The sequence below is a fragment of the Oerskovia enterophila genome, assembly GCF_001692445.1.
Taxonomy (GTDB): Bacteria; Actinomycetota; Actinomycetes; order Actinomycetales; family Cellulomonadaceae; genus Oerskovia; species Oerskovia enterophila.
In genome coordinates, this window is the sequence record NZ_MAQA01000026.1 from 1 (window position 1) to 57671 (window position 57671).

Below are 57671 nucleotides of genomic sequence, written 5' to 3' on the forward strand. Positions count from 1 at the left end.
CCATGAGCTGCCAGGCCTCGGCGATCTCGGCCCGCACCGGGCCGAGCGCAGGACGCCGGGAGGCCGCCGTGCGCCGCAGGGCATCCTCCACGAGGGCCAGCCGCTCGGCCCACGAGCCGGCCTCGCCGAGCCGTTCCCGGAGCGCGCGCGAGGCGCGCCCGAGCACGTCGTCGGCGTCCGTGACGATGCCGAGCTCTCCGGCGGGCACCCCGAGCAGCGTGCGGGCAGCGAGCGGGTCGAGCGCGAGCTGGACGCCGGCCTGGTGCGCAGGCTGATGGATGTAGGCGGGAGTGGTGTGCAGGCCGCCGACGAGCGACTCGAAGCGGTGCAGCGGTGCGTCCGCGCCGGGGCCGGTCGCCGTCGGGACCGGCCCGTCGAGGCTGATGACGAGCGTCAGCCAGGGGGAGGGCAGCCCGCGGTGGACCGACGGGGCGTCGTCGGCGATCTCGTAGCCCAGCATCGAACCGACCGCGGACGCCAGGGGACCGGTCGGCGAGGAGCGCACGTAGTGCTGGCTCATCCCTCCACCGTAGGACGTCCCGGAAGGCGGCGCCGCGGTCCGTGCCCCGGCCGGTGGCTGACCGGCCCGGGGTAGGTGACATGGCGGTGGGCGCCGGCCGCAGGAGGATCCCTGCGACCGGCGCCCGTCGTGACGGATCGCGCTACCGCCCGCCCTTGAGCGGGATCTTGACGAGCGTCCCGCCCGGGACCGGCTCGGGGGTCGGCGTGGGCGTGGGGCGGTGCCTCGCGGAGTCGGTCGGCGAGAGCATGCTCGTCCCGTCCGGTTCGCCGGGCTCCTCGGGTCCGGTCGGCAGGCCGGCGAGCACGTCCGAGGTCACGTACAGCGCGGACGAGGTCCACTCGAGCGCGCCGGGCATGACGACGTCGGCGAACGGCACGGGGGTCGTGGTGCCCTTGCGGATCACCGAGATGCGGCTCGCGAAGAGCTCGGCCACGTACACGTCGCCGCGCGGCGAGACCGCGAGGTTGGTCGCCGTGAGCAGGCCGCCCGCGTAGAGGGAGACCTTCCCGCGCTGGCTCACGGTGTAGACCGCTCCGCGGGCTCCGAGCGAGGGGTCCTCGGGCCCGCCGGGCAGGAGCGAGACGAACAGGCGTCCGTCGGGGCCGCGCTCGACGTCGGTCGGGACCGGCTCGTTGTAGTACGTGTGGCCGATCGTGCACTCGGGCATCCCGGTCGCCGCGGCGACCTCGGCGGTCACGGCGAGCGGCTGGGCGGGCAGGACCGCGACGGTGCGGACCGTCCCGCGCCGGTCGACCGACCAGATGGCGTTCGCCCCGGCGTCGGCGACGTAGGTCGTGCCGTCGACCGTCGTGGAGGCGTAGGGGTGCGAGAAGACCTCGCCGGGGTGGCTCGCGCCGCCGGCCTCGGGCGGCACCTGGGCCGCGCAGTCGGGCGCGAGGTCGCGGAAGCCGTAGATCACGCCGCCGTCGGGGTTGGTGGCCTGCTCGTGCGCGCCGATGTCCGCGACCGTGCGGATCTTCCCACGCTTGTCGCGCTCCTGGAGGAGCACGCTCGACCCGTCGGGGGTGCCCTCGGTGAACAGGACGCGGCGCCCGTCGGTCGAGACCGCGCTGATCTCCGAGCCGGGGACGGCGGCCGTGTAGACGTTCTGCTGCCCGCGGCGGTTCACCTCGGTGACGGAGCCGCCGAAGTTCTGCGAGGCGTACGACGAGCCGTCGTCGCCCACACCCAGCGAGAGCGGGCCGAGGAGCCCGGTCGCGAGGGTCTGCGGGCTGCCGGGGGTCGGCAGGCCGCCTCCGCCTCCGCCGTGGCCGTGCCGGTCGTCGTGCGCCTGGGCGGGGGTCGCGCCCAGCGCGAGCGCCCCGACGAGGGCGAGCGCGACCCCGATCGTGCCGGTCCGCTGCGGTCCGCGCGTGGTGCGCGGCCGTCTGATGCTCTTGGTCTTCCTGATCATCGGTTCTCTCCTCGGGCGCGGGACGTCGACGTCGGGCGCCCGTGGTCTGGGCGGCGCTGCGGGCAGGACCGTCGTCGTGGACGGCCTGGTGAACCCGGCGCTCGCCGGTACGGGAGGTGCGGGTGACGTGCGGTGCGGTGCGCACCGTGGGCACGGGTCTGTCCGGTGCCGGTGGACGCCGGGGCGTCGTCGCGAGGTCCGGCTCCCCTGCCGGACACACCTAGGGAGCGCTCCCAGGAGGATTCGTGACAGCCGTCCGACGGCGTGCGGCCGATAGCCTGGTGCCCGTGACCGCACATCCCACGCTCGCCCACGTCGTCCGGACCCTCGAGGCGCTCTACCCGCCGTCGACCGCGGAGGGGTGGGACGCCGTCGGGCTCGTGACGGGCGACCCCGCCCAGCAGGTCCGCAAGATCCTCTTCGCGGTGGACCCCGTCGCGACGGTCGCCGACGAGGCGATCGAGTGGGGCGCGGACCTGATCGTGACCCACCACCCGCTCTTCCTGCGGCCCGTGCACTCGATCGCGGCGACCACGTTCAAGGGCTCGCTCGTGCACCGGCTGGTGCGGGCCGGGGTCGGGCTGTACGTCGCCCACACCAACGCCGACGCCGCGCCGCGCGGGGTCGCGGACGCGCTCGCGGACGCGATCGGTCTGGTGGACCGGTCGCCGCTCGTCCCGGCGCCCTCTGCGCCCGACGGCGGCGCGCACCCCGCCGAGACCGGCATCGGTCGCGTAGGGCGCCTCGAGGAGCCGACGACGTTGCGCGCCTTCGCGCAGCGCGTCGCCACCGCGCTGCCCGCGACCGAGCAGGGCGTGCGCGTCGCGGGCGACCTGGACGCGACCGTGAGCACCGTGGCCGTCGTCGGAGGCTCGGGCGACTCGCTGTTCGACGCCGTCCGCAGCGCGGGAGCCGACGTGTACGTCACCGCGGACCTGCGCCACCACCCGGCGTCCGAGCTGCGCGAGCGCGCCGAGTTCGAGGGCGGCGCGGCGGGCGGTCCGTTCCTCGTGGACGTCGCGCACTTCGCGAGCGAGTGGCCCTGGCTGCGCTACGCCGCCGCCGACCTGACGGAACGGCTTGCAGATGCGGGTACGGTGGAGACCCGCGTGAGCGTCCGACGGACCGACCCCTGGACCGCCCGGATCGGCTCCGCGCCCCGCGCCTGAGACGGCGCCCCACAACTGCATCGAAAGGAACGCACCCTGTGACCACTGCACCCCCCGAGGACCAGCGACGACTGCTGGAGGTCCAGGCGCTCGACACCCGCCTGCAGCAGCTCGCGCACAAGCGCACCACGCTGCCCTCGATCGCCCGCATCGCGGAGCTCGACGCGCAGATCTCCGACCTGAGCACCTCGCTCGTCGCCTCCCGCACGGCTGTGAGCGACCTCAAGCGCGAGCTCACCAAGGCAGAGGGTGACGTGGAGCAGGTCCGCACGCGTGCCGCCCGCGACCAGACCCGCCTCGACTCGGGCCAGGTCGGCGCCAAGGACGCCCAGGCGCTCGTGGGGGAGCTCGCCTCGCTCGCCCGCCGCCAGGAGGTCCTCGAGGAGGTCGAGCTCGGTGTCATGGAGCGTCTCGAGGCGCACGAGGACGCGCTCGCCAAGCTCGACGCCGCGAACGACGAGCTGCTCGCCGCGAAGGCCGCCGTCGTGGTCGAGCGCGACGCCGAGCTCGCGCAGATCGACGCCGAGGTCGCGACCGTGACCGCCGCGCGCGCCCAGGCCGTCGAGGGGCTCGACACCGGGCTCGTCACGCTCTACGACCGGCTCCGCGCACAGCTCGGTGGCCTGGGGGCTGCCGTGCTCAGCGGTCGCCGCTGCGAGGGGTGCCGCCTCGAGCTCAACCCGTCCGACGTCGAGATCATCAAGGCCAAGAGCCCCGACCAGGTCGCGCGCTGCGAGGAGTGCTCGCGCATCCTGGTGCGCCTCGACGCCTGAGGGGCTGCTGATACTGCTGGGACTGTCCGCTAGCTGGAGCTGACGGGACCTGCCGGTGCTGCCGGTTCTGCTCATGGGACCTGCTGGTTCTGCTGGCCGGGCCTGCGGGCCGGTCTTGCGGTCGGAACGGTCGACACGACCCCGTCCATTGTGGGGCGGGGTCGTGCTGTGTCCGGGGGGTCTGGTGCCGAGCACGAGGTTGCGGTCGTTCTGACGGAATTCACGACCGCAACCTCGTGCTCGTATGCGCGCAACGTCGTGTTCGGTGGGTTGACGTCGCCCGTGGTGCTCGCTCGTCTGCCGGGTGAGCGGCGTGCGACGTCTGTGGCCGGCCTCGTGGAGCGGTCCGTCTCGTGGTGCCGAACATGCGGTTGGCGTCGTGATTCGGGCTGAGCGCGACGGCAAACGCATGCTCGGAGAACGTCAACCGCATGGTCGCGGTGAGGGGGGCGTGCGGGATGGGCGGGCGGTGGCCTCGGGGCAGTTGCGGCCGCCCGGCGGTGGCAGCCGATCGTCGGGGTCGGTGCTGCCCGAGGTCGTGAAGCCTAGTTGTCCACAGCCTGGGACGGGGGGTGGTGGTGCGGCGGTTTGACCCGTTAGGTTCCTGGGGAGGTAGGGGGCGGTGTGGCCCTGTGCCGGTACCTACCGAGGGGGCAGGGATGGGTTCGCAGGGGTTGCACAGGGCTGCCGCGCATGCGCGCAGAGGCGTGTCGGGCGCTGGGCGTCGACACGAGCGCGGTGATTGGGGGCGGTCGTGGTCGTTGGGCGCGGTGGCGCTGGTGGTCGGGATCGGCGTGGTCCTGGGCGGCTGCTCGACGCCTGCGCCGGAGGTGGAGAAGACACCGTCGGTCGTGAGCGAGGCTCCGAGCCCCACGTCCACGCCGACGCCTGTTCCGACCGGCCCGGTCAAGCCCGAGCGACCGGCGGACATGGACCGCACCGACGAGGTGGGGGCGGCGGCTGCGGCGACCTACTTCCTGGAGCTCTACCCGTACGTGATGGCGACGGGTGACCTTGAGGAGTGGGAGCGGGTCTCCCTTGTTGACCTCTGTGAGTTCTGCGTCAAGGTTTCTGCGGACGTAGCGTCCCAGCAGGCTGCCGGAACGACCTACAGCGGTGGAGATGTCGAAGTTGACGTGACGAAGACCTATCCCCTTGACACTCTGCTCGGCGCATATCCAGTTGATGTCGTGCTCAGCCAGGATGCGTCCGTCATTGCTAGCGAAGATGGAACTGTGATCGAGAGCAGCGAGTCAGTATCGGGTCCGCTTCGTGTCGAGGTCATGTACGACGGTGATGCATGGCTCTTGCTGGAGGTCTCGACCAACATGCCAACATCATGAAGACAGCGGTATTTGCGTTGACGATAGGAGTAACCTCGCTCGCCTTTGGGACGGCACTTCCAGCTGGCAAAGACATCTTCGGGAACGCCGAGGGCAATGTTGTCGATGTCGTCGCCACCGACGTCTCCGCAGACGGCTCCGCCCATCGTCCGAAGAACTCCGACGGAACCCCCGCGTCCTCCGAGTACCGGCGGATGCCCGCCGCGTTGTGCCACAACGCGGACCTCACCACGACCAAGGGCCAGATCGGGTCCTGTGCCGACGGTGAGGTCGAGGGAGAGTTCCAGGTCTCGTGTCCCGAGGGTGAGATCGCCCTGGAACCCGTCTTCGTGCAGACCTGGACGAACAACCCGGACGGAACCATCAGTGGTCTGACCGGCTGGACCCTGCTCAACGACGGCGACTGCCTGACCGCGGTCGACCTCGCACCGTTGGCCGAGGTCGAGTTCCAACGCCTGACGATCGCCCCGTCGCCGCTCACGGTCCAGCCGCCGGACGGCTGGACGCTGGTCAACATCGAGACCATCACCTACACCACCCCCACCCCGCAGACGTTCGCCACGACGCTGCTCGGCATCCCGGTCACGATCGAGGCCACGCCCGCGACGTACACCTGGGACTACGACGACGGCACCACCCCGACCCACACCACCGACCCCGGCGCCCCCTATCCCCACCAGAGCGTGTTCCACACCTACAGGGACGAGGGCACCGCCATCATCAGCCTCGACACCACCTGGGAAGGACGCTTCCAGATCACCGGTACCTCGAGCTGGACCCCCATCACGGGTACCGCGCACACGACCGCCACCGCCCCACCCCTGACCATCTACGAGGCACGCTCGCGCCTGGTCACCGACCCCCTCGACTGACCTCGACGAGACACGCCCGCATCGCCCCTGTTCGACGCCACGACCAGCACCAGGAACACTGAGGTGGCCGGGCGGCGCACCTTGGCATGGGTACACGGTCGGGCTACGGCTCCGGGCGCGTGAAGCCCGGGCCATCGCCGACAGAGGCACCCGAGCACGCAGAAGCGGCCGAGCAAGCAGGCGCCGGATGGACGAGGCGAGACGTGGAGGAACAGCATGGGTAGGTCGTTGATCGTCGAGGCCGACGGCGGGTCGCGCGGGAACCCCGGACCCGCGGGCTACGGCGCGCTCGTCCGGGACGCCACGACGGGAACAGTACTGGCCGAGCGTGCGCGCTACCTCGGCGTCGTCTCGAACAACGTCGCCGAGTACTCGGGACTCGTCGCGGGTCTCGAGGCAGCGCGGGGCATCGACCCCGATGCCCGCGTGCTCGTGCGCATGGACTCCAAGCTCGTCGTCGAGCAGATGTCGGGCCGCTGGAAGATCAAGCACGACGACATGCGACGCCTCGCTGCCGAGGCCGCACTCGTCCTCCCGCCGTCCCAGGTCTCGTACGAGTGGGTGCCGCGCGCCGACAACTCCGCAGCCGACAAGCTTGCCAACGAGGCCATGGACACGGGCGGCCAGATCGCGCGTGACTACCCGGACGCCACCGTGGGCGACGCGCACGACGACCAGAGCAGCGAGGACCAGGGAGGACGCGCCGAAGAGACCTCGGGTGCGGTCGACAGCGTCGACCGTCCGGCCACCGACGATGCCGCGGCGTTCGACACCCCGTCGCGCCCCTCCGGCGCCCGCGCACGGTTCGACGGCGCCGAGCCGCTCACCGTCGTCCTGGTCCGCCACGGTCAGACCCCGCTCACGGTCGCCGGCGCCTACTCGGGCTCCTCGGTCCCGGGCCCGTCGCTGACCGCGCGGGGACGGGTGCAGGCCGCGCAGGCGGCCGACCTGGTCTACCGCATCGGTCGCGACCGCTGGACCGACCTGCCCCGACCGACAGCGATCGTCGCCTCGCCCATGGTGCGTGCGCAGGAGACCGCGCGGGCCGTCGGGCGCCGTCTCGGGTTGCACGTCGGGTCCGACGACCGCTTCGCCGAGGTCCACTTCGGTGAGTGGGAGGGACTGACCGCCCCGCAGATCGCCGAGCGGTGGGACGGGCATCCGGAGAGGTGGCTCACGTCGGGCACCGAGGTCGCGCCGGGCGGGGAGTCCATGGCGGACGTCGGCGACCGGGTCTGGGCCGGCCTGCAGGACCTGCTGGCCCGCGGCACGGGCCGGACCGTGGTCGTGGTGGGGCATGCGGTGCAGGTGCGTGCCGCGGTCGGCCGCGCGATCGAGGCGCCGCCCTCGCGGTGGGCCGGCTTCCGGGTGCCGCCGGGATCGGTCAGCATCCTGCGGCTGTGGGCCGACGGCGCGACCGAGCTGACCGTGGTCGGGTGCCCGAGCGAGCCCTAGGCCGTCCCGCGGCGCCCCGCCCCCGCACGGTGCCGAGCACGAGGTTGCGGTCGTTCTGAGGTCCTCAGCGTTCTCAACCTCGTGCTCGACCGCGCGGAACCTCGTTCTCGGCACCCGCACGCCTCGAACACCCGGAATCGGCAAACAGTCGGTGAGGGAAGCGGCGACTTGATGGTTCGTGTCCGCCGATCCACGTCGACCACACGTCGACTCCTCGTCGGCGACCGTTCGCGTGCCGCAGGGCAGCTCGCGCCGCAGAACGGCTCAGGAGACGACGAGCTCCAGCGTCGAGGCGCCGCGCGCCCCAGGAAGCAGGGTCGCGTCGAGCAGCTCCGACCCGACCAGCTCGTACGCGGCCTTGAGCAGCTCCTCGCCCGAGTGCACGGGCTCGGTGCGGGTCAGCAGGTGCCCCGTGAGGACGCCGCGCGTGTGCTTGGCGTTGTGCGAGACGACGCTGCGCCGGCCGTCGAGCTCGCGCAGGACCCGGACGGCGACGTGCTCGGCGTCCGCGGGCACCTTCCACGCGGCCGCGTACGGCGCCGACCGGCAGTCGATCACGACGTCTCCCGCAGCCCGCGCGTCGAGCGCCGCGGCGAGGTGTGGGCGCCAGGTCGGAGCCAGCGCGCCGAGGGGGGGAAGCCTGGTCCCCATCGACAACCGGTAGGCGGGGATGCGGTCGGCGGGGGAGACCGCGCCCCACAGTGCCGAGACGATCCGTACCGACTCCTCGGCCCGCGCCGCCGCGGCGGGTGGCAGGTCGGCCAGGCCGGCCGCTGCGTACAGGACGCCGCTGTACACCTGTGCGGCCGGAGCCGCGGGCGCGGTGGGCAGCGACACGTTGCGCGCGACCTCGTCGGCCAGCCCGCTGCTCACGCCCAGCACGTCGAGCGCGTCGCGCCGCCTGCTCGCGGCGACGAGCGCGCGGAGCACGGCCTTGCGGTGCCGGGTGAGCGACGGCGAGCTGAGGGCCGAGAGATCGACGGGAGCTCCGTCGTCGGGCACGGACTTTCCCTCGGAGGGCGGCAGGAGCAGAAGCACACCGCCACTCTAGGGCGGCCGCGCACGGCCACCGACCGCGGCGGGGCGTGGCGATGGTCACCCGTGGCGGACCGCTCGCCCCGGCACTAGGTTGTGCCGCATGGTTCAGGTCAAGGTCTACGGCACCCGCACGGTCTGGGAGATGAAGCGCGAGGACATCTCCGACGCGATCCACCGCGCGGTCGTCGGCGCCTGGGGGCTGCCCGAGGAGAAGCGGTTCCACCGCTTCCTCCTCATGGAGGACGGCGACCTGATCGCGCCGCAGCGCAGCGACGCCTACCTCGTCATCGAGGTCGTGTGCTTCACAGGCCGCTCGCGCGAGGCCAAGCGCGCGCTCATCGCCGCGATGTTCGACGACGTCGCGCCCTTCCTGGGGCTGGCGGCGGACGACCTCGAGGTCGTCATCCTCGAGAGCCCGCCCGAGAGCTGGGGCATCCGCGGCAGGAGCGGCGACGAGCTCGCGCTGGGCTACCGCGTGGACGTGTAGGCTGCGGGAGCGGATGAGTCGGTCAGACGGCCGCGTCGGTGCCCTCGTGGCACCGCCGAGGAACGTCCGGGCTCCACAGGGCAAGGTGGTGGGTAACGCCCACCCGGGGTGACCCGCGGGACAGTGCCACAGAGAACAGACCGCCTCCCACGGCCTCGGCCGTGGGCGGTAAGGGTGAAACGGTGGTGTAAGAGACCACCAGCGGGCCAGGTGACTGGTCCGGCTAGGTAAACCCCACCTGGAGCAAGGTCAGACAGGAAGCGTTCGAGGGCTGCTCGCCCGAGCTTCCGGGTAGACCGCTGGAGGCGTGCGGCAACGTACGTCGTAGATGGATGGCCGTCACCCGCGCGGGGGCAACCGCGCGCGGGGACAGAACCCGGCGTACCGACCGACTCATCCGCCCTCACCCGTCCGGCGACGCCGCCTCCTCTGTCGCCCGTACCTCGCCCTGCGTACGCTGGCTGGATGAGGATCGTCGAGTGCTTGGCCCCGGTGCTGGGGCAGTGGCAGGGCGTCCACCGTCAGCGGCTCCTGCCCACCGACGCGTTCGTCGCGTCGGACGCCACGGCGTCCGTGACGGTCACGGCGCGTGAGTACGTCTCGCTCGCCTACACGTGGTCCGACGGCGACGCTCCCCAGGAGGGGCTGCTCCTTCTGAGCGGCGGCTCCGGACCAGAGGGGGTCTCCGCGGTCTGGCTCGACTCGTGGCACTCGTCGCCCGCCTGGATGCTGTTCGCCGGCACGGTCGGCGAGGACGGCGTCGTCCGGCTGACCGGGAGCTATGCCGCACCGGAGGGGCCGGACTGGGGCTGGCAGATCTTCGTCGCTCCGGTCGAGGGCGGTGGCGGACGCATGACCATGCTCAACCTGGTACCCGGCGAGGCGCCCTACGAGGCGGTCGAGGCGGTTTACGACCACCGCGTCTGAGCCGTCACCCGTCACCCGTCACCTGTCGGCTGACCGCGCTCGCCGCATGAGCTCGAGCGGCAGCGCCACCCAGAGCAGCGCGAACAGCACGAGCGCCCCCACGGCCGCGATCACCGCGGCGGCCGGCCCCACGACCACGTCGAAGATCAGCAGCACGGTCCCGGCCACGACGAGCGCGAGCACCACGAGCCCCACGCGCGCCAACCGGTCGGCCGACGTCACGAGCCGCATCTTGAGGTGCTTGCGGAACAGCAGGCGGTGCAACGACACGGGCGCGACGAGCAGTCCGGTCGCGAGCACCGAGAGCACCACGAGGCACAGGTAGATCGTGCGCTGGGTGTCGTCGAGCTCGCCGAACCGCTGCTGGAACGGCAGGGTCAGCAGGAAGCCCGTGAGGATCTGCACGCCCATCTGCGTGACGCGCAGCTCCTGCAGGAGCTCGGCCCAGTTGCGGTCGGCGCGCTCCTCGGCCGACTCGTGGCGCGAGTCGGCAGCGCCGGCCACGTCGTCCCCGGACGACCGCGAGTGCCGGGGACCTGGGCCGCCGGCCCCCGGGCCGCCAGCCCGATCGCTCGCGGGCCCCCGGCTACCCCCGTCGCCCGTGTCCACGGCGGCCTCGTCAGTGGTTCCGGAGAGCCGACACGAGCTCGCTCTTGCGCATGGTCGAGCGGCCCTCGATCCCGATCTCGCGAGCCCTCGCGCGCAGCTCGCCCACGGTCCATTCCTCGTAGGCGGGCGACGACCCACCCTTCTTCCCGACCGTGCTGCGGGACGACGCCGCCGCGGCGTTGGCGATGCGCGCGGACTTCTCCTTGGAGTTCCCCTCGTCGCGCAGGGTCTCGTACAGCTCCTTGTCCTTGACCGAAGGACCGGGGTCTCGCCTGGGCACAGGATCACCTCTCGAGGTCTCGATGAACAGGTCCTTCGACCGTACGACGACCCCGCAGCACTTGCTCGGCACGTGGCACCGGGCCAGAGCAGGTCAAGAGCGGCGAAGACGACCAGGAGGAGGATTCGCCCAAAAACGCACGCCGACGGCATCCCAGGTAAAGCGCTCCCCAGAATGCTGTCATGCCGGTGCCACTTGGGGGTACCCTGGCTCTGTTGACGGCGCTCTAGACGTCGGGTGCCGAGAACACGACGAGCGGGGGCTCTGGACTCATGACTCCGAGCAAGACGACGACCACCGGCGGTATCACTCTCCTCGAGCAGCCGGAATCGAGTGTCGTGGACATGTGGGGCGAGATCGACGTGGCGCTGCGCAGCGAGGCGAGCGCGGCACTGGCGAACGCACTGGACCGGGACGTGCCCGTCGTGATCGACACCTCGAAGGTGACGTTCATGGACTCCACGGGCATCGCGTTCCTCGTGCAGTTCTACACGATCGGCAGCGAGGAGGGACTGCAGGTCAGCCTGCGCAACCCTCCGACGGTCGTCACGGACGTCCTGGAGATGCTGGGCGTGATCGACATCTTCCCGGGGCTGCCGACGCACCATGTCGAGCACGACGAACCACAGCACCAGAGCGCGGTCTGACCCGCCTCGCGGCGGGCCGGACCACGCCCGTCGGAGCGGGCCGGACCACGCCCGTCGGAGCGGGCCGGACCACGCCCGGCTGCGCCGGACCCGACCAAGCGCCGGGCGCACCCGTCCGAGCGCGGCCGGACAGTTGGCCGGGTCGGCCTGCCGTCAGGCCGAACGCCGATCAGGCCAGCCCGGCTCCCTCGGCTGCCAGCGCGGCCGCGCCCACGATGCCCGCGGCGTTGCGCAGCTCGGCCGGGATGATGGGCGCCTTGAGGTGCAGCAGCGGCAGGAAGTTCTCGTGGTGCTTGGAGATCCCGCCGCCGACCACGATCAGGTCGGGTGAGAAGAGCATCTCGACGACCTCGAAGTAGCGCTGGAGCCGAGCGGCCCACTCCTCCCACGAGAGGTCCTCCCGGCCGCGCGCCGACTCCGCGGCCCGTGACTCGGCGTCGAATCCGTCGATCTCGAGGTGGCCCAGCTCGGTGTTGGGCACGAGGATCCCGTCGACGACCAGGGCGCTGCCGATGCCCGTGCCCAGGGTCGCGAGCAGGACCACGCCCTTGGTGTCCTTGGCCGCGCCGTAGCGGACCTCGCCGATCCCCGCGGCGTCCGCGTCGTTGACCGCGACGACGTGCCGCCCGGTCTCCTTCTTGATCAGCGCGGGCAGGTCGACGCCCTTCCAGGACTTGTCGAGGTTCGCGATGAACCCGATCACGCCGTGGTGGATGGGGCCGGGGAAGGCCACGCCGATCGGAACGTCGTGCGGCAGGTCGTACTCGTCGACGAGCTCGGCGATGACCTTGGCGACGGCCTCGGGCGTGGAGGGCTGCGGCGTCGGGATGCGGTGACGCTCCTGGGCGAACTCGCCCGTGGCGAGGTCGACCGGTGCGCCCTTGATGCCGCTGCCGCCGACGTCGATCCCGAAGGCCAGCCCGTGGTGGTGGTGTGAGTGCTTGCTCATGGCAGGGTCAGGATCTCCGCTCCGTCTTCGGTGACGACCAGGGTGTGCTCGAACTGCGCGGTCAGCGACCTGTCCGCGGTGACTACGGTCCACCCGTCGTCCCACATGCGCCACTCGGGGCCGCCGAGCGTCAGCATGGGCTCGATCGTGAAGACCATGCCCGGTTCCATGACGGTGTCGTGGTCGGGGGCCGCGTCGTAGTGGGGGATCACGAGCCCCGAGTGGAACGACTCGCCGACGCCGTGGCCCGTGTACTCGCGCACCACGCCGTAGCCGAACCGGTGCGCGTACTTCTCGATCACGCGGCCCAGGACGTTGACCTCGCGCCCGGGTCGCACGGCCTTGATGGCCCGGTCGAGCGACTCGCGCGTGCGCTGCACGAGCAGCGCGGCCTCCTCGCTGATCTCACCGACCGCGAACGTGGCGTTGTTGTCGCCGTGCACGCCGCCGATGAACGCGGTGATGTCGACGTTGACGATGTCGCCCTCGACCATCTCTGTCGAGTCCGGGATCCCGTGGCACACGACCTCGTTGAGCGAGGTGCACAGCGACTTGGGGAAGCCGCGGTAGCCGAGCGTCGACGGGTAGGCGCCGTGGTCCAGGAGGAACTCGTGCCCGATCCGGTCGAGCTCGTCGGTGCTCACACCGGGGGCGACGTGCATCCCGACCTCGGCGAGGGCCTGGGCCGCGATGCGGCTCGCGACCCGGATCCGGTCGAGGGTCTCGGGGTCCACGACGTCGTCGCCCGTGAAGGGCTGCGGGCCGGGCTGCCCCACGTACTCGGGCCGTGCGATCGAGCGTGGCACGACGCGCAGGGGAGAGACCGACCCCGGGACCAACGGTCCGCGTGGGGCGGTCAGGACGGAGGAATCGGGCATGCCGCCAGTCTACGGAGTGCCCGTGGCCCGGTGCGTATGGCCGACGCCGTGCGCGCGGGTGAGGCAGGATCGTCCTATGACGAAGGAACGATTCTCCGACGACGGCGACCCGGTCTCCGAGGACCAGTACTACTTCGACACGCGCACGGGGGAGGTCTCGAAGGGCCCGCAGTCGACGTGGTCCTCGCGCATGGGCCCGTACCCGACGCGTGAGGCCGCGGCCCAGGCGCTCGACCTTGCCCGTGCCCGCTCCGAGGCCTGGGACGAGGAGGAACGGGAGCGCGAGCGCGACAAGTGACGGATCCTGCCGGTCGGGCCGGCCGCTGGACCGTGGCGCTCGCGGTGCTGCTCGCGGGCCTCGCGGTGGGATGGTTGTCCTGGCTCGCGTTCGGCAGCGGCGCGGGCGACGAGCGCCCGGCGCCCTCCCCGAGCCCGACGACGGAGCTCACCTCGGGTGCGTCCGCGACCGACGTCCCCGGCGTCGCAGGCGTCGCCGGCTCCGGCAAATCGTCCCCACCGGACCCTGCGTCGCTCCCGCTGACCGGGCTGACGGTCGCGCTCGACCCGGGGCACAACGGCGCGAACGCCCAGCACCCGGACCAGGCCGGTGCGCTCGTGCCGGACGGTCGCGGGGGCTCCAAGGCGTGCAACACGGTCGGCACGTCGACCGACGCGGGCTACCCCGAGCACGCGTTCACGTGGGACGTCGCCTCGCGGGCCACCACGGCGCTCGAGGACCTCGGCGCACGGGTCGTCGTGACGCGCGTGGACGACGAAGGGGTCGGGCCGTGCGTCGACGTCCGGGGAGGCTTCGCCCAGGCGGTGGGGGCGGACGTGCTCGTCTCGGTCCACGCCAACGGCAGCGACGACCGCGCGGCGAAGGGGTTCTTCGTCATCGTGGCGGACCCGCCGCCGGTCGTCGACGGCCCGCCGCGGGCCGACGACGCGGCGTCGAGCGAGCGTCTCGCGACGGCCATGGTCGGAGCCCTGGCATCCGCGGGCTTCACGCCGTCGGGCAGCGTCGCCGGCGCGATCTCGCGGCGCGGCGATCTCGCGACGCTCAACCTCGCCGCGCGCCCCGCGGTGCTGCTCGAGCTCGCCGAGATGCGCAACCCGGACGAGGCCGCGCTGGCGTCCTCCGAGGAGGGCCGCCAGCGCTACGCCGACGCGATCGCCGCGGGCGTGGTCGCCTGGGCGGGGTAGCCCCCTCTCCCCGGAGCAACCGCGAGCCTCCCCGCCCCGAGGCAAGAGGCCCGGGCACGGCGACGCCCGACGGCGCCACGCACCCCGGGCGCACCGGTGCACCCTGGGGAGCGACGCCGTCGGGCGGGGAGGGGCTTACTTCTCGAAGCTGTGCGCCGCGTCCGGGAACGTGCCGCCCTTGACCTCTTCCGCGTAGTCCTGCGCGGCCCGGCCCAGGGCCGCACCGATCTCCGCGAACCGCTTGGCGAAGCGCGGCGACCACTCGGTCATCCCGGCGAGGTCCGTCCAGACGAGGACCTGGCCGTCGCACTCGGGACCCGCGCCGATCCCGATGGTCGGGATGCGCACGATCTCCGTCACGCGGGCCGCGACCTCGACCGGGACCATCTCGAGGACCACGGCGACCGCGCCCGCGTCGGTCACGGCGACGGCGTCCTCGCACAGGCGCTCGGCGGCGTCGTCCCCGCGGCCCTGCACGCGCGGCCCGCCCAGGATGTTCTCCGACTGCGGCGTGAAGCCCAGGTGCGCGACGACGGGGATGCCCGCGTCGGTCAGCGCCCGGATCTGCGTGGCCGAGCGACGCCCGCCCTCGAGCTTGACCGCGTGCGCGCCGGTCTCCTTCATGATGCGCACGCTCGTCGCGAGGGCCTGCTCCGGCCCGGCCTCGTACGAGCCGAACGGCAGGTCCACGATCACGAGCGCACGCTGCGCGGCCCGTGCGACGCCGCGCGCGGCGGGGATCATGTCGTCGACCGTGACGGGCAGCGTGGTCCGGTGCCCGTGCATGGTGTTCCCGATCGAGTCGCCGACGAGCAGCATGTCGATGCCCGCCTCGTCGAAGATGCGGGCGGTCACCGCGTCGTACGCGGTGAGCATCGTGAGCTTCTCGTGCCGCGCCTTGGCCTCCGCGAGGTGGTGGACGCGGAAGCGCTTGACGGGCGTGGCCGGGGTCTGGCCGGGCTGGGTGTGTGCGGACATGCTCTCGTCTCTCCAGGTCGTGCGGCCCGCCGGTGGTCGGTGGGCCGGTCGTACGGGAAGCAGGTGGGGCGTGCGGCCCTGGCGGTGAGCCGGACTACTCGGCGGGCTCGCGCCAGCGGGACGTGACGGGCAGGCGGCGGTCGCGGCCGAACGCGAGCGAGGTGACCTTGGGGCCGAGCGGGTACTGGCGCCGCTTCCACTCGGCGCGGTCGACGAGCGTCACGACCTTGTCCACGACCTCGGGGTCGAACCCGCGGGCGAGCAGCTCGGCGCGCCCCTCGGCGTGCTCGATGTACGCGTCGAGGACCTCGTCGAGCAGGTCGTAGGGAGGCAGCGAGTCCTGGTCGGTCTGGCCGGGTCGCAGCTCGGCCGACGGCGGCTTGGTGATCGAGGACTCGGGGATCGGGGGGATCTCGCCCGCGTCGAGCGCGGCGTCGTTGCGCCAGCGCGCGAGGGCCCACACGCGCGACTTGTCGACGTCCTTGAGCGGCGCGTAGCCACCGATGCTGCCCGCGTCGTAGATGGTCGCGTAGCCCACCGCGAGCTCGGACTTGTTGCCCGGCGCGATGACGAGATGGCCCTCGCGGTTCGAGATCGCCATGAGGACCACGCCGCGCACGCGCGCCTGGAGGTTCTCCTCGGCGACGCCCTCGAGCGCGAGCTCGCCCTGGAAGGCCTCGACCATGGGCGCGATGGGCTGCACGCGGTAGTCGGCGCCGAGGCGCTTGGCGAGGTCGGCGGCGTCGTCCTTGCTGTGCTCGGACGAGTACGACGAGGGCATCGAGACGCCCACGACGTTCTGGCCGCCGATCGCGTCGGCCGCGAGGGTCGCGGTGAGCGCCGAGTCGATCCCGCCCGACAGCCCCAGGACGATCGATCGGAACCCGTTCTTGCGCACGTACCCGGCCAGGCCCGTGACGCAGGCCCGGTAGACCTCCTCGTCGGGGTGCAGCGGGGGAGCGATGCGCCCCGTGGGGTAGACGGTCGCCGGCGCGGTGCCCGTCAGGTCGGCGGAGGACGTCCGCGCGGGCAGGTCCCAGACCAGCAGGTCCTCGACGAACTGCGGCGAGGACGTGAGCACCGAGCCGTCGGGGCCCACGACGAACGACCCGCCGTCGAACACCAGGTCGTCCTGCCCGCCGACCATGTTGACGTACGCGACGGGGGCGTCGACCTCCGCGGCGCGGCGCGCGGCCAGGTCGGTGCGGACGTGCCCCTTGCCCTCCTCGTACGGAGAGCCGTTGAGCACGAGCAGCAGGTCGATCCCGTGGCCGGCCTCGTCGAGGCCGCCCAGCGTGGTGATCGGCCCGCCGTCCTGCCAGATGTCCTCGCAGATGACGATGCCGACCGCGCGGCCCTCGATCTCGACGACGAGCGGCTCGGTCCCGGGCGCGAAGATGCGGAACTCGTCGAACACGCCGTAGTTCGGCAGGTGGTGCTTGTCGTAGGCGGCGAGGACCTCGCCGTGCTGGATGACGACCGCGCGGTTGGTCGGCAGGTCGGCCGGCGCCCCCGAGGCCGCGCGCTCGGGCGTGTCCGGCGTCCCGGCGGTCCCCACGGTGCCCAGGACGACCGTGACGCCGCCCAGGCCCTCGCGCTCGAGCTGCGCGGCGACGTCGGCCGCTGCGGCCCACGCGGCGCGACGGAACGAGGCGCGCAGCGCCAGGTCCTCGATCGGGTAGCCCGTGAGCGTCATCTCGGGGAACGCGACGACGTGGGCGCCCTCGCCCGCCGCGCGCCGGGTCCACTCGAGGATCTTCGCCGTGTTCTGGTCGATCGCTCCGACGCACGTGTCGATCTGTGCGAGGGCGATGCGCAGTTCTGCCATGCTCGCCAGCCTATGCGAACCCGCCGGTCAGGTGCCCATCGGTACCGTTCGGCGCGCGGCCGTGGCACGCTGGCGACACGTCGCGCCGTCAGGACGCGTCGTAACCCGCTCGACACACTCATCAGGCAGGATGTAGCCATGGACAGGCAGCAGGAGTTCGTGCTCCGCACGGTCGAGGAGCGCGACATCCGCTTCATCCGTCTCTGGTTCACCGACGTGCTGGGGATGCTCAAGTCGGTCGCGATCGCGCCCGCCGAGCTCGAGTCGGCCTTCTCGGAGGGCATCGGCTTCGACGGCAGCTCGATCGAGGGCCTCACGCGCGTGTACGAGGCGGACATGATCGCGCGCCCCGACCCGACCACGTTCCAGGTGCTGCCGTGGCGCGGCGACCGCCACGGGACGGCCAGGATGTTCTGCGACATCCTCACGCCCGACGGCGAGCCCTCGCTCGCGGACTCGCGCAACGTGCTCAAGCGCGCGCTGGCCAAGGCGAGCGACAAGGGCTTCACGTTCTACACGCACCCCGAGGTCGAGTTCTACCTCTTCAACCACCCGGCCGACGCCTCGTCGCCGCTCGTCCCGGTGGACCAGGGCGGGTACTTCGACCACCTGGCCCGCGGATCGACGCACGACTTCCGTCGCGCGGCGATCACGATGCTCGAGTCGATGGGCATCTCGGTGGAGTTCTCCCACCACGAGGCCGGCCCCGGCCAGAACGAGATCGACCTGCGCTACGCCGACGCCCTGACCACGGCCGACAACCTCATGACGTTCCGCACGGTCGTCAAGGAGGTCGCGCTCGAGCAGGGGGTCTTCGCGTCGTTCATGCCCAAGCCCATGGCCGACCAGCCGGGCTCGGGCATGCACACGCACCTGTCGTTGTTCGAGGGCGACCGCAACGCGTTCCACGAGCCCGGTGCGCAGTTCGAGCTGTCCAAGACGGCGCGCTCGTTCATCGCGGGCCTGCTGGTCCACGCCGCGGAGATCACCGCGATCACCAACCAGTACGTCAACTCGTACAAGCGCCTGTGGGGCGGGTCGGAGGCCCCGAGCTACGTCTGCTGGGGCCACAACAACCGCTCGGCGCTCGTGCGCGTGCCCATGTACAAGCCGGGCAAGGGAAACTCGAGCCGCATCGAGTACCGCGCCCTGGACTCCGCGACCAACCCGTACCTCGCGTACGCGGTCATCCTCGCGGCGGGCCTCAAGGGCATCGAGGAGGGCTACGAGCTCCCCGAGGAGACCGAGGACGACGTGTGGGAGCTGACGGACTCCGAGCGCCGTGCGCTCGGGATCAAGCCGCTGCCGCAGTCGCTCGACGCCGCGATCCAGATCATGGAGACGTCCGAGCTCGTCGCCGAGACCCTGGGCGAGCACGTGTTCGACTTCGTGCTGCGCAACAAGCGCCAGGAGTGGGACGCGTACCGCTCGCAGGTCACGCCGTTCGAGCTGAAGCGGTTCCTGCAGGTCCTGTGAGCCCGTCCTCGCGCGGGCCCGTCGGGCCTTGGTGGTCGCGATGACCCCGGGGCCCGACGGCGGCGCTCACCTCAGCAGCTTCGGCGCGCCTGCGGGGTCGCGGCGCACCACCCCGACCTCGCGCCTGCGCAGGCTCGGGTTCGCCGACGTCACCCGCTCGTTGTCGCTGCTCGACGACAAGGACCTCGTGGGGGTCCTCGGGCCCCTGTCCGAGGAGCTGCTCGCCGCGGTCGGCGCGACCGCGGACCCTGACCTTGCGCTGCTCCAGCTCGCCCGGCTGTCGTCCGCGGTGGCCGGGGACGAGGCGTCGTGCACGCTGCTCAGGGACGTGCTCTCGGGCGCGGCGGCGGGCGAGGCCGCCGCCGACGAGCGGTCGGCGGACGCGGGGGATGCGGCCGGCGAGGGTGCCGGCGACCTCGGTCCCGGTCCCGCGGGCTCCACGGAGGGTGCGACGGCACCGCACGGCCCCGTCCCGACCGGTCGTGACCGCCTCCTGGCGGTGCTCGGCGCCTCGGTCGCGCTCGGCGACGACCTGGTCTCCCACCCCGAGCTGCTGCACGTCGTCGCCGACCCGACGCCGGGGACCGGGGTGCCTGCGGAGGCCGTGCGCGCCGAGCTGCTGCGCGCCGTGGACGCGGACCCCGACGCGGGGCAGCCGGTCGCGGCCGTCCCCGTCGGTGCGGCCACCGACGCGATGCGCCGGGCCTACCGTGCGCGCATCCTGCGGATCGCGGCGACCGACCTCACCGCGCCCGACCCCCTGACCGCGATGCCCGCCGTGGCCGCGGCGCTCGCGGACCTGGCTGCGGCCGCGCTCGAGGCCGCGCTCGCGGTCGCCCGCTCCGAGCTCGACGACCACGGCGGGGGCGTCCGGCTCGCTGTGATGGGCATGGGCAAGTGCGGGGGGCGCGAGCTCAACTACGTGTCCGACGTCGACGTGATCTACGTCGCCGAGCCCGCCGACGGGTACGACGAGGCCTACGCCACGAGCGTCGGGGCGCGCCTCGCGACGGGGCTCGCCCGGGTCTGCTCGGGCACGTCCTCGGAACCGCCGTTGTGGCCCGTCGACGCCGCGCTACGCCCCGAGGGCAAGAACGGGCCGCTCGTGCGGAGCCTCGCGAGCCACCTCGCGTACTACGAGCGCTGGGCCAAGACCTGGGAGTTCCAGGCGCTGCTCAAGGCGCGGCTGGTCGCGGGGGACGCCGAGCTCGCGGCGGCCTACCACGACGCGATCAACCCGTTCGTGTGGACGGCCGTGGCGCGGGAGAACTTCGTCGAGGACTCCCAGGCCATGCGCCGCCGGGTCGAGGACCACGTGCCGGCCGCCGAGGCGGACCGCCAGCTCAAGCTCGGCAAGGGGGGACTGCGCGACGTCGAGTTCACGGTCCAGCTCCTGCAGCTCGTGCACGGCCGGGCCGACGACTCGATCCGCAGCCCCAGCACCCTCACGGCGCTCGCCGCGCTGGCGGCGGGTGGCTACGTCGGCCGCGAGCACGCCGCCCGCCTGGCCGCCTGCTACCGGTTCCTGCGCTCGCTCGAGCACCGCATCCAGCTCTTCCGCCTGCGCCGCACCCACCTCATCCCGACCGGGGAGGACGACCTGCGCCGTCTGGCCCGGTCGGTGGGCATGCGCTCCGAGGGCGCCGAAGGGCTCATGGAACGGTGGCGCGCGACGCGCCGCGAGGTGCGCGCGCTGCACGAGGAGCTGTTCTACCGGCCGCTGCTCCCGGCGACCGCGCAGCTCTCGACCGAGGAGGCGAGCCTCGCACCGGAGGCGGCCAAGGCGCGCTTCCAGGCGATCGGCTACCGCGACCCCGCGGGTGCCATGCGCCACGTCGTCGCGCTGACCGAGGGCGTGAGCCGCCGCGCGGCGATCCAGCGTCAGCTCCTGCCCGTGATGCTCGGCTGGTTCGCCGAGGGCGCGGACCCCGACGCGGGGCTCCTGAACTTCCGCACGCTGTCCGAGGAGCTCGGCTCGACCCACTGGTACCTCAAGCTGCTGCGCGACTCGGGGTCGGCCGCGCACCGTCTCGCGACGCTCCTGTCGAGCTCGCGCTACATGGCCGACGCCCTCTCGCGCTCGCCCGAGTCCGTCGCCTGGCTCGCGGACGACGCCGAGCTGGCCCCGCGCGGCGCGGCCCGGCTGGCGGTCGAGGCCGACGCGATCCTGACCCGTGCCGATGTCGCGGGGCCCGCGGCCAAGGCGCTGCGGGCGGTGCGCCGTCGCGAGCTCGCACGGACGGGGGCCGCGGAGATCCTGGGCGTCGTGGACGCGGTCGACGCGGCGCGCGCGATCTCCGACGCCGCCGACCTGCTGCTCGTGGGCGGGCTGCGGGTCGCGCAGTTCGTGGCGCGCCAGGAGCTCGGGATCGCGGGCCCTGCCGACGACCCCGCGCGCCTGCAGGTCGTCGCCATGGGACGCCTGGGCGGCCGGGAGATGGGCTACGGCTCGGACGCCGACGTGCTCTTCGTGTACGAGCCGGTCGAGGGGGCCGCCGACCGCGACGCCCAGGCGTTCGCGCTCCTCGTCGCGACCCGCCTGCGCTCGCTGCTCGGGGACATGGGACCCGAGCCGGGGCTGCCCGTGGACGCCGACCTGCGCCCCGAGGGCCGCAACGGCCCGCTCGTGCGCTCGTTCGAGTCCTACGCCGAGTACTACGACCGCTGGTCGGCCGCGTGGGAGAGCCAGGCCCTGCTGCGCGCACGGCCCGTCGCGGGAGACCCGGGGCTCGGCGAGCGCTTCGTCGGGCTCGTCGACCCCGTGCGCTACCCGGCGGGCGGGGTCGAGCCCGCGACGGAGCGCGAGGTCCGGCGCATCAAGGCGCGCGTCGAGGCCGAGCGGCTGCCCCGCGGTGTCGATCCCTCGCGCCACCTCAAGCTGGGCCGCGGGGGGGTCTCCGACGTCGAGTGGACCGTCCAGCTCCTCCAGCTCCAGCACGCGCACGAGGTCGCGGGACTGCGGACGACGTCGACGGTCGACGCCCTCGAGGCGGCCGCGGACGCGGGCATCGTCACGCCCGACGACGCCGCGACTTTGGGAGAGTCGTGGCACCTCGCGTCGCGGTTGCGCAGCGCGCTCGTGCTCTGGTCCGGGCGCACCGGGGGGCCCTCGGCCGACGTCCTGCCGCACGAGGTCCGGGCGCTCGCGGGGCTGGCGCGCGTGATCGGGGAGGAGTCGGGGGCCGAGCTCGAGGATCGCTACCTGCGCACGGCCCGGCGGGCGCGTGCCGTCATGGAGCGCGTGTTCTACGGCGAGGACTGAGCGTCCCGCTCCTCGTCGGTCCGGTGGCCCGGTCGACGCGGTCCGTGGCGTCGGCGCGGGCTCGTCGCACGCTCCCACGCAGGGCCGCCCCCGCGCCTATTGCGCGCGGCCGTCCTCGTCGCACGGCGGGGTCACGGAGATGCCGACCGCGTCGAGCTGGGTCTCGACGAGGACGAGCGTGCGCTCCATCGCGACGGGTTGCAGCTTGCCGACCTGGTGCCCGTGCGGATGGTCGAAGAAGACGAGCAGGCAGAGCATGAGCGAGATGACGAGCGTGACGCTGCCCATGAGCACCGACTGCGTGACGGCGCCCTCGGCCGAGTCGGCGAAGAAGAGCATGAACACGAAGATCGTCGCGGAGATGGCGAACAGGACGAGCCACAGGGGGAGCGGGATCAGTCCCTCGGCGCCGTGCACGCGGGCCTGGCGCGCCTGCTCCCGGTCGGCGGTCTGGTCCATCCACCGGTCGTAGGCCGACTGCTCGGTGTCCGAGGCGGGCTCGACCCCGCGGATGGTGCGGAACATCTCGACGCCCCAGGGGTTGACGGCGTCGCCGAGCCGCGCGTCGGCCATGGCCTCCCACTCGGTCGTCGCGACCGAGCGTGCATAACAGACGAGCTGGCCCGACAGCTCGGCCCCGGCGTCAGCGGGAAGGAACTGCGCCGTCTGGATCTGCTGCGCGACGACCTGCGCCTCCTCCTCGGCGCCGCTGCGCGCCTCGTCGTAGGACTCGAAGGCCAGGAAGATGATGAAGCCGAGGAGCACCGAGAAACCCGTGGCGAGGACACCGAACACCCCCGACGCACGGTCTCCGTCGCGGAAGCGGCTGCCCTCGGGTGCGCGGGCGCGCACGAGCAGCATGGCGGTGACGGTCACGGCCGTGGCGCCGATCGTGACGAGCGCTGCGATCAGGATGTTCACGGCTTCACACCTGGACCGGGTAGGAGACCAGGACGCCCAGCGTCGCGAGCAGCACGACCCCGCCGATCCCGACCATCGCGAGCCGCAGCCGGTGCGACGAGAGCTTGGCCCCGATGCCGCCGAAGAACAGCACCGACGCGCACAGCACCGTGGCGAGCACGTAGTTGTCCTTGACCCCGTTGGCGTGGTGCGCCCGCGCGGCGGAAGCGTCGGCCTTCTTCTCGAGCCGCTGCGACTCCTGGGTCGCCGCGAGCACGTACTCGTCCATCGCGAACGGGCTGGGCGGCGCGTCGGCGTTGGTCGAAGGGTCCAGCGCGACCCACGCCTGGACAGCGGGCTCGAACTCCTCGCGGAACCGTGCGTAGAGGAACCCCGAGTAGGTCGCGGGGTCGGGGACGTAGCCGGGAGCCGGGCCCACGCGTCCCTGCTCCTCGTCGAGCGCGCTCAGCCAGTCGGTGAAGAGCTGGACGTCGATGATGGTCTGCTGGCCCGCGAGCGTCGAGGCGCGGTTGCTCTCGGTGCGTGCGGCACCGGCCGCGCTGTACGACGTCGCCATCTCCCCACCCCACTGCGCGCTCTGGAACGCGGACCAGGCCGTCATGACGGTCGCGATCGCGAGCAGGACGGCCGCGACCAGCTCGAGGTGCCGGTGGACCGCAGCGACGGGGCCGCCCGGTGCGGCCGGGCCGCCCGGACCGGTCGACGGGTTGGTGGCCCCAGGCGTGGACCGACCACGGGGGCTGGGGCTCCCGTGGTCGGTCACGTCGGTCCTGTGCGCGCTCGTCCGACTAGGCGAGTGCCTTGGCCTTGAGCGTGGCGAACTCGTTCTCGTCGATCACGCCGGCGTCGAGCAGGGCCTTGGCGTCGCTGATCTGGGTCGCCGCGGAGGACTCGGACTTCGCGACCCCCCGGATGTACGCGTCGGTCTGGGCCTTGGCCTGCGAGACGTCCTGCATCTGCCGTTCGGCCATGCCGCGCCCTCTGGCGATGACGTAGATCAGCGCCGTGAGGAACGGGACGAGGACCAGCGCGACGATCCACAGCGCCTTCCACCAGCCGCTGAGCTCGTGGTCCCGGAAGAGGTCAGCCAGGATCCTGAACAGGATCATGAGGTACATGAAGAAGAAGAACCACCAGATCATCAACCAGAACCAGTCCATGAAGCTGTCCATGCGACGTCCTCCTCGTACGGGTGCCGGTCAACCGGCAAGGATCTGAGACTTCTGGGCCTCGAACTCTGCGGGGCTCAGGATGCCCTGGTCGCGCAGAGCGGCGAGCTGGGTGAGCTGCGCGATCCGGGCGTCCATGTCGACCGGCGCCGGTGCGGGTGCCGGCGGCGCGGGGGCGTAGGTCGGCTGGGGTGCCGGCTGCTGCGGTGGCGGGGCTTCCTGGGACGCCCAGCGCCCCGCCTGTCGTCGCGAGACGCGGTTGGAGACGGCCGTCGCCGTCCCAGCCACGACGGCGGTGCGTGCGACTCCTCGGATGAGTCCGGGCATGGTGTGGGCCTCCTAGGTCGGTCCGGGATCAGTCGGTGGATTCGTCGGCCTCGAGCGCGGCGAGCACGGCCTGCACAGGGATGCGCCCCCCGGCCACGAGCTGGGCGCCGCCTCGCCGTAGTGCGGTCGCGAAAGGGGCGGCCCAGACGTTCTCGTAGACGAGCACGGCCGCCGTCCTGCCCGGTTCGACGGCCTCCGCCGCCTCGGCCAGGTCCTCGTGGCCCAGGAGACCGGACACGGCCCCTGCGAAGATCTCGAGCCCGGTCGTGCCGTCGGCGAGCTCGTCGAGCTCGAGGCCGGTCACGGTCCCGTCGTCCTCCTTGCGGAGCACGAGCAGGTCGAGCACCCTGACGATCCCTCGGTCGACCAGGTCGACGAGCAGGGGGAACGCCTCGCCGGTCATGGCCTCCGACGGGAACTCGACGATCAGGTAGTCGATGGGTCCCGACTCCTGCAGGTCGGTCGGCTCCTGTGTCATGGGTCGGTCGTCCTTTCCTTCGGGGGCTGGGCCCGGTTGCACGGGGCGCGCACACCGCCCTGCCTGGGACCAGACTGCTCCGCAGGAGCGTGGTCGTCGTCATGCAGACCGCATGAAGTTCGGGTCAGGGACCGCACACCCGACGTCCCCGCGAATCATGTGATCGTGGTGATGCGCGGCGGTCGGCCGGCGTGCGGCAATGGGGGGACAGGACCCGGCGACAGGATCGAAGGGCACGACGTGGACTACACCGACCGACTACGGCGCTTCGCCGCCAACGACGCACGGCTCGAGGAAGACCTGGAGGCCGAGGAGGTGATGCTCGACCCCAAGACCCTCGCCCTCGTCCGCCTGGCGGCACTCGTCGCGGTCGGCGGAGCCGAGCCGACCTACGGCAGCGAGGTCGACGACGCCGTGAACGCAGGGGCGACCACCGCCGAGATCGTCGACGTCCTGTCGGCGACCATCCCGATCGTCGGGCTGCCGAGCGTCGTGGCGGCAGCCCCCAAGCTCGCCCTCGCGCTCGGGTTCGACCCGTTCGACGTGAGAGAACCTGGGTGAGCGGTCAGGCGCCCAGCAGTCCCATGCCGATCGCCGTGCGCACGGCGTCGCTCCGGCTCGAGACCCCGAGCTTGCGATAGATCGACCCGATCTCCGAGCTGGCCGTGTTCCGGGACACGAAGAGCCGCTCTCCGATCTCGCGGATCGTCAGGTGGGTCTGCAGGTACGGCAGGAGGCGCAGCTCGGCAGGGGTGAGGGGAGTGCTCGACGTCGGCAAGGCCGCCGTGCGCGAGGCGGCGTCGAACGCCGTGCGCAGCTCGACCGCCTCCTCGGCGAGCACTCCGAGCGCTGGGCGACGCAGCAGCACGTCGTCGATCTCCCGCAGGAGGTGGTTGACGGTCGAGGCGTCCGACGTCGCCCAGCTCGTCCGGGCGAGCTGGAGCCGGGTGCGGACCGCGAGCGTCGGGAACGCGTACGTGCTGAACGTGCGAGCACGCATCGCCCGGGTGAGCAGCGTGCGCGTGCCCGCGAGGTCGCCGGCATGGTGGCGGTAGCGTGCGGCCAGCGCGAACCCGAGGCCGCTCGTCGGGTAGTCGTGCATGCGGCGTGCGTCGATCGCGTCGAGGAGCCTGCGGACCCGGTCGCCTGCGCGCGCCCACCGGTCGTGATCCATGTCGAGCTGCGCGAGCTGTGCCTCGGCGAGCACGAGCGTGCTCGCATGATCGAGCTCTCCGGCCGCCTCGGTGGCGCGCTCCAGGTACTCGGTCGCCGCGTCGTCGTCACCGACCAGGCGCAGGGCGTCGCCGCGCAGCACGAACACCGTGTCCCGCCACGTGCTCCACGCCGGTTCGGAGTCGAGGGCGGTCCCGACGTCGTCGAGCATCTGCTCGGGGCCGTCCGGGCAGCGCAGCGCCCGGAACATGGCGCGTGCCGACTCGAACGAGGCCGTCCCGTCGACCGGCTTGCCGTCGAAGGAGGAGGTGTCTGCCACGGCCCCCCAGCGCTCGGCCGTCGCGGCGTGCCCCTCGTGCACGGCGACGAGGCCTGCGAGCACCGCGAGCGGCGGGTACTTCGTGATCGACTCGTCGCCGAGCGCGGCAAGCCACCGGTCGATCGTCGTGACCCGCCCGGCCTGGACGTGGGGCATCACGACGCGTGCGACGAGCCGGGAGGTCCGCTCGACCCCGGGAGTCACGAGCAGCATCTCGATCGCGCGCTCGGGCGAGCCGTTCTCCTCGTACCAGTCGGCTGCCCGCGTCCGCAGGTCGTCGGCGAGCTCGGGCTCGGTCGCGAGGAGCTCGTCGAGGAGGAACTCGCGGAACAGCGCGTGGTAGCGGAACCACTGCCTGTGCCGGTCGACCGGGACGAGGAAGAGGTGCGAGGCCTCGATCGCGCGCAGGATCCGGGTCGAGGAGCGGACGCCGAGCAGTGCGTCGCACAGCGGTGCGCTGAGCTCGTCGAGCACCGCGGTCCGTCGCAGGAACAGCTGGGTCTCGGCGGACAGCCGGCGGAACGACTCGCGCTGGAGGTAGTCCGCGACGTAGCGGTCCGTGCCGGTCACGGTCTCGGGGCCGGAGCCGTCTCCGGCGGCCACGAGCGAGGCGAGGTACACGCCGACGGGCCAGCCCTCGGTCCGCTCGGTCACCGCGGTCGCGATCTCGTGCGTGACCCGGACCTGCGAGGCGGCGAAGACCTGCTCGGTGCCGGAGACGTCGAGGGCCAGATCCTGCGCGTCGATCTCGACCGACTCGCCGGCCGCGCGCAGGCGCGCGAGGTGGGGTTGCTCGTCTCGGCTCGCCGCGACCAGCTGGGACCCCTCGGGGATCCCCGCGAGCACGATGCCCAGCACGTCGTGGCAGGCCGCCGACCGCACCTCGTGCAGGTCGTCGAGCGCCAGGACGAACGGCTCGGGGCTCGAGCGCAGGGCCGACGCCAGGCGCGGGGCGGCTCGGCCCAGGAGCGAGGTGTCGGCTCCGACCATGTCCGCCACGAGGTCGGGGCGCCCCGCACCCAGGCGCGCGAAGGCCGAGGCGAGCACGACGAGCAGTCTCACGGGGTCGTCGTCGAGCCGGTCGAGCGTGACCCACGCGACGGGACGAGGGTCGCGCTCGGCCCACTCGGCCAGCAGGGTCGACTTCCCGTAGCCGGGGGGCGCCGTGACCCCGACCACGCGCCGTCCGCTCGCGCGGGTCGCGTCGATCAGGTCGGCCCGGCTCACGACCGGCGCGTGCCGCCGGGGCACGCTGAACTTGGCCTCGAGGAGCAGCCCGTCGATCTGCTCGGTCCCCCGTGCCGTCCCCGGCTCGCCGTTCACCTTCACACCATAGGGCGCAGGCCCGCGCCGCGCTGGTCTTCCGTTGCGTGTCCTCCGGACTGGATCTCCGACGGAACCGACCCGTGGGCGCCGGCGGACAGCACCCGTGGCGCCGGTGATCACGTGGACTGGGTGATGCGCGCACGAGCACCCGTCCCTACCGTGAAAGGTATCCATGTCCTCGTGCCCGACCGAGCGGAGCTCTCATGCGTCCCGACCAGCACGCCCGCACCATGCTGCCCATCCCGGACCGCCCTCGGCCCGGGCTGACGACGTACGACGCCAAGGACCCCGACACGTCCTACCCGCCGATCGAGCCGCTGCGCCCGCCCGAGGGCGCACCGAACGTGCTGATCGTCCTGCTCGACGACGTGGGCTTCGGTGCGTCGAGCGCGTTCGGGGGGCCGTGCCACACTCCGACCGCGGAGCGGCTGGCGGCCGGCGGGCTGACGTTCAACCGCTTCCACACCACGGCGCTGTGCGCCCCCACCCGGGCCGCGATGCTCAGCGGGAGAAACCACCACTCGGTCGGCATGGGCAGCATCACCGAGACCGCGACGTCCGCGCCCGGGAACAGCTCGCTCAAGCCCAACACCAAGGCGCCGCTCGCGATGACGCTCAAGCTCAACGGCTACTCGACGGCGCAGTTCGGCAAGTGCCACGAGGTCCCGGTCTGGCAGTCCTCGCCCATGGGGCCGTTCGATGCCTGGCCGTCCGTCGGCGGAGGGTTCGAGACGTTCTACGGCTTCATCGGCGGCGAGAACAACCAGTGGGAGCCAGCGCTCTACGAGGGCACGACGCCCGTCGAACCCCCGAGGACCGCCGAGGAGGGGTACCACCTGACCGAGGACCTCGCCGACCGGGCGATCAGCTGGATCCGGACGCAGAAGGCGCTCATGCCGGACAAGCCCTTCTTCGCCTACTTCGCTCCGGGCGCGACGCACGCCCCGCACCACGTCCCGCAGGAGTGGGCCGACCGGTACGCGGGCCGGTTCGCGGACGGCTGGGACGTCCAGCGCGAGCGCACGTTCGCGCGTCAGAAGGAGCTCGGTGTGATCCCGCCCGAGGCCGAGCTCACGCCGCGCCACGCCGAGATCCCGGCGTGGGACGACATGCCGGACGACCTCAGGCCCGTGCTCGAGCGGGAGATGGAGGTCTACGCGGGCTTCCTCGAGCACGCCGACCACCACGTGGGCCGGGTCGTCGACGCGATCGAGGACCTGGGGGTGCTCGACGACACCCTCATCTACTACGTGATCGGGGACAACGGCGCCTCGGCCGAGGGCACGATCAACGGCGCGTTCAACGAGATGGCCAACTTCAACGGCATGGCGGCGCTCGAGACACCCGAGTTCATGGCGTCCAAGCTGGCCGAGCTCGGCTCGCCGTCGTCGTACAACCACTACGCCGTGGGTTGGGCCTGGGCCATGGACACCCCCTTCCAGTGGACCAAGCAGGTCGCCTCGCACTGGGGAGGGACGCGCAACGGGACCGTCGTGCACTGGCCCCGGCGCATCACGGACTCCGGCGGGCTGCGCTCGCAGTTCACGCACTGCATCGACGTGGCCCCCACGATCCTCGAGGCCGCGGGCCTGCCCGAGCCCACCCAGGTCAACGGCGTGCTCCAGTCACCCATGGAGGGTACGAGCATGCTCTACGCGTTCGACGACGCGGACGCGCCCGAGCGCCACGACCTCCAGTACTTCGAGATGTTCGGCAACCGGGGGATCTACCACAAGGGGTGGAGCGCGGTCACCAAGCACCGCACGCCGTGGGACATGGTCGGCGGGTCGGCCATCGCGTTCGACGACGACGTCTGGGAGCTCTACGACGGCAGCACCGACTACAGCCAGGCGCACGACCTGTCCGCCGAGCAGCCCGAACGGCTGCACTCCCTCCAGCGCCTGTGGCTCATCGAGGCGGTCAAGTACGACGTGCTCCCGCTCGACGACCGGACCGCGGACCGGTTGAACCCCGAGACCGCCGGGCGCCCGACCCTCGTCCACGGGAACAGCCAGCTGCTGTTCGCCGGGATGGGGCGGCTCTCGGAGAACAGTGTCGTGAACATCAAGAACAAGTCGTTCTCCGTGACCGCGGAGATCGAGGTCCCGGCCTCCGGTGCGGACGGTGTGATCATCGCGCAGGGCGGGAGGTTCGGCGGCTGGAGCCTGTACGCCAAGGAGGGCAGGCTGAAGTTCGTCTACAACGTCCTGGGCATCCAGGAGTTCGCGACCGAGGCACAGGCCACGGTCCCGGAGGGTACGCACCAGGTCCGTATGGAGTTCGTGTACGACGGCGGAGGGCTCGCCAAGGGAGGCGACGTGACGCTCTTCCACGACGGCACCCCCGTGGGCACCGGCCGGGTCGGCGCGACCCAGGCCATGGTCTTCTCCGCCGACGAGACGACGGACGTCGGCTACGAGTCGGGGACACCGGTCAGCCCGGACTACTCGCCGCGGTCGAGCCGGTTCTCGGGCAAGATCCACTGGGTCCAGATCGACGTGGGGACCGACGACCACGACCACTTCATCGACCCCGACGAGCGCCTGCGCATCGCCATGGCGAGGCAGTGAGGGGCTCGCCGGGGGAGTGCTGAGGCCGCGTCGCCCGGGGGCGCGGTGCGCGCCGCGTCCCCGCGCCGACCCGTGCCCGACGGCGCCGCTCACCGCGTGGGTGAGCGGCGCCGTCGGGCACGGGCACGTCCCGTACCGGGCAGTGCTCCCGTCAGGAGGCGACGTACGCCGCGAGGTGCTGGCCCGTGAGCGTCGAGCGGTCGGCCACCAGGTCGGCCGGCGTGCCCTCGAAGACGACCCGGCCGCCGTCGTGCCCGGCGCCCGGGCCGAGGTCGATGATCCAGTCGGCGTGCGCCATGACCGCCTGGTGGTGCTCGATCACGATGACCGACTTGCCCGACGCGACGAGCCGGTCGAGCAGGCCGAGCAGCTGTTCGACGTCGGCCAGGTGCAGGCCCGTCGTGGGCTCGTCGAGCACGTAGACGCCGCCCTTGGCACCCATCTGCGTCGCGAGCTTGATCCGCTGGCGCTCGCCCCCCGACAGCGTCGTGAGGGGCTGGCCGAGGCTCAGGTAGCCCAGGCCCACGTCGACGAGGCGCGTGAGGATCGAGTGGGCGGCCGCGATGCGCGACTCGCCCGCCGCGAAGAACTCCTCCGCCTCGGTGACGGACATCGCGAGCACCTCGGCGATGTTCTTCCCACCCAGCGTGTACTCGAGCACCGAGGCCTGGAACCGCTTGCCCCCGCACTCCTCGCACGGCGTCTCGACCGTGGCCATGACGCCGAGGTCGGTGTAGATGACGCCCGCACCGTTGCACACGGGGCAGGCACCCTCGGAGTTGGCGCTGAACAGAGCGGGCTTGACCCCGTTGGCCTTCGCGAAGGCCTTGCGGATCGGGTCCAGCAGGCCCGTGTAGGTCGCCGGGTTGCTCCGGCGCGATCCGCGGATCGCGCTCTGGTCGATCACGACGACCCCCTCGCGGCCCGCGACCGAGCCGTGGATCAAGGAGCTCTTGCCCGACCCGGCGACCCCCGTCACGACGCACAGGACCCCGAGGGGGACGTCGACGTCCACCCCCTGCAGGTTGTGCTCGGTCGCGCCACGGATCTCGAGCGAGCCCCGGGGAGCGCGCACGCTCGCCTTGACCGTCGAGCGGTCGTCGAGGTGGCGGCCGGTCGTGGTGTCGCTCGCGCGCAGCCCCTCGACCGTGCCCTCGAAGCAGATGGTGCCCCCGTGCCGCCCGGCTCCCGGGCCGATGTCGACGACGTGGTCCGCGATCGTGATCGCCTCTGGCTTGTGCTCCACGACGAGGACCGTGTTGCCCTTGTCCCGCAGCTGGAGCAGCAGCGTGTTCATGCGCTGGATGTCGTGCGGGTGCAGCCCGATGGTCGGCTCGTCGAACACATAGGTGACGTCGGTGAGCGAGGAGCCCAGGTGGCGGATCATCTTGGTGCGCTGCGCCTCGCCACCGGACAGCGTCCCCGAGGGACGGTCGAGCGAGAGGTAGCCCAGGCCGATCTCCGCGAACGAGTCGAGCAGGTGCTGGAGGCCCTTGAGGAGCGGTGCCATCGAGGGCTCGTCGAGACCGCGGACCCACTCGGCGAGGTCGCTGATCTGCATCGCGCAGACGTCCGCGATGCTCTTGTCGCCGATCTTCGACGAGCGTGCCTCGGGGCTCAGGCGCGTGCCGTCGCACTCCGGGCAGGTCTGGAACGTCACGGCCTTCTCGACGAACGCCCGGATGTGCGGCTGCATCGCGTCGACGTCCTTGGACAGGAAGGACTTCTGGATCTTGGGGATCAGGCCCTCGTACGTCAGGTTGATGCCCTCGACCTTGATCTTGGTCGGCTCCTTGTAGAGGAGGTCGTGCAGCTCGCGCTGGGTGAACCTGCTGATCGGCTTGGCCGCGTCGAAGAAGCCGCTGCCCCGGTAGATGCGCCCGTACCAGCCGTCCATCGAGTAGCCCGGGATCGTCAGCGCGCCCTCGTCGAGCGACTTGCTGTCGTCGTACAGCGCCGTGAGGTCGAAGTCGGTCACGCTGCCCTTGCCCTCGCAGCGCGGGCACATGCCGCCGAGCTGGTGGAACGAGGCCTTCTCCGCCTGCGTCTTGCCGCCGCGCTCGATCGTGATCGCGCCGCTGCCCGAGACCGAGGGGACGTTGAACGAGTACGCCTGCGGTGAGCCGATGTGCGGCTGCCCGAGGCGGCTGAAGAGGATGCGCAGCATCGCGTTCGCGTCGGTCACGGTGCCCACCGTGGAGCGCGGGTTGGCCCCCATGCGTTCCTGGTCGACGATGATCGCGGTCGTCAGCCCGTCCAGCAGGTCGACGTCGGGGCGCGCGAGCGAGGGCATGAAGCCCTGGAGGAACGCGCTGTACGTCTCGTTGATCATGCGCTGGGACTCGGCCGCGATGGTGCTGAAGACGAGCGAGCTCTTGCCCGAGCCGGAGACCCCGGTGAACACCGTGAGGCGACGCTTGGGGATCTCGACGCTGATGTCCTGGAGGTTGTTCTCCCGGGCGCCCTGCACGCGGATCATGTCGTGGGTGTCGGCGACGTGGGGTGCGGGCACGGCAGTGCCCGTGCTCGTGGCGGTGCTCATCTGTCTCCTCCTGGTGGGCGGGGTGCGGTCCCCGCCGTGGTCGCCGGACGCCTCCGTCCATCGTCGGACGCTCGGCCCCGCTGCGCACGCAGGGCGAGGTGTGCGGCAGGGGCCTGCGGGACACGCTAGCGGGGGCCACCGACGCCGGGCTTCTCGATTCCTGCTCGACCGACAGGTCGGCTCGAGGGCGCGACAAGGCGCAGGTTCACACGAACTGCATGACGCGCGGCCGCGCGCCTGGGGCGCTCAATGGGAGAGGCGCGCAACCGCGCCCTGCGCGAGAGCCGACGTCGACCTCGCCGTGCCGAGGGGTGACCTCAGGACGGGCCGACGTCACGCACGACCCGAGCAGACCTGGCACGCCGGACCCTGACCGGTCCGGGACGGAGAGGATCCATCATGAGCGAACAGACCGAGGGCACCCCCGTGCTCGACCTGCTGGTGGAGATGACGGCGGACTCGGTCGAGGCGTCGAGCCTCGACATCCAGACGGTGATGCTGGTGCGGCTCGCGGCGCTCGTGGCGGTCGACGCGCCCCCGGTGTCGTACCTGATGAACCTGGAGGCCGGGATGGAGGCCGGGATCGACGCGGACATGGTCGCAGGCGTCCTCGCGGCGGTCGCGCCCATCGTCGGCACTCCTCGCGTGGTCGCGGCGTCTGCAGGCATCGCGGAGTCGCTCGCGTTCGAGATCGCCGTCGCGGTCGCCGACATCGCGGAGCAGAACGAGGCGTAGGCGTGTGACCCCCGAGTCAGCCGAACCCCCTCCCGGTGTCACGGACGGGCGTCCAGGAGAGCGTGCCGGCCCGGTCGCCACGCTCTCCTGGGGCCCGAAGGTCGGCCTCTGGGCGTGGAGCTTCGTCGGCACGGTCGTGGCCGTCGTCCTCGTCGTGCTGGCGCTCGCGGCCGTGAGCGAGATCGTCCTGCCGTTGACCTTCGCGGCCGTGCTCGCGGTGTGCTTCAAGCCGATCGCGGACCGGCTGCGACGACGGGGCGTTCCGAGCAGCCTGGCCGCGGGCGTGGTCGTCCTCGGGCTCATCGCCCTCGCGACCGTGGTCGCGGTCGCGGCTGTGCGCGGCATCGTCCAGCAGACCGACGAGATCGGGGCCTCGGTCGACGCGGCGACGGACCAGCTCGTGGCGCAGCTCGACGTCGACGAGCAGTCGCTCGAGGCCGTACGGGAGACCCTGGTGGACTCGGCTCCGGGCGTGACCGGTGGGTTCCTGACCGGGCTCGTGAGCGGGATCGGCGCGCTCGTGGGCATCGCGAGCGGGCTGATCCTCGGCGCGCTGATCATGTACTACCTCGTCAAGGACGGCGCCAGGCTGAGGGGCGCGGTCGTGGCCCAGCTCACGGCCGGGGCGCAGCCCGAGATCGACGGCTTCATCGGTGACTCGTGCCGGACGCTGCGCGACTACGGCCGCGGCCGGACGACCATGTCGGTCGTCGTCGCCGTGGTCATCGGGGTCGCCGCGCTCCTCCTGGGCCTTCCTCTGATCTTCACGATCGTGGTGGTGAACTTCATCGGCGGGTACATCCCGTACATCGGTGCGTTCCTGGGGGGCGGTCTGGCCGTGGCCGTGGCGCTGGGCGACGGGGGGATCGCCCCGGCCGTGATCATGCTCGTCGTCGTGGTCGCGTCGAACCTGCTGCTCGAGAACTTCGTCGAGCCGCGGGTCATGGGCCGCACGCTCGACATCCATCCGCTGGTCGTGCTGGTCGTGACGGCGCTCGGCGGGGTCGTGGGCGGGATCGTCGGTCTGATCCTCGCCGTCCCGGCCTGGGCGGTAGCCACGGAGGGCGTCTCCCGCCTGCGTCGTCACGGCTTCTTCGACCACGTCGTCACGACGGCCGAGCCCGTCGTGCGACGGATGCTCCAGTAGACGAGACGCCCACGGGGCGTCCGAGATGGCAAGGAGGACGTCGTGACAGCTCGAGCACCCGTCGAGGGCATGCCCGACGACGACGGCGGCGAGGCGGGTCAGGGGCCGATGAGCGGCCTCTCGACCCGGCGCCGTCGGACGTTGATCGCGCTCGGACTGCTCCGGGCGAGCGGGATCGCGGTCCTGCTGGTCGCGCTGTACTACCTGCTGCCGCTCGACCGCCCCTCGCCGTCGTCGTTGGTCGTCGCGCTGGTCCTCTGCCTCCTGGTGCTCGTCACGACGATGTACTGGGAGGTCCGGGCGATCGTCCGCGCCAGGTTCCCCGGCATCCGGGCGACCCAGGCCTTGGCGACGACCGTGCCGTTGTTCCTGCTCGTCTTCGCGGCGACGTACTTCATGATCGCGTTCCAGGACCCGACCACGTTCAGCGAGCCGCTCACCCGGTCCGACGCGCTCTACTTCACGATCACGACGTTCGCGACCGTGGGATTCGGTGACATCGCCCCTCGCTCGGAACCGGTCAGGCTGCTCGTGGCAGCACAGGTGCTGCTCGACCTCGTGATCCTCGGCCTCGGCATCCAGGTCATCTTCGGGGCGGTCAAGAAGGCGCGCACGTCGTGAAGAGCATCGCGACGGCAGCACTCTGACCTGCAAAGACGCTGACATGACGTCTCGATGACACCACCACTTCGAAGAAGTGACGCCATATCTCTTGCGGTGACACCATTAGTGGTGTCATAGTGGCGTCATGGAACTGACGAGATATGTCGACGAGCTGCAGCACCAGCTCGCCACCGCGGCCGCCGCAGGCGGGGACGAGGCACGTGAGCTCGCAGGTCGTCTGACGGCCCCGCTCGACGCAGCCGTCCGCCTCGTCCTGCTCGAGGCGCTCTCGACCGCGGCCAACGAGATCACGGCCGAGCTCGCCCCGGGGGCGGTGGACGTCCGGCTCCGTGGTCGTGACCCGGAGTTCGTCGTGACCCCGGCCCCGAGCCCGGCCTTCGACGGAGCTGCCGCCCCGGCGGCGGAGCCCGCCCGCCCGGCGGTCCTGGACCCCGACGACGTGAGCACGTCCCGCACGACGCTCCGACTGCCCGACCAGCTCAAGGCGCAGGTCGAGGAGGCGGCAGCCCGCGAGGGCATGTCCGTCAACACGTGGCTCGTGCGCGCGGTCGCCGCGGCGCTCGCACCCACCGCCACGTCCCGCCCGGCCGCACGGGCCACGAGCACCTCCGGTCGTGTGACCGGCTGGGTGCGCTGACCACCACTCGACACCACATCCGGCGCCCCGCCGTCACGGGGCGGACACGTACACCCCTCTGGAGGATCCGTCATGCCCACTTTCGCTGCTCCCACGCCCGTCCCGGTCGTCATCGACGTCCCGTTCGGCAACCTGTACGTCGTCGCCGGAGAGCGGGACGACGTCGTCGTGACCGTCCTGCCGGCCGACCCGACCAAGTCCGGCTCGGTCCGCGCCGCCGAGGAGACGCGCGTCGAACGCGACGGCGACGCGATCTCCGTCGTCTACCCCAGCTCCTGGAAGCAGTACGTCCTGCCGTTCGCGTCCGGTGGCGCCAAGGTCACCATCGAGCTCCCGGCCGGGTCGGACCTGCGCGGCAAGGCAGGGTCCTTGTACGCGGAGGGCAGGCTCGGGTCCGTCGACCTGAACCTCAACGGCGGCAACGCCCGGCTCGACGACGTCGACCGCCTCGACATCAAGGTCTCGGCAGGCTCGCTCAGCGTCGGCCGGGTCTCCGGCCCTGTCGACGCGGTGGTCACGGCGGGCGGGCTGCGGGTCCGCGAGCTCGACGGCGACGCCGTCGTCAAGGTCCCCAACGGCACGACCGAGATCGGCCGGACCACGGGGAGCCTGCGGGTCAACGGTGCCCACGGGGACATCGCGATCGACCGGTCGCACGGCGACACGGTGGTCCGGTGCGCGCACGGCGGTATCCGCGTCGAGCAGGCCGTGAACGGTCGTGTCCAGCTCGAGAGCTCGTACGGCTCGATCGAGGTCGGCGTGCCCGAGGGCACGGCTGCCTGGCTCGACGCGACGTCGCAGCACGGCCAGGTCCGCAACCTCCTCCAGGACGCAGCAGGACCCGACGAGAGCGACCTGACCGTCGAGGTCCGTGCCGGCACCAGCTACGGCGACGTCGTCGTCCGTCGGCCGCACGCCTGATCGTCTCGTCGACCTCCTGCACTCCGTGCCCCACCTGATCGTCGCTCCACCCGCACGTCCACCACCATCGAAGGAGAAGCACATGACCACCCCAACCCGCGGACCCGCGATCGAGGTCGCCGGCCTGCGCAAGTCCTACGCATCGAAGTCCGGCAAGCAGCTCGTGCTCGACGGGGTCGACCTCGTGGTCCCCGCCGGGACCGTGACCGCGCTCCTCGGCCCCAACGGGTCGGGCAAGACCACCACGGTCGGCGTCCTGTCCACCCTCCTGGCGGCCGATGCCGGCACGGTGCGGGTCGCCGGTCACGACGTGGCCCGCGAGCCCGACGCGGTGCGCGCCTCGATCGGAGTGACCGGCCAGATCACCGCGGTCGACGAGCTCCTCACGGGCACCGAGAACCTGCGCCTCATGGCCGACCTGAACCACCTGGGCCGGACGGCCGGGCGTCGCCGGACGGCCGAGCTGCTCGAGCAGTTCGGTCTCGCCGAGGCCGCGGGCAAGCCCGTGGCGACCTACTCGGGCGGCATGAAGCGCAAGCTCGACCTTGCGATGACGCTCGTCGGGACGCCGTCGGTCGTGTTCCTCGACGAACCGACCACGGGCCTCGACCCACGCAGCCGCATCACCCTGTGGGACGAGGTGCGCACGCTCGTCGCTGGCGGCACCACGATCCTGCTCACCACGCAGTACCTCGAGGAGGCCGACCGGCTCGCCGACTCGGTGGCCGTCCTGCACGACGGGCGCGTCGTGGCCGAGGGCACGCCCGACGAGCTCAAGGCCGTGCACGACGCCGGATCGCTCGACGAGGTGTTCCTCGCGCTGACCGAACCGTCCACCGACGAAGAGACCGGAACGACACAGGACAAGGAGAACGTCCGATGACCGCCATCGCCACCACCGCCCCCACCACCGTCGCGCGACCTCGACCGCTCGCCGACGTCCTGACGATGCTGCGCCGCAGCCTGCTGCGTGCGGTGCGCTACCCGGGACTGACGGTCTTCATCGTCGCCGGCCCCCTGGTCATGCTCCTGCTGTTCGTGTACGTGTTCGGCGGGGCGTTCGGCGCGGGCGTCGCCCCCGGGGTCACGCCCGGAGCCGACGGACGTGCCGCGTACCTGGACTACATCACGCCCACGCTCCTGGTCATCACCGTGGTCGGGGGAGCGACGTCGGTCGCCGTGAGCGCCGCCATGGACGCCGCGAGCGGCATCATGGCCCGGTTCAAGACCATGGCGATCTCGCCCGGGTCGGTGCTGTCCGGCCACGTGCTCGGGTTCGTCGTCCAGGCCCTCGTCGCGCTCGTCCTCGTGCTGGGCGCTGCGGTCGCGATGGGCTACCGCCCCGAGGCCGACGCGCTCGACTGGCTCGCGCTGCTGGGCCTGTTCGTCCTGCTCGGGATCGCCCTCAACTGGCTGTGCGTCGCCATGGGGCTCAACGCGCGCAGCGTCGAGACCGCGAGCAACACACCCATGATCCTGCTGCTCCTGCCGTTCCTCGGCAGCGGGTTCGTGCCCGTCGAGACCATGCCGACCGCCGTGCGCTGGTTCGCCGAGCACCAGCCGTTCACGCCCATCATCGACACCGTGCGCGGCCTGCTCGCGGGCGGTGCGGGGCTCGAGGGCTCGACCGCGGTGCAGGCCGTGGCGTGGTGCGTCGTGATCGGCGTCGCCGGGTACGTGTGGGCGCGCTCGCTGTTCCGTCGGGAGCGTCGCCTCTGAGGGGCTGGGCGCGCGCGGCGCGAGAGTCGATGCGACGAAGGGCGGGACGGATGTCCGGCCCTTCGTCGTCCTCGTGATCGGAAACGATCGCTGAGGTCCGGGTGTCGACGCGGTGCCCCGCCGCCGGTCACCCCGGCGAGCAGAGCTCGTCGCGTGCCGCCAGGGATCCGGACACGTCCGGGCCGGTCCCGCTCAGACCGTGCAAGCGGCCCGGGCAGATGCTCCGGATGCGCGAGTCGAGAACGGCTGAAATGCTCCGAGACATGTCGCGAGCCAAGCCAGCTTCCTCCGCCAACGTCCGGCAGCAGGTCCTTCGAGACAGGCTGCCCTTCCCCGGCTCCCAGGACTTCGGCGGCATCAGCCGCGGGCTCCTCTGCTGGCGCACACCGAGCTTCTCGACGCTCGGTCGGCTCGCTGTGGTCCTGGACCCGGGGGACGAGGACTTCGCGATCGTCACTCCCTGACGGTCGGACGGTCCGTGCAGGTCGCCGCCCCGACAGCCGGCGCGGACCTTCCGGCTCCTCGGAGCCGACAGAGCGATGCACGGGGCAGAGGTGCTGTCGGCACGACAGGTTCGAGCGAGGCACGAGGACAAGCGTCCGACGGACGAGCGGAGGAACAGGGATGGGGAGCGAGCGATCGAGGCACCACCGGACCGGCGGTGCGCGACAAGTCCTGTCGCGGCAGGCTCGGCGGGCCTGGGCGACCACCGCCGCCGTCCTGCTCGCGCTGCCGCTGGCTCTCGTTCCCACGATCCCGGCGGCTGCCGCCGACTGGGGCATCAGCAAGCAGGAGATCTCGACCGGGCCCTACGTCCCGGGCCAGGACGTCCAGTGGATCATCACCGTCTCCTGCTCGGATCCCAACTCGGACCCGTGCACCGACGCGGTGCTCACCGACCCGTTGCCCGACGGCCTCGAGCTCGTCTCCGCGTCGATCCAGAGCGGTCCGGCCGGCGGTCAGATCGTGGCCGACACGGACACCGACACGGTCACGTACACCAACCCCCAGGTCTCCAACGGCGCACAGGCGCAGATCCTCGTCACGGCCCGGGTGTCCCCAGACCTGCCGTACAGCGCTGACGGCGTGCCGATCACCAACACCGCGACCGTCATGGCCGACAACGCGGGGCAGCAGCAGGCCTCCGACGCGATCACCCCGGTCGTGCCACTCGTGCTCGCCTCGACGACGACCAAGTCGATCGACCCGCCGGGGGCGCTCGCGGCCCCGGGGACCACCGCGACCATGACGATCGGCGCGACCAACACCTCGAACGACCCGGTCGACACCCTGGTCCTCCAGGACCCCGTCGACCCCACGGCCAGCCCGAACCCGTTCACGTACCTCGAGTACACGGGGACGGGCGCGGTCGAGCTCCCTCCGAACGCCGACACCGTGACCACGCAGTACTGGGACGGCGACTCGTGGGAGACGTTCGACGACTCGGTCGACCCCGCGACCGTGCAGGGCGTGCGCTACACGTTCAGCGGCGACATCCAGCCTGGTGCGACCGCGAGCGTGCCCGTGCAGGTGCAGCAGAGGGACTCGGTCGACGACCTCACGGACGCCACCACGATCACCAACGACGCGTCGTCGTACGTCACGCACACGGGCGGGCCGTCCACCGCCACCACGGCGAGCGACACGTACGTCATCACCCCGCCGGACAACAGCGTCACGGCGTCCAAGAGCTTCTCGCCGACGACCGTGTCCGCGGGCGACCCGACGACCGTCACGATCGGGGCCACCAGCACGGGGACCGCCGTCGACTCCCTGACGATCACCGAGCCCGCCCCCGGGACCGACAACCCGTTCGAGGGCGACGACCCCTTGACCTTCACCGGGTTCGGCCCGACGGGGGACGGCACGGGCGTGCAGTGGCCCTCGGGCGCGAACGGCGCGACCGTGACGTTCACGTGCGTCGACGGCTCGACCCCCGAGGTCGACGCGACCGCCCCGAACACGCTCCCGAACCCCCCGGACGGGTGCGTCGTGGTCGGCTTCACCGTGGTCTTCACGGGCGACCTGCCGACCGGGGCCGCCGCCTCGATCCCGTTCACGGCCGACACGGACCCCGACCAGACGACCGACGACGTCACGCACACCAACACCATCGAGGCCACGGTGCCGAGCGCCGACCCGGCCACGGCCCCCGCAGACCTCGTGACCCTGGTCGACCGGTTGGCGACGAGCACGGACAAGCTCATGTCGCCGTCGACGATCCCCGCTGTCCCCGGGCAGTCCGTGATCGTGCAGCTCCCGACCCAGCTCCTGCCGTTCGGACCGGACGGGTCGACGGCGAACGCAGACCAGGTCGTCGTCCAGGACCCGGTCGACCCGGCGAACCCCGGTGAGTTCTGGTCGAACTTCACCGCGACCGCGGTGCGCACGACAGACGTGCCCGCCGGCTCGACCCTGACGGTCAACTACTGGAACGGCAGCGCCTGGGTGCCCGCGCCGGCGTGCGGGCCGTACACCGGCCCGGCGACCGTGAGCTGCGAGCTTCCCGCAGGCGCCCAGGGCGTCCAGTTCGTCTACGACTCGACCGGCGACGGCTTCCCGCCCGGCACGCAGTTCCAGCCCAACTTCACGGCCGACTACACGGGCCCGGCCGACCGTGACACCCCGATCGAGAACTGCGGCGCGTCGAGCGCGTCGTCGGGCACGGTGGCCCCGACCCCGCCCGCGCAGGGCTGCGCCTCGGTCGACCCCTTCCCCGTGGACGGGCCGGGTGCGCTCGAGTTCGTCACCAAGGACTTCCTCGGCGGCACCCCGCCCAGCGTGCTCGCCCGCTCGGACGACCAGGTCACGGCGCAGATCACCTGGTCGACCAACGGCTTCTCGGGCGTCGACCCGATGGTGATCTCGGACATCGCCGACCCGCAGAGCACCCCGATCGCGGGCTCGTTCTACGACGCGTTCGACCTCGTGCGGGTCGAGGCGATCGACACCGCGACCGACCCGCTGATCTCCTACGACCAGGTGACGGGCGTCGAGCTCTTCATCGGGGGTACATGGGTTCCCGCGAGCGGCGACCCGTGCCCGTGCGTGGGGTCGTTCCCGGGGTACACCCTGTCTCCCGAGGAGCAGGCGTCGGCGACGTCGGTGCGCCTGACCTACGAGGAGTCGCCCGACCGCACCACGACCGGGGACCCGACCGCTCCGCAGCCCGGTGACGGCGTGGCGCGATCGACGCTCGCGGACGGTCGTCACCTCGACCTGACCTTCCAGGTGCGGGACGACAAGCGCTCCGACCCGAGCGCCCCGGTGCTGGGCTCGACCCACGGCACGCTCTACAACTCGACGGACCCCGGGATCGTCCTGGACACCGTGCGCGCCACGGGGACGTTCGACACGAACCAGTACACGGACACCGACACGGCCGACGTGCTGATCATCGACCAGCCCCTCAACGTGACCGTCGCCAAGGACTGGACCGGCGGTCCCATCTCGGTGCCGCCGTCGGACACCCCGGCGCAGTTCTACCCGACGACCGACGTGACCATCGCGGGGACCAACGCCTCGGCCGCGAAGGTGAGCCAGCTCCGGCTGGTCGAGCCGGGCATCGCGACCTCGGGCGACGTGCAGACGGCGCCCGGGACCAAGCCGTTCGACGCGTTCACCCTGCGGGCGATCACCCTGGAGCCCCCGGAGGGCGCGGAGACGACGACCGTCACGCTCACCTACCTGGGGGGCTCGACCGCGAGCTTCACCGAGGCAGAGGCGGAGGGGCTCGGCACGGGCGACCTGGCCGACGTCGTCGGCGTCGTGACGTCGTTCGACGGCCTCGTGGCGCCCGGCGCGACCGGCAGCATGGACCTCACGCTGCAGCTGCGCGAGAACGACCGCTACACCCAGGCGCCCGTCACGGTCGCCGGGTACAGCCCGGTGCCGGACGGGGCGGTCGCGACGATCGCCGACCCGGGCGGTACCGACCAGGACGTCCGGCTCGCGTACGACGACGCGAGCATGGTCCTGCAGGACGCGGGGATCGCGCTCGACGTCGGCAAGACCTTCGACCCGACGCAGATCGTCGAGCCGGGCACCGGCCCGGTGACGATGACACTCAGCGGACAGCCCCTCGGGCCGTCGCGCGCGGTCGAGATGGTCCTCGTCGACGACGACCCCCGGTTCTGGAACCAGTACGACTTCGACGCGTTCGCGGGCGCCGCGCTCACAGCGCCCATCCAGCAGGTGCGCGTCGACGCCTTCACCGGGGGCGAGTTCGCGACGGGACCCGGTGGCGTCGTGGTGAACGGCGGCTCCTGGGTCCTGGGCGACGAGGTCGCCACGTTCGCGCTGCCCGACGGCGTGTCCCCGGCCGACGTGCAGGGCCTGCGGTTCACGTTCAGCCGGACCGACGGGTCGATCTGGGAGAACCCCGCCAACCCGACGCAGACCGTCCCGATCTCGGTCGAACGTCGGGACCAGATGCGCACGGGCGGGCCGGTCCTGACGGACCTCGCGGCCAACGTGCCGGCCCCGGGCGAGAGCGCCCCGGGCGTCGCGACCAACACCGTGGACGGCACCGTGACGGGGGCGGACCTCGTCGTCGACCCGGGGTCCGGCGACCTGGTCGCGGTCTCGGCGACCGACGACGAGTCGGCGCAGCTCGTCTACGCGCACGCGACCAACGGAGTGCAGGTCGTCAAGGCCTTCGACGGCGTCGTGACCGGTGGCACCCAGGCGCCCGACGCGACGTTCCCGATGACCATCGCCGTGACGAACACGGGCAACCGGGCGATCGGCGAGCTCGTGGTCGACGACGCCCCGATGCCGACCGACGCGCAGGGGGCGCAGCTCCGGCTGGCCGACGTGGACGATCCCTACTCCTACCGGCTGACCGGTCCGCCGCCGGCCCCAGCGGAAGGAGACCCCCTCCCCACCGACCCCGACGAGGTGACGGTCACCCAGACCGGTGACCTCCTCGGGCTCCGGTTCGCCTTCCCCGAGGGGACGGTGCTCGGGGTCGGTCAGACCTACACGATCACCGTCCTGGTGCAGTTCCGTGTGGGGCTCGCCCCGCAGACCCTGGTGACGAACACCGCGGGCGCGACGGCAGACCGCCCGTGGGACCAGTGCCAGACCCGGCTCGACGAGCAGACGGGCGCGTGCGAGGCGGACTCCGACGTGACGCCGATCCCCGCAGGCGTCCTCGCGCAGTCCAAGCTCGTCCGTGCGACGAACGACGACGCGCTCGACGTCATCGTGGACCCGGCGTACACCGGGCCACCGGTCGAGTGCACACCCTTGCCGACGGGGCTCTACGCCTACCCGTGCACGCCGGTGATCGCACCGGGGCACGAGCAGACGTGGCACGTACGCATCGACAACGTCGGCAACCTGCCGATGAGCAAGATCGTGACCTACGACCGGCTCCCCGCGGTGGGGGACACCGGGTCCTCCTCGTCGACGTCGCCGCGCGGGTCGCAGTGGACGCCCATCCTCACGAACGACCCACCGCCCCAGCTCGTCAACGCTCCGGAAGGCAGCACCGCGTCGTTCTACTACACGACGGCCGTGGACTACTGCATGGACGATCTCACGGACCCGCTGGCCGAGCCGGTCTGCCCGACGGACGACCCGGCGACGGGCTGGGTCCTGCTGACGGGGACCGAGGACGCGGCGCTGCTCGCGACGGTCACGGCGCTGAAGTTCGTCATCACCTTCCCTGAAGCCGACCCCTTCCAGCCAGGGGAGTACATCGCGATCGAGGGCACGACACTGACCCCGGCCCTTGCGCCCGAGGCCGGCGACCGGTCGATCGCGTGGAACTCCGCCGCGGCCTCCGCCGTCGTCGTGACGCCGCAGGGCAGCCTCAACCTGCTGCCCACCGAGGGCACCAAGGTCGGTGTGGCCACGGCGACCGGGTCGCTCGAGGTGATCAAGCGGGTCGCCGGAGCAGGAGCGGCGAACGCCCCGGCTACGTTCGACCTGTTCGTCCAGTGCACGTCGGCACCGGGCACGCCGGTGGAGACGGTGCTGGACCCGATCCCGATCACGGTGGCTCGTGACACGCCGTTCACCGTGTCGAACTTGCCGTACGGGGCCGAGTGCACCCTCACCGAGGACGGCTCCAACGGCCAGACCGAGCTGATCGTCGACACCGTGACGATCGGCGAGTCGCCGGACGTCACCACGATCACCGCGCTCAACCGCTACGACCTCGCAAGCATCGAGGTGTCCAAGGACGTCGTGACGGACGCGGAGGACCAGGACGGTCAGGCGGTGCCGTTCGGTCCGTTCGAGGTCACCGTCGACTGCAGCTTCCTCGGCGAGCCGGTCTACGCGACCGGTTACGGACCCGACGACCCCATGGTCGTCGAGATCGAGGACGGCCAGACGGTCGAGCTCGACGGGCTGCCCGTGGGGGCCGTCTGCACGGTCGAGGAGACCGGGACGGGCAACGCCTCGTCCGTCACCATCACGGTGACGCAGCAGGCGAGCCCGCCCGTGACCACGCCCGGAGCGTCCACGACGCTCACGCTCGGCGCCGACACCGACGCGGGGGAGAGCACCAACGACGTCGTGCTCACCAACACCTACGACGTCGGCGGGCTCGACCTCCTCAAGGTCGTCGACGGCCAGGGCGCGCCCACCTACGGGGCCGGGCCGTTCACCCTCGCGGTGCGCTGCACGTTCGACGACGACGGCACGGGGCCGGGCGCCCCGCGCGTCGTCTACGACGACACGGTCGTGCTCGGCGCGGGGGCGCCGCTCGAGAGACAGATCGAGAACCTGCCTGCGGGTGCGGTGTGCGAGGTGACGGAGCCCGACGACGGCGGCGCGACGTCGACGTCGATCGACCCCAGCCCGGTGACCGTGGACGCAGGAGCGACCGTGACGGTCACGGCGACCAACACGTTCGACGTCGGCGCCGTCATGGTGGACAAGGTCGTCGACGGCGAGGGCGCCGAGCTCTACGGCGCAGGCCCGTTCACCGTGACTCTCGTGTGCAGCGCCGACGGCGAGCCGCTGGCCGTCCCCGGCGGTCCGACGCGCGCAATCGTGCCGGGGACGCCGGTCGTCTACGACGACCTGCCCGTCGGTGCGGCCTGCAAGGTCACAGAGACCGAGGACGGCGGTGCGTCCGCGTCGACCATGACCGTCACGGTCGGCGGCGGCGAGCCCGTCGAGACCGACGGTCCGTCGGTCGACGTCGTCGTGACGCCCGTCGACGCCCAGGGGGTGCCCACCACGGTGGGAGTCGTCGCGACGAACACCTTCGACCTCGGTGCGCTCGTGGTCGACAAGGTCGTCGGCGGCGAGGGGGCCGCGCTCTACGGGGCCGGTCCGTTCGAGGTGTCGCTCACGTGCACCTTCGAGGGGCAGGCGATCGAGATCCCCGACGGTGCCGCGCGCGAGCTCGTGCCCGGCGACCCCGTGACGTACGACGGCCTGCCCGTCGGTGCGCTGTGCGAGGTCACCGAGACGGCGACGGGCGGCGCGACCGTCTCGACGCTCTCCTCCGTCGGAGAGGGTGAGCCGGGCTCGGTCGTCGTCCCGGCGGACGAGGACGGAGGCGTCACCGTGACCAACACGTTCGACGTCGGCGAGGTCCGGGTCGTCAAGACGCTCTCCGGCGCCGACGCGGCCGAGCACCAGGGGGACGTCTTCACCGTCTCGCTCACGTGCACCCGGGACGTCGACGGCGTCCCCGTCGACGTCGAGATCCCCGGCGGTCCGACGCGCACCCTCTCGGCGTCCGACGACTGGGTCGCGGTGTACGAGGACCTGCCCCAGGGAGCCGCTTGCGTCGTGACCGAGACGGACGCGGGCAGCGCGGACACGGTCCAGATCGTCGTCGACGGCGAGAGCGCGCTCACGGACCCGGCGGCGGCCGTCCCGGAGTCGGTCGAGTTCGCCCTTCCCGTGGGACCCGACGTCTGTGAACCTGTCGAGGTCGTCAACACGTGGTCGCCGACGAGCGGTGGCACGGCGGGCGGCATGGGTGGCGGGATGGTGGTCGGCGGCGCCTTGACGACGGCCCTCTCGCCCGCCGAGGTGGCGGTCGCGGCGGGCTGCGACGGTTCGGCCACCGACGGTGCGCTGTCCGCGACCGGTATCGACCTGGCCCGGGCCGGAGCCTTGGTCGCGATCCTGCTCGTGCTCGGTACGACCGCTCTGGTCGTGGCGCGTCGCCGCGAGGCGTAGCCCGCGGGCCGAGTCGTCGGGCCCGGCTCGCGTGCCACCTCGTCGCGCAGAAACAGCACGGCACCCCGACCGCCACGAGGGCGGCCGGGGTGCCGGCGCATCGGTTCAGCAGCTCAGCGCGGGTGCGGTGAGCGGGACCGATCAGAGGTCGTAGTAGAGCTCGAACTCGTGCGGGTGCGGGCGCAGACGGATCGGGTCCACCTCGTGCTCGCGCTTGTAGGCGATCCACGTCTCGATGAGGTCGGGCGTGAAGACATCCCCGACGGTCAGGAAGTCGTGGTCGGCCTCGAGGGCGTCGAGAGCCTCCTCGAGCGACGCGGGCACCTGCTGGATCGCGGCGTGCTCCTCGGGGGGCAGCTCGTACAGGTCCTTGTCGACCGGCTCCGGCGGCTCGATACGGTTCTTGATGCCGTCGATGCCCGCGAGCAGCTGCGCCGCGAACGCCAGGTAGGGGTTGGCCGTCGGGTCCGGGACGCGGAACTCGACGCGCTTCGCCTTGGGGTTGTTGCCCGTCACGGGGATACGGATGCACGCGGAGCGGTTGCGCGCCGAGTAGACCAGGTTGACGGGGGCCTCGTAGCCGGGCACCAGGCGACGGTAGGAGTTGACCGACGGGTTGGTGAACGCGAGCAGCGCGGGCGCGTGCTTGAGGAGGCCGCCGATGTACCAGCGAGCGAGGTCGGACAGGCCGCCGTAGCCCTTCTCGTCGTAGAAGAGGGGCTCGCCGTCCTTCCAGAGCGACTGGTGCGAGTGCATGCCCGAGCCGTTGTCACCGAAGATCGGCTTCGGCATGAAGGTCGCGGACTTGCCGGCCTCCCAGGCGACGTTCTTGATGACGTACTTGAACTTCATCAGGTCGTCGGCCGCTGCGGTGAGCGTCGAGAAGCGGTAGTTGATCTCCTGCTGGCCGGCGGTGCCCACCTCGTGGTGCGCGCGCTCGACGTCCAGGCCGACCTGGTCGAGGACTGCGCACATCTCGTCGCGCAGGTCGGCCATCTGGTCGTTGGGGGAGACGGGGAAGTAGCCACCCTTGTAGCGGGTCTTGTAGCCGAGGTTGCCACCCTCCTCGACGCGGCCGGTGTTCCAGGCCGCTTCCTTGGAGTCGAGGTGGTAGTACGACTCGTTCTGGCTCGTCTTGAACCGGACGTCGTCGAAGATGTAGAACTCGGCCTCGGGGGCGAAGAAGGCGGTGTCGGCGATGCCGGTGCTGCGCAGGTACGCCTCGGCCTTGAAGGCCACGTTGCGCGGGTCGCGGGAGTACGCCTCGTCGGTGAAGGGGTCCACGATCGAGAAGTTCACGATGAGCGTCTTGCGCTTGCGGAACGGGTCGATGTAGGCGGTCGTGACGTCAGGGATGAGCTTCATGTCCGACTCGTGGATCGCCTGGAAGCCGCGGATCGAGGACCCGTCGAACATCATGCCGTCCGTGAAGGCGGACTCGGCGAACTGCGAGATCGGGATGTTGAAGTGCTGCATGACGCCCGGCAGGTCGCAGAACCGGACGTCGACGAACTCGACGCCCTCGTTCCGGGTGAAGGCGATTGCCTCCTCCGCGTTCTTGAACATCCGTAACTCCTTGGTAGTGGGTCCTCTGGCCGTACCTCCAGTGGCGCCTCGAACCTAGGCCCCGGGAGTTTCCCCACCGTGTACCGAATGTTTCGTCCGTGTTACACAGCGTCCTGCCGTGTGACATCGGCGCGACGATGCGTGGTGGGGGACCCCGAACCAGGACAAGCCGGTCAGGCGCCGGAACCTCGCTCGCCGACACGTAGGCTGGGGCCGTGGTGTCGCGTGAAGATGTGGGTTCCTGGCTCGAGGGTACGCCGACCGGTGGGGAGGACGGCCGAGGCGGCCGCCTCGGCCTGCCGCCCGACGGTCCCGGCTCGATGGCGACGGTCGGGCGCAGGGTCGTCGCACTGTGCATCGACTGGCTGCTGAGCATGCTCATCAGCTACCTGGTGTTCGACGCGAACTCGATGGCGACGCTCGGTGTGTTCGCGGTCGAGAACCTGCTCCTGGTGAGCACGCTCGGCTACACGGTCGGGCACCGGGTCCTGGGCCTGCAGGTGAGGGTCCTGGGCGGCGAGGGGCGCATGGTCGGTCTGTGGCGCGGGTTCGTCCGCACGGTCCTGCTGTGCCTGGTCGTCCCGGCCGTGGTGTGGGACGGCGACGGGCGCGGCATGCACGACAAGGCCGCGGGCACGGTCATCGTCCGGGCCTGACCAGGCCCGTCTCCCGGCCTCCAGGGCGCCACGTGCGCCGCCGGTCCCGGTCCACGGCTCCGTGGCCCGACGCCGTCACGACCCCTGGCGTACCCGCTCGCCCTGGTCCCCGCTCGTCGCGGGCGCACGCCACACGAGCGTGTACCGCCAGTAGAGGCGCCGTCGCAGGCGTGCCCCCGGCAGGATCTCGCGAGCCGCCGCGCGCAGCTCGGCGTGGCTCGTGGTGACCTCGGCGATCGGTGCCCCGTGCTCCCACTCGCCGCGACGCCGTCGGGCGATCCCGGCTGCGGGGATCGCGGCCGCGCTGACCGCGTGGTCCGACGCCGTGCGGGGCCGGGTGAGGCCCACGACCGCGAGCGTGCCTCCCGGCGCGACCAGCGCGCGCAACCTCCGCAGCCCCCCGTGGAGCGGGAGGTGGTGCAGGGTCGCGACCGTCGTGACGAGGTCGAACGGCTCGGCGAGGCCGGGCAGCGGGGCGAGGACGTCGCCCGCGACGTAGTCGAGCCCGGTCGCCTGGGGCGGACCGCCCGACGCTGCGCGCGCACGCTCGACCTGGTCCTGGTCGAGGTCGAGGCCCAGGACACGTCCCGCACCGGCCGCCTTCAGGCGACGGGTCAGGAGCCCCTCACCGCACCCGACGTCCAGGGCCGTGCGCGTCCCGGGGCCGACGAGCCGCGTGAGGTCGGGGTGGTAGTGGGTGCTGTGGTTCCAGTACGGGTCGCTCACGGTGCTCCTCCGGCGTCGTCGGCGCAGGGTGTCGGTGATGGTCCGGGAACGCGGACAGCCCGCCGACAGACGGGCTGTCGACGGGCTGCCGGTATGCGGTGCGCGCAGGTTCAGCGCCCGCGCATGCCCTTGCGGTCGGGGCGAGCGCGCGTGGGGTCGATCCCCTTGGGGATGGGGAGCTTGGCGCCACCCAGCGCGCGCAGGCGCTTGCTGACCTCCGCGACCTCCGGCTTGGTGAGCGTCGGGCGCAGCTTCTGGACCTGGCGCGCGAGCTTCTTGAGCGGCACCTGGTCCTCGCCGTTGCCGCACTGGATCGTGGTGACCGGGACGTTCGGCAGCACGCGCGTGATGCGACGCTTCTCGGCGTCGAGCAGCTTGCTCACACGGTGCGAGGGGCCCTCGCCGACGAGGACCACGCCGGCGCGGCCGATGCCACGGAAGACGAGGTCCTGCTGGGGGTTCAGGGCGACGGGCTCGTCGTCGAACGTCCAGCCGCGGCGGATCGTGCCGAGCGCGGCGCGGGCCGCGCCGGGCTGGCCGTCGATGCGGCTGTAGGCAGCCGTCTCGGCGCGGCGGGTCAGGACGAACAGCGAGCCGAGGAACGCGAACGGCAGACCCACGATGAGCGTGTAGACCCAGGGGCCCCACGCCAGCCCGATCCCGATCGCGACGGCGAGGATGCCGACGAACACGGCGAGCATGATCCACGTGACCGCCGGGTCCTCGGTGCGCGTCATCTTGTACGCGTCCCAGACCTGGTGATACCAGCGCTGCTTCTTCTGCTTCTTCGGCTTGGTGCCGTCGACCCCGGTCGAGGGGTCGGTGCTCTTGTTGCGGGCCATGGTGCCTCAGTCTAGTGGTGGCGGAGAGTGCTCCGGTGAAGGGGCGAGGACGGCGGCGAGCCGGACCCCGCCCCACGATTCTCTCGCACGACGGCGGGAGGACGGGAGCGGGGACCGGCCCGGCGACGAGCGGTGTCGAACGTTCCTGCGGGGATCAGCGGGCCAGCAGGCTCGCTGCCTCCTGACGGGAGGTGCGCGGCTCGGCCAGGTGGGCGAGCGCGGCGGGGATCTCCATGCCGCGACGCTTCATCGCCTGGCCCCACAACCGGCCCGCGCGGTACGACGACCGCACGAGCGGACCGGACATGACGCCGAGGAAGCCGATGCGCTCGGCCTCGTCGGAGAGCTCGACGAACTCCTCGGGCTTGACCCAGCGTGCGACCGGGTGGTGGCGCAGCGACGGGCGCAGGTACTGCGTGATGGTGATGAGGTCGCAGCCCGCGTCGTGGAGGTCCTGCAGGGCCTCCTTGGCCTCGTCGATCGTCTCGCCCATGCCGAGGATGATGTTCGACTTGGTCACGAGGCCGGCCTCGCGGGCCCGCGTGATGACGGACAGCGAGCGGTCGTACCGGAAGCCCGGGCGGATCTCCTTGAAGATGCGCGGCACGGTCTCCACGTTGTGCGCGAGCACCTCGGGGCGGGACTCGTTGACCGCGTCGAGCAGCTCGGGGATCGCGTTGAAGTCCGGGATGAGCAGCTCGACGCCCGTGCCGGGGTTGAGCGCGTGGATCTGGCGGACGGTCTCCGCGTAGAGCCACGCGCCGCCGTCGGCCAGGTCGTCGCGGGCCACGCCCGTGATGGTCGAGTAGCGCAGACCCATGGCCTGGACCGACTCGGCGACGCGGCGCGGCTCGTCCGCGTCGAAGTCGGCGGGCTTGCCCGTGTCGATCTGGCAGAAGTCGCAGCGACGCGTGCACTGGTCACCGCCGATGAGGAACGTGGCCTCGCGGTCCTCCCAGCACTCGAAGATGTTGGGGCAGCCCGCCTCCTCGCAGACCGTGTGCAGGCCCTCCTTGCGCACGAGGCCCTTGAGCTCGGTGTACTCGGGTCCCATGGTCGCCCGGGTCTTGATCCACTCGGGCTTCTTCTCGATGGGTGTCGCAGCGTTGCGGGCCTCGACCCGCAGCATGCGCCGCCCTTCAGGTGCGATCGTCACGCGGTCTCTCCCAGTCCGTGGTGGGCGGTGGCCCCCTGGAGTCGTGCCCGGTATCGGGTGAAAGTCAGCGTACGCCAGGAGCCGCGGAGGGTGCCGGAGCGTCCACCGGTGCCGGACGTGACCTGAGCGACAGTCCTGTGACCACGAGCAGCGCGGCGGCGATCGCGGGCAGCGCGAACGCGGCCGCGGTCCCGACCCCCTCGGCGACCTGGCCGCCGACGCTCGCGCCGACGGCCACACCGACGACGTTCGCGCTCGCGAGCATCGTCATGGCGGCCCCGCTGCGGCTCGTGGGGCTCAGGTCTCCGCCGACCGTGAAGATCGTGACCATGACGGGGCCCACGAACAGGCCGAGGAGCGCGAGCGCGCCGATGAGGGTGCCGAGGGACCCGCTGCCGCCTGCGACGAACGTCAGGACGGCCGCGACCGTCAGGCCCGACGCGAAGGCCACCCAGCGCGAGCGTGCACCGAAGCGGGCCGGAAGCGCCACGACGGCCAGGGCCGTGATCGCCGAACCGAAGCCCAGCACGGCGTAGACGAGGCCCGCCTGCGACTCGGACCCCGCGTCGCGCATGAACGACGTGACGGCCGTCTGGGTGCTGCCGAAGAGCATGCCCATGGCGAGCATGCCGAGCACGGGCACCAGGACCCGGCGCAGGAGCCCTGCGAACGAGCCGTGGGCGTCCTGCCCGGCGGCGGCCGAGGCCTCCGGGGACGGCTTGGGGGCGCCGGGGGTCGCGGTGGGGTGCAGCGCGAACGCCAGGCCGAACACCGCGCACACGCCCGCGGCGAAGAGCATCGCCGCCTGGGGCGACCAGACGCTCGCGAGGATGCCCACGAGCGCCGGGCCGAGCACGAACCCGATCTCGTCGGCCGTGGACTCGTATCCCATCGCGGCGAGCAGGGTCCGGGGGCGGTGCTGGGTCATGGCGATCCAGCGCACGCGCGCGAGCGGTCCGACCTGCGGGGCGAACGCTCCCACGAGCGCGGCGGTTCCGAGGATGACGGCCGAGGAGGCCCCGGCGCTCGCGGCCTGGACGAGCCCCAGGACGGCCAGGACGTTGAGGGGCACGACGACGAGCAGCACCGTGCGCTGCCCGATGCGGTCCGCGAGGGTCCCCTGGGTGGGGCCACCGAGCGCCGTCCCGACGGCGGCGGCCGCGCTCGCGAGCCCGCCGAGCGCGAGCGACCCCGTGGTCGTGCTGACCAGCAGCAGCGTGCCGATCGTGATCATCGAGAACGGGAGCCGCGCCAGGAAGGCGATGGGGAGGAAGGCCTTGCCGGCCAGGCGAGGCAGCTCGCCGTACGTGGCGAGGGTCCCGCGCCGGGGCTCGACGTCGTCAGGAGCCGGAGCAGGGGAGCCGAGGGTGCCGGTCGCGGCAGGCTCGACGTCGCGCCGAGCGGGCGCGAGGGGGCTGGGAGTGCGGGTCATGAGGGTCCTTCAGGGGTCAACCGATCCGCGCACCGACCCACCCGTACTCCGGTTGCGCAAGGATTCCCTTGAGGTGAGGCCCATTCTAGCGGCGAACGCCTCAGAAGGGGAGAGGAGCCGCCTCGTGCTCCGCGAGCAGCGGCGCCAGGTGCGTGCGCAGTGCCGCGACGAGCAGCGGGGAGACCTCGTCGAGCGTGACCTGGCGGCCGGTCTCGAGCGAGAGCGAGGTGACGTCGGCGTCGGCGATGCCGCACGGCACGATCCGGGAGAACTCTCCGAGGTCCGGGCAGCAGTTGAGCGCGAGCCCGTGCATGGTCACGCCGCGTGCGACGCGTACCCCGATCGCGCACACCTTGCGCTCTCGCCGGGTCGGGGTCGCGGCGAGCCACACGCCGCTGCGCCCCTCGACCCGGAAGGTCTCGACGCCCAGGCTCGTGCACACGTCCATGACCGCGCCCTCGAGGGCGCGCACGTAGGCGACCACGTCGACGGGCTCGGCGAGACGGACGATCGGGTAGGCCACGAGCTGGCCCGGACCGTGCCAGGTGATCTTCCCGCCGCGGTCGACGTCGACCACGGGCGTGCCGTCGTCGGGCCGCTCCGCCCTGTTGGTGCGCCGGCCCGCGGTGTAGACGCTCGGGTGCTCCACGAGGATCACGGTGTCCGGCGCGATGCCGTCCACGACCTCCTGGTGGACCTGGCGCTGCAGGTCCCAGGCGTCCTGATAGTCGGTCAGACCGGGCCCCTCGGTGCGGAAGTGCATGCGGTCAGGCTAGTCCTCGCCCGGGCGCGGGTGGGCCTCGACCATGGTGATGAGGATCTCACGCAGCGTGGCGATCTGGTCGTCGCTCAGGCCGCGGGTGCTGAGCTCCTCGGCAGGCCGGGGGCTCGCGGCCGCGAGCGCGGCCTGCCGTCCCGGCGGGGTGATGGCCACGGCCCGTCGTCGGCGGTCGGACGGGTCGTCCTCGCGCGTGATGTACCCGGACCGCTCGAGGCGTGCCAGGACGCGGCTCATGGTCTGCTCGGTGATGTGCGACTCGGCCGCGAGCTGACGCTGGGTCCGTGGGCCGGCGAGGAGGTGCAGCAGGACGGGCATCGAGGCGTGGTTGAGGTCCCAGCCGTCGAGGTGATGGTTCCACTCACGCTCGATCCGCCGGGTCACCGCCGACAGGAGCCGGCCGGTCGGCCAGTCCTTCGGTTCCCTGCTCACGGGGTTGGCGTCCACTTGCTTCTGAGACCTCCGTCGTCAATAGTACTCAGCATGCTGAGTAATCGCTGGAGTGGTGTGCTCCGAGGCCTGGTCATTGTCGCAGTACTCGGTGTCTGGCTGGCCATCGGCGCGATCGGGGGGCAGGCGCAGGGCAAGCTCAGCACGGTCCAGACCAACGACTCCGCGGCCTTCCTGCCCTCGAGCGCCGAGTCGACCCGAGCCGCCGAGAAGGCGCAGGCGTTCGTGTCCGACGAGAGCCTGCCCGCGCTCGTCGTCGCGGTGCCGACCGCCGGGGGAGCGGTCACGCCCGAGCAGCTCCAGCTCCTCCAGGACGTCGCTGCGGACCTGCCCGGCCTGCCCCTGCCCGGCGCCGGACCCGACGACCCCCAGACCGTCGGGGACGCGCTCACGGGGGAACCCGTCGTCGTGCCCTCGCAGGACGGGGAGGCGGCCATGATCGTCGCCTCGCTCGACGCGTCGCAGGCCTCGAACCTCATGGCCGACGACGAGCGCGTCAACAACGTCGTGGTGGCCGAGGTGCGCGCCGAGCTCGAGACCGCCCTCGCCGACTCGGGCCTGCAGGCCTGGGTCACCGGGCCCGCCGGGTTCGTCGCCGACCTGGTCAACGCGTTCGGCGGGATCGACACGGTCCTCCTGCTCGTCGCGCTCGGTGCCGTGCTCATCATCCTCGCGATCGTCTACCGCTCGCCGATCCTGCCCTTCATCGTGATCCTCACCGCGGTCTTCGCGCTGTGCCTCGCCGGCCTGGTCGTCTACCTCCTGGCCGACGCCGGCGTCCTGACGCTCAACGGCCAGGCGCAGGGCATCCTGTCGATCCTCGTCGTCGGCGCCGCGGTCGACTACTCGCTGCTCGTCGTGGCCCGCTACCGCGAGGAGCTGCGCATCGTGCAGAGTCCGTACACCGCGGTCCGCCGGGCCCTGCGCGCCTCGATCGAACCCGTCGCGGCCTCGGCCGGGACCGTCATCGCGGGCTTGCTGTGCCTGCTGCTGTCCGACCTCGGGTCCAACCGGAGCCTCGGCCCCGTCGGGGCGATCGGCATCGCGGCAGCCTTCCTGGCCGCACTGACGCTCCTGCCTGCGATGCTCGTGCTCGGTGGCAGGCGTTCGCGCGGGATCTTCTGGCCGCAGAAGCCCACCTACGACCCCGCCGCAGCGGACGAGGGCGCGACCCCCGCGCCCGTGGCCGCGGACCCGAGCACGCAGGTCGCCGGCGAGGGCGCGCGCGACCTCGCGCTCGCCGCGAGCCACGACGTCGAGGTGCACGTCGCGGGGCACGGGATCTGGTCCCGCGTCGCGAGCTTCGTGGGGCGCCGCGACCGGGCGGTGTGGATCGTCACGGCACTCGTGCTCGCGGGGTGCGCGGCGTTCGTCCCCACGTTCCAGGCCGAGGGCACGAGCGACTCCGACGTCTTCCTCACCCAGGTCGACTCGGTCGACGGGGAGCAGGCGCTCGAGGAGCACTTCGGGGGAGTGGGCGTCCAGCCCGCGATCGTGATCGCCCCCCAGGAGGACCTCGACGCCGTGCTGCAGGCCGCGACCGCGACGGACGGCGTCGCGTCGGCCGCCGCGGTGACCGAGGCCGGCACGGGCGGGGCGCCGGGAGCCCCCGCGCAGGGCCCGCCCCTCGTGGTCGACGGTGACGTCCGCGTCGACGTCGTGACCGAGGACCCGAGCGACACCAACGCCGCGACCCAGACCGTCGCCGCGCTGCGCGACGCGGTGCACGAGGTCTCGCCCGAGGCTCTCGTGGGCGGGGCGAGCGCCGAGCGGCTCGACACCCAGATCGCGGGCGACCACGACCTGCGGGTCATCGTCCCGGTCGTGCTCGTCGTGATCCTCCTGATCCTGATGCTGCTCCTGCGCTCGATCCTCGCGCCCGTCCTGCTCATGGCGGCCAACGTGCTCTCGTTCGGAGCGGCCCTGGGCGTCGCGGCCCTGGTGTTCAACCACGTGCTCGACTTCCCCGGCGCCGACCCCACCGTCCCGCTCTACGCGTTCTGCTTCCTCGTCGCGCTGGGCGTCGACTACTCGATCTTCCTCATGACGAGAGTCCGGGAGGAGTCCGGGATCATCGGCACGCGCCGCGGAACTCTGCGGGCGCTCGCCGTCACGGGCTCGGTCATCACGTCGGCGGGCGTCGTCCTGGCCGCGACCTTCGCTGCGCTCGGGGTGATCCCGCTGCTCTTCCTGGCCCAGCTCGCGTTCATCGTCGCGTTCGGTGTCCTGGTGGACACCCTGATCGTCAGGAGCCTGCTCGTCCCGGCCCTCGTGCACGACGTCGGACGCGTCGTGTGGTGGCCGGGCTCGCTCCGCCGCGCCGCGCCCTGAGCCGCGGGCCCGGACGGGCCGCCTCGCGTCAGGCGGCTCGCCCGGGACCCGCTCGGGGGACGTGGGCGGTGCCTGGGGCGTCGAGCGGGACGTCGACCGGGCGCCCGGCGGCGGCGCGCCCAGAGGAGCGCGACGGGCCGCGCGATCCGAGGGCTCAGGAGGCGACGGGCAGGGGCTCCGACGGGCAGCCGTCCAGGACCGTGGCCATGGCGTCGTGCTCGGCGGGGGTCACCCACAGGTCGTAGGTCACCTTGACCGCGATCTGGCGGGCGACGTACGTGCAGCGGAACGCGTTGTTGGGCGGCAGCCAGGCCGATGCGTCGCGTGCCCCCTTCGACTGGTTCGCCGAGCCGTCCGACGCGAGCAGGTTGAGCGGGTCGTTCGCGAAGCGCAGGCGCGTCTGCGCGTCCCACGACTGTGCGCCCTTGCGCCAGGCGTCCATGAGCGGGATCACGTGGTCGATCTGGACCGCCGCACTGGTCTTGTTGCCGCGCACGAAGCTGATGACCTCGCCCGTGTAGGGGTCGTCGAACGTGCCCGTCCGGATCTCGCACGCCTTGTCGCGCGTCGAGTACGTGAGATCGGTGAGGTCGCGCGCGAGGATGTCGTTGCGCGTGTCGCACCCGTTGCCGTCCACGTCCGCCCAGGCCGAGCCGAAGTTCTCGCGCTCGTACCCGGTCGAGGCCGCGGGTCCCTTGACGTCGAGCGTCGCGAGGGCCGCGAGCGCGGTCCCCGAAGCGGGCGCCTCGTGGGCCTCGATCGTCTGCTGGTTCACGGCGTTGGCGATGACGACGCCCAGCGCCAGGGCGATGAGGGTGATGCGTACGGCGCGGCGCAGGCGCGCGCTCTTCTGACTCTTCT

At 72.0% G+C, this 57671-nt stretch carries 48 protein-coding genes, 1 other RNA gene and 1 pseudogene (1 of these 50 running past the window's edge); 26 read left to right on the plus strand and 24 right to left on the minus strand.

Features of this window, described 5'->3' with window-relative positions; all coding sequences use genetic code 11:
• Together OERS_RS11580 and OERS_RS11585 are read right to left on the minus strand one after the other, a co-directional pair.
• Positions 1–520, minus strand: a pseudogene (locus tag OERS_RS11580) (hypothetical protein); the annotation flags it as partial.
• A gap of 142 nt (positions 521–662) precedes the next feature.
• Complete coding sequence (locus OERS_RS11585; protein ID WP_068625888.1) at positions 663–1937, minus strand: ScyD/ScyE family protein; 1275 nt, start codon at positions 1935–1937, stop codon at positions 663–665.
• Between the two features lie 287 nt (positions 1938–2224).
• Here OERS_RS11585 and OERS_RS11590 point away from each other — a divergent pair, with 287 nt between their 5' ends.
• The 5 genes from OERS_RS11590 (at position 2225) to OERS_RS11610 (ending at position 7549) form a co-directional block, all read left to right on the plus strand.
• Positions 2225–3106 carry a Nif3-like dinuclear metal center hexameric protein gene (locus OERS_RS11590; RefSeq protein WP_083201401.1) on the plus strand — a complete coding sequence of 294 codons (882 nt, stop codon included), beginning with the start codon at positions 2225–2227 and terminating at the stop codon, positions 3104–3106.
• 38 nt (positions 3107–3144) lie between these two features.
• Positions 3145–3879 (plus strand): zinc ribbon domain-containing protein, encoded by a 735-nt coding sequence (locus OERS_RS11595; RefSeq protein WP_068625889.1) that lies wholly within the window; start codon positions 3145–3147, stop codon positions 3877–3879.
• A gap of 770 nt (positions 3880–4649) precedes the next feature.
• Positions 4650–5222 carry a DUF6318 family protein gene (locus tag OERS_RS11600; RefSeq protein ID WP_068625890.1) on the plus strand — a complete coding sequence of 191 codons (573 nt, stop codon included), beginning with the start codon at positions 4650–4652 and terminating at the stop codon, positions 5220–5222.
• 194 nt (positions 5223–5416) lie between these two features.
• Positions 5417–6094 (plus strand): hypothetical protein, encoded by a 678-nt coding sequence (locus OERS_RS11605; protein WP_068625891.1) that lies wholly within the window; start codon positions 5417–5419, stop codon positions 6092–6094.
• A 216-nt stretch (positions 6095–6310) separates the two neighbouring features.
• Entirely contained in the window at positions 6311–7549 is a 1239-nt protein-coding gene (locus OERS_RS11610; RefSeq protein WP_068625892.1) for a bifunctional RNase H/acid phosphatase, read from the plus strand.
• Between the two features lie 264 nt (positions 7550–7813).
• Here OERS_RS11610 and OERS_RS11615 read toward each other — a convergent pair whose 3' ends face one another.
• Positions 7814–8587 carry a YaaA family protein gene (locus OERS_RS11615; RefSeq protein WP_068625893.1) on the minus strand — a complete coding sequence of 258 codons (774 nt, stop codon included), beginning with the start codon at positions 8585–8587 and terminating at the stop codon, positions 7814–7816.
• A 100-nt stretch (positions 8588–8687) separates the two neighbouring features.
• On the opposite strand from OERS_RS11615, the gene OERS_RS11620 reads away from it, so the two are divergent.
• From OERS_RS11620 to OERS_RS11630, 3 genes are all read left to right on the plus strand, one after another.
• Positions 8688–9074 (plus strand): tautomerase family protein, encoded by a 387-nt coding sequence (locus OERS_RS11620; protein ID WP_056651087.1) that lies wholly within the window; start codon positions 8688–8690, stop codon positions 9072–9074.
• Between the two features lie 14 nt (positions 9075–9088).
• Positions 9089–9474, plus strand: an RNA gene (rnpB, locus tag OERS_RS11625) — RNase P RNA component class A.
• Between the two features lie 65 nt (positions 9475–9539).
• The gene (locus tag OERS_RS11630; protein ID WP_068625894.1) at positions 9540–10001 is read left to right on the plus strand and encodes a DUF1579 family protein; all 462 of its coding nucleotides are present in this window, start codon (positions 9540–9542) and stop codon (positions 9999–10001) included.
• An 18-nt stretch (positions 10002–10019) separates the two neighbouring features.
• Here OERS_RS11630 and OERS_RS11635 read toward each other — a convergent pair whose 3' ends face one another.
• Both OERS_RS11635 and OERS_RS11640 read right to left on the minus strand, forming a co-directional pair.
• Entirely contained in the window at positions 10020–10505 is a 486-nt protein-coding gene (locus tag OERS_RS11635) for a DUF6328 family protein (protein ID WP_068625895.1), read from the minus strand.
• A gap of 115 nt (positions 10506–10620) precedes the next feature.
• Positions 10621–10890 carry a DUF7218 family protein gene (locus tag OERS_RS11640; protein WP_068625896.1) on the minus strand — a complete coding sequence of 90 codons (270 nt, stop codon included), beginning with the start codon at positions 10888–10890 and terminating at the stop codon, positions 10621–10623.
• 272 nt (positions 10891–11162) lie between these two features.
• Between OERS_RS11640 and OERS_RS11645 the strand changes: the two genes are divergently transcribed.
• Positions 11163–11537: an STAS domain-containing protein gene (locus tag OERS_RS11645; protein WP_068625897.1), complete on the plus strand. Its 375-nt coding sequence runs from the start codon at positions 11163–11165 to the stop codon at positions 11535–11537.
• Between the two features lie 169 nt (positions 11538–11706).
• On the opposite strand, the gene ppgK is transcribed toward OERS_RS11645, so the two are convergent.
• A complete protein-coding gene (gene ppgK / locus OERS_RS11650) occupies positions 11707–12486 on the minus strand; it encodes a polyphosphate--glucose phosphotransferase (RefSeq protein ID WP_056651100.1) in 780 nt (259 codons plus the stop codon).
• A complete protein-coding gene (gene map / locus OERS_RS11655; RefSeq protein ID WP_056651102.1) occupies positions 12483–13364 on the minus strand; it encodes a type I methionyl aminopeptidase in 882 nt (293 codons plus the stop codon). The genes ppgK and map overlap by 4 nt, the downstream gene beginning before the upstream one ends.
• A 76-nt stretch (positions 13365–13440) precedes the next feature.
• On the opposite strand from map, the gene OERS_RS11660 reads away from it, so the two are divergent.
• Both OERS_RS11660 and OERS_RS11665 read left to right on the plus strand, forming a co-directional pair.
• Positions 13441–13662, plus strand: a complete 222-nt coding sequence (locus OERS_RS11660; protein WP_068625898.1) for a hypothetical protein — start codon at positions 13441–13443, stop codon at positions 13660–13662.
• Positions 13659–14567 (plus strand): N-acetylmuramoyl-L-alanine amidase, encoded by a 909-nt coding sequence (locus OERS_RS11665; protein ID WP_169834219.1) that lies wholly within the window; start codon positions 13659–13661, stop codon positions 14565–14567. The genes OERS_RS11660 and OERS_RS11665 overlap by 4 nt, the downstream gene beginning before the upstream one ends.
• Before the next feature lie 135 nt (positions 14568–14702).
• Here OERS_RS11665 and panB read toward each other — a convergent pair whose 3' ends face one another.
• Both panB and OERS_RS11675 read right to left on the minus strand, forming a co-directional pair.
• Positions 14703–15545 (minus strand): 3-methyl-2-oxobutanoate hydroxymethyltransferase, encoded by an 843-nt coding sequence (gene panB, locus OERS_RS11670; protein ID WP_056651110.1) that lies wholly within the window; start codon positions 15543–15545, stop codon positions 14703–14705.
• Between the two features lie 94 nt (positions 15546–15639).
• A complete protein-coding gene (locus OERS_RS11675; protein WP_068625899.1) occupies positions 15640–17373 on the minus strand; it encodes an NAD+ synthase in 1734 nt (577 codons plus the stop codon).
• 138 nt (positions 17374–17511) lie between these two features.
• Between OERS_RS11675 and OERS_RS11680 the strand changes: the two genes are divergently transcribed.
• A complete protein-coding gene (locus OERS_RS11680; protein ID WP_056651115.1) occupies positions 17512–18849 on the plus strand; it encodes a glutamine synthetase family protein in 1338 nt (445 codons plus the stop codon).
• A 40-nt stretch (positions 18850–18889) separates the two neighbouring features.
• Entirely contained in the window at positions 18890–22111 is a 3222-nt protein-coding gene (locus OERS_RS11685) for a bifunctional [glutamine synthetase] adenylyltransferase/[glutamine synthetase]-adenylyl-L-tyrosine phosphorylase (protein ID WP_068625915.1), read from the plus strand.
• Positions 22112–22207: 96 nt separating this feature from the next.
• On the opposite strand, the gene OERS_RS11690 is transcribed toward OERS_RS11685, so the two are convergent.
• Genes OERS_RS11690 through OERS_RS11710 form a run of 5 tightly spaced genes read right to left on the minus strand, consistent with a single transcriptional unit; the run spans position 22208 to position 25006 of the window.
• Positions 22208–23032 carry a bestrophin-like domain gene (locus tag OERS_RS11690; protein WP_068625900.1) on the minus strand — a complete coding sequence of 275 codons (825 nt, stop codon included), beginning with the start codon at positions 23030–23032 and terminating at the stop codon, positions 22208–22210.
• A gap of 4 nt (positions 23033–23036) precedes the next feature.
• Entirely contained in the window at positions 23037–23795 is a 759-nt protein-coding gene (locus tag OERS_RS11695) for a hypothetical protein (protein WP_083201397.1), read from the minus strand.
• Between the two features lie 25 nt (positions 23796–23820).
• On the minus strand, positions 23821–24204 hold the full coding sequence (locus tag OERS_RS11700; RefSeq protein ID WP_056651125.1) for an SHOCT domain-containing protein: 384 nt from the start codon (positions 24202–24204) through the stop codon (positions 23821–23823).
• Positions 24205–24231: 27 nt separating this feature from the next.
• Positions 24232–24528, minus strand: coding sequence for an SHOCT domain-containing protein (locus OERS_RS11705; protein ID WP_056763469.1), 297 nt, complete (start codon positions 24526–24528; stop codon positions 24232–24234).
• Positions 24529–24556: 28 nt separating this feature from the next.
• Complete coding sequence (locus tag OERS_RS11710; protein WP_056651130.1) at positions 24557–25006, minus strand: DUF6325 family protein; 450 nt, start codon at positions 25004–25006, stop codon at positions 24557–24559.
• A gap of 240 nt (positions 25007–25246) precedes the next feature.
• On the opposite strand from OERS_RS11710, the gene OERS_RS11715 reads away from it, so the two are divergent.
• Positions 25247–25567: a carboxymuconolactone decarboxylase family protein gene (locus OERS_RS11715; protein WP_056651132.1), complete on the plus strand. Its 321-nt coding sequence runs from the start codon at positions 25247–25249 to the stop codon at positions 25565–25567.
• Positions 25568–25571: 4 nt separating this feature from the next.
• Here OERS_RS11715 and OERS_RS11720 read toward each other — a convergent pair whose 3' ends face one another.
• Positions 25572–27821 carry a LuxR C-terminal-related transcriptional regulator gene (locus tag OERS_RS11720; protein ID WP_068625917.1) on the minus strand — a complete coding sequence of 750 codons (2250 nt, stop codon included), beginning with the start codon at positions 27819–27821 and terminating at the stop codon, positions 25572–25574.
• Between the two features lie 206 nt (positions 27822–28027).
• On the opposite strand from OERS_RS11720, the gene OERS_RS11725 reads away from it, so the two are divergent.
• The gene (locus tag OERS_RS11725) at positions 28028–30394 is read left to right on the plus strand and encodes an arylsulfatase (RefSeq protein ID WP_068625901.1); all 2367 of its coding nucleotides are present in this window, start codon (positions 28028–28030) and stop codon (positions 30392–30394) included.
• 151 nt (positions 30395–30545) lie between these two features.
• On the opposite strand, the gene OERS_RS11730 is transcribed toward OERS_RS11725, so the two are convergent.
• Positions 30546–32936 (minus strand): ATP-binding cassette domain-containing protein, encoded by a 2391-nt coding sequence (locus OERS_RS11730; protein ID WP_068625902.1) that lies wholly within the window; start codon positions 32934–32936, stop codon positions 30546–30548.
• A gap of 399 nt (positions 32937–33335) precedes the next feature.
• Between OERS_RS11730 and OERS_RS11735 the strand changes: the two genes are divergently transcribed.
• The 9 genes from OERS_RS11735 (at position 33336) to OERS_RS21540 (ending at position 46873) form a co-directional block, all read left to right on the plus strand.
• Entirely contained in the window at positions 33336–33671 is a 336-nt protein-coding gene (locus OERS_RS11735; RefSeq protein WP_056651141.1) for a carboxymuconolactone decarboxylase family protein, read from the plus strand.
• A 4-nt stretch (positions 33672–33675) separates the two neighbouring features.
• Positions 33676–34818 (plus strand): AI-2E family transporter, encoded by a 1143-nt coding sequence (locus OERS_RS11740; RefSeq protein ID WP_068625903.1) that lies wholly within the window; start codon positions 33676–33678, stop codon positions 34816–34818.
• Between the two features lie 42 nt (positions 34819–34860).
• Positions 34861–35439, plus strand: a complete 579-nt coding sequence (locus OERS_RS11745) for a potassium channel family protein (protein WP_248948526.1) — start codon at positions 34861–34863, stop codon at positions 35437–35439.
• Positions 35440–35566: 127 nt separating this feature from the next.
• Positions 35567–36079: a ribbon-helix-helix protein, CopG family gene (locus tag OERS_RS11750; protein WP_056651146.1), complete on the plus strand. Its 513-nt coding sequence runs from the start codon at positions 35567–35569 to the stop codon at positions 36077–36079.
• 72 nt (positions 36080–36151) lie between these two features.
• The gene (locus OERS_RS11755; RefSeq protein ID WP_056651148.1) at positions 36152–37000 is read left to right on the plus strand and encodes a DUF4097 family beta strand repeat-containing protein; all 849 of its coding nucleotides are present in this window, start codon (positions 36152–36154) and stop codon (positions 36998–37000) included.
• Between the two features lie 82 nt (positions 37001–37082).
• Positions 37083–37883, plus strand: a complete 801-nt coding sequence (locus OERS_RS11760; protein ID WP_056651150.1) for an ABC transporter ATP-binding protein — start codon at positions 37083–37085, stop codon at positions 37881–37883.
• Positions 37880–38719: an ABC transporter permease gene (locus OERS_RS11765; RefSeq protein WP_082849019.1), complete on the plus strand. Its 840-nt coding sequence runs from the start codon at positions 37880–37882 to the stop codon at positions 38717–38719. Before OERS_RS11760 ends, OERS_RS11765 begins: the two co-directional genes overlap by 4 nt.
• Positions 38720–38982: 263 nt before the next feature.
• Positions 38983–39183, plus strand: coding sequence for a hypothetical protein (locus OERS_RS21115; protein ID WP_139107807.1), 201 nt, complete (start codon positions 38983–38985; stop codon positions 39181–39183).
• Positions 39184–39343: 160 nt separating this feature from the next.
• Positions 39344–46873 (plus strand): DUF5979 domain-containing protein, encoded by a 7530-nt coding sequence (locus tag OERS_RS21540; RefSeq protein ID WP_068625905.1) that lies wholly within the window; start codon positions 39344–39346, stop codon positions 46871–46873.
• 141 nt (positions 46874–47014) lie between these two features.
• Here OERS_RS21540 and glnA read toward each other — a convergent pair whose 3' ends face one another.
• Complete coding sequence (glnA, locus tag OERS_RS11780; RefSeq protein WP_056651160.1) at positions 47015–48439, minus strand: type I glutamate--ammonia ligase; 1425 nt, start codon at positions 48437–48439, stop codon at positions 47015–47017.
• 215 nt (positions 48440–48654) lie between these two features.
• On the opposite strand from glnA, the gene OERS_RS11785 reads away from it, so the two are divergent.
• The gene (locus OERS_RS11785) at positions 48655–49095 is read left to right on the plus strand and encodes an RDD family protein (RefSeq protein ID WP_056763483.1); all 441 of its coding nucleotides are present in this window, start codon (positions 48655–48657) and stop codon (positions 49093–49095) included.
• 75 nt (positions 49096–49170) lie between these two features.
• Here OERS_RS11785 and OERS_RS11790 read toward each other — a convergent pair whose 3' ends face one another.
• The 6 genes from OERS_RS11790 to OERS_RS11815 all read right to left on the minus strand — a co-directional run bounded on the left by OERS_RS11790 (position 49171) and on the right by OERS_RS11815 (position 54461).
• Positions 49171–49821: a class I SAM-dependent methyltransferase gene (locus tag OERS_RS11790; RefSeq protein WP_068625906.1), complete on the minus strand. Its 651-nt coding sequence runs from the start codon at positions 49819–49821 to the stop codon at positions 49171–49173.
• Between the two features lie 110 nt (positions 49822–49931).
• On the minus strand, positions 49932–50663 hold the full coding sequence (locus tag OERS_RS11795; RefSeq protein WP_068625907.1) for a DUF4191 domain-containing protein: 732 nt from the start codon (positions 50661–50663) through the stop codon (positions 49932–49934).
• Between the two features lie 154 nt (positions 50664–50817).
• Positions 50818–51819 (minus strand): lipoyl synthase, encoded by a 1002-nt coding sequence (lipA, locus tag OERS_RS11800; protein WP_056651175.1) that lies wholly within the window; start codon positions 51817–51819, stop codon positions 50818–50820.
• 64 nt (positions 51820–51883) lie between these two features.
• A complete protein-coding gene (locus tag OERS_RS11805; RefSeq protein ID WP_056651179.1) occupies positions 51884–53251 on the minus strand; it encodes an MFS transporter in 1368 nt (455 codons plus the stop codon).
• Between the two features lie 100 nt (positions 53252–53351).
• Entirely contained in the window at positions 53352–54014 is a 663-nt protein-coding gene (gene lipB / locus OERS_RS11810; protein WP_056763492.1) for a lipoyl(octanoyl) transferase LipB, read from the minus strand.
• 9 nt (positions 54015–54023) lie between these two features.
• Positions 54024–54461: a MarR family winged helix-turn-helix transcriptional regulator gene (locus OERS_RS11815; RefSeq protein WP_231907770.1), complete on the minus strand. Its 438-nt coding sequence runs from the start codon at positions 54459–54461 to the stop codon at positions 54024–54026.
• A gap of 51 nt (positions 54462–54512) precedes the next feature.
• Between OERS_RS11815 and OERS_RS11820 the strand changes: the two genes are divergently transcribed.
• A complete protein-coding gene (locus tag OERS_RS11820; RefSeq protein ID WP_068625908.1) occupies positions 54513–56810 on the plus strand; it encodes an MMPL family transporter in 2298 nt (765 codons plus the stop codon).
• A 154-nt stretch (positions 56811–56964) separates the two neighbouring features.
• On the opposite strand, the gene OERS_RS11825 is transcribed toward OERS_RS11820, so the two are convergent.
• On the minus strand, positions 56965–57671 hold the 3' portion of the coding sequence (locus tag OERS_RS11825; protein ID WP_068625909.1) for an HNH endonuclease family protein. It continues 25 nt past the right edge of the window; 707 of the gene's 732 nt are visible here — the last part of the coding sequence; its start codon lies off the right edge, out of view; the stop codon is at positions 56965–56967.

Coding starts and splice junctions, on each gene's coding strand:
- OERS_RS11795 (WP_068625907.1), bottom strand. CDS start 50,663: ATGGCCCGCAACAAGAGCACCGACCCCTCGACCGGGGTCGACGGCACC.
- map (WP_056651102.1), bottom strand. CDS start 13,364: ATGCCCGATTCCTCCGTCCTGACCGCCCCACGCGGACCGTTGGTCCCG.
- OERS_RS11645 (WP_068625897.1), top strand. CDS start 11,163: ATGACTCCGAGCAAGACGACGACCACCGGCGGTATCACTCTCCTCGAG.
- OERS_RS11675 (WP_068625899.1), bottom strand. CDS start 17,373: ATGGCAGAACTGCGCATCGCCCTCGCACAGATCGACACGTGCGTCGGA.
- OERS_RS11725 (WP_068625901.1), top strand. CDS start 28,028: ATGCGTCCCGACCAGCACGCCCGCACCATGCTGCCCATCCCGGACCGC.
- OERS_RS21540 (WP_068625905.1), top strand. CDS start 39,344: ATGGGGAGCGAGCGATCGAGGCACCACCGGACCGGCGGTGCGCGACAA.
- OERS_RS11820 (WP_068625908.1), top strand. CDS start 54,513: ATGCTGAGTAATCGCTGGAGTGGTGTGCTCCGAGGCCTGGTCATTGTC.
- ppgK (WP_056651100.1), bottom strand. CDS start 12,486: ATGAGCAAGCACTCACACCACCACCACGGGCTGGCCTTCGGGATCGAC.
- OERS_RS11685 (WP_068625915.1), top strand. CDS start 18,890: ATGACCCCGGGGCCCGACGGCGGCGCTCACCTCAGCAGCTTCGGCGCG.
- OERS_RS11750 (WP_056651146.1), top strand. CDS start 35,567: ATGGAACTGACGAGATATGTCGACGAGCTGCAGCACCAGCTCGCCACC.
- OERS_RS11680 (WP_056651115.1), top strand. CDS start 17,512: ATGGACAGGCAGCAGGAGTTCGTGCTCCGCACGGTCGAGGAGCGCGAC.
- OERS_RS11710 (WP_056651130.1), bottom strand. CDS start 25,006: ATGACACAGGAGCCGACCGACCTGCAGGAGTCGGGACCCATCGACTAC.
- glnA (WP_056651160.1), bottom strand. CDS start 48,439: ATGTTCAAGAACGCGGAGGAGGCAATCGCCTTCACCCGGAACGAGGGC.
- OERS_RS21115 (WP_139107807.1), top strand. CDS start 38,983: ATGTCGCGAGCCAAGCCAGCTTCCTCCGCCAACGTCCGGCAGCAGGTC.
- OERS_RS11660 (WP_068625898.1), top strand. CDS start 13,441: ATGACGAAGGAACGATTCTCCGACGACGGCGACCCGGTCTCCGAGGAC.
- OERS_RS11760 (WP_056651150.1), top strand. CDS start 37,083: ATGACCACCCCAACCCGCGGACCCGCGATCGAGGTCGCCGGCCTGCGC.
- OERS_RS11610 (WP_068625892.1), top strand. CDS start 6,311: ATGGGTAGGTCGTTGATCGTCGAGGCCGACGGCGGGTCGCGCGGGAAC.
- OERS_RS11630 (WP_068625894.1), top strand. CDS start 9,540: ATGAGGATCGTCGAGTGCTTGGCCCCGGTGCTGGGGCAGTGGCAGGGC.
- lipB (WP_056763492.1), bottom strand. CDS start 54,014: ATGCACTTCCGCACCGAGGGGCCCGGTCTGACCGACTATCAGGACGCC.
- panB (WP_056651110.1), bottom strand. CDS start 15,545: ATGTCCGCACACACCCAGCCCGGCCAGACCCCGGCCACGCCCGTCAAG.
- OERS_RS11605 (WP_068625891.1), top strand. CDS start 5,417: ATGCCCGCCGCGTTGTGCCACAACGCGGACCTCACCACGACCAAGGGC.
- OERS_RS11730 (WP_068625902.1), bottom strand. CDS start 32,936: ATGAGCACCGCCACGAGCACGGGCACTGCCGTGCCCGCACCCCACGTC.
- OERS_RS11620 (WP_056651087.1), top strand. CDS start 8,688: ATGGTTCAGGTCAAGGTCTACGGCACCCGCACGGTCTGGGAGATGAAG.
- OERS_RS11735 (WP_056651141.1), top strand. CDS start 33,336: ATGAGCGAACAGACCGAGGGCACCCCCGTGCTCGACCTGCTGGTGGAG.
- OERS_RS11700 (WP_056651125.1), bottom strand. CDS start 24,204: ATGGACAGCTTCATGGACTGGTTCTGGTTGATGATCTGGTGGTTCTTC.
- OERS_RS11805 (WP_056651179.1), bottom strand. CDS start 53,251: ATGACCCGCACTCCCAGCCCCCTCGCGCCCGCTCGGCGCGACGTCGAG.
- OERS_RS11765 (WP_082849019.1), top strand. CDS start 37,880: ATGACCGCCATCGCCACCACCGCCCCCACCACCGTCGCGCGACCTCGA.
- OERS_RS11705 (WP_056763469.1), bottom strand. CDS start 24,528: ATGCCCGGACTCATCCGAGGAGTCGCACGCACCGCCGTCGTGGCTGGG.
- OERS_RS11755 (WP_056651148.1), top strand. CDS start 36,152: ATGCCCACTTTCGCTGCTCCCACGCCCGTCCCGGTCGTCATCGACGTC.
- OERS_RS11585 (WP_068625888.1), bottom strand. CDS start 1,937: ATGATCAGGAAGACCAAGAGCATCAGACGGCCGCGCACCACGCGCGGA.